Source organism: Brevibacillus borstelensis, assembly GCF_037834415.1.
Classification (GTDB): domain Bacteria; phylum Bacillota; class Bacilli; order Brevibacillales; family Brevibacillaceae; genus Brevibacillus; species Brevibacillus borstelensis_A.
The window spans coordinates 1-52,397 of record NZ_JAUMSJ010000024.1 but is presented as its reverse complement, the minus strand read 5'-3'; the positions used below and the strand labels follow the sequence as shown (position 1 = coordinate 52,397).

At 48.0% G+C, this 52,397-nt stretch carries 72 protein-coding genes and 4 pseudogenes (1 of these 76 running past the window's edge); 12 read left to right on the top strand and 64 right to left on the bottom strand.

Features of this window, described 5'->3' with window-relative positions; genetic code table 11:
* The 24 genes from Q3F21_RS18130 to Q3F21_RS18015 form a co-directional block, all read right to left on the bottom strand.
* A protein-coding gene (locus tag Q3F21_RS18130) for a phage major capsid protein (protein WP_340256124.1) crosses the window boundary here: on the bottom strand, positions 1–710 show its 5' portion. The gene continues 346 nt to the left of window position 1, outside the view; only the first 710 of its 1,056 coding nucleotides appear in the window; its start codon is at positions 708–710; its stop codon lies off the left edge, out of view.
* 27 nt (positions 711–737) lie between these two features.
* Positions 738–1,091: a hypothetical protein gene (locus Q3F21_RS18125; protein ID WP_340256122.1), complete on the bottom strand. Its 354-nt coding sequence runs from the start codon at positions 1,089–1,091 to the stop codon at positions 738–740.
* Positions 1,092–1,113: 22 nt separating this feature from the next.
* Positions 1,114–2,229 carry a hypothetical protein gene (locus Q3F21_RS18120; protein ID WP_340256119.1) on the bottom strand — a complete coding sequence of 372 codons (1,116 nt, stop codon included), beginning with the start codon at positions 2,227–2,229 and terminating at the stop codon, positions 1,114–1,116.
* Positions 2,123–4,393 carry a hypothetical protein gene (locus Q3F21_RS18115; protein ID WP_340256116.1) on the bottom strand — a complete coding sequence of 757 codons (2,271 nt, stop codon included), beginning with the start codon at positions 4,391–4,393 and terminating at the stop codon, positions 2,123–2,125. Before Q3F21_RS18115 ends, Q3F21_RS18120 begins: the two co-directional genes overlap by 107 nt.
* 30 nt (positions 4,394–4,423) lie before the next feature.
* Positions 4,424–4,957, bottom strand: a complete 534-nt coding sequence (locus Q3F21_RS18110; RefSeq protein ID WP_340256113.1) for a hypothetical protein — start codon at positions 4,955–4,957, stop codon at positions 4,424–4,426.
* Positions 4,958–5,138: 181 nt separating this feature from the next.
* Positions 5,139–6,395 carry a PBSX family phage terminase large subunit gene (locus Q3F21_RS18105; protein ID WP_340256110.1) on the bottom strand — a complete coding sequence of 419 codons (1,257 nt, stop codon included), beginning with the start codon at positions 6,393–6,395 and terminating at the stop codon, positions 5,139–5,141.
* Entirely contained in the window at positions 6,392–7,531 is a 1,140-nt protein-coding gene (locus Q3F21_RS18100) for a terminase small subunit (RefSeq protein ID WP_340256107.1), read from the bottom strand. Before Q3F21_RS18100 ends, Q3F21_RS18105 begins: the two co-directional genes overlap by 4 nt.
* A gap of 512 nt (positions 7,532–8,043) precedes the next feature.
* Positions 8,044–8,538 (bottom strand): hypothetical protein, encoded by a 495-nt coding sequence (locus tag Q3F21_RS18095; RefSeq protein ID WP_340256104.1) that lies wholly within the window; start codon positions 8,536–8,538, stop codon positions 8,044–8,046.
* Positions 8,539–8,599: 61 nt separating this feature from the next.
* Entirely contained in the window at positions 8,600–8,923 is a 324-nt protein-coding gene (locus tag Q3F21_RS18090) for a hypothetical protein (RefSeq protein ID WP_340256101.1), read from the bottom strand.
* A 165-nt stretch (positions 8,924–9,088) separates the two neighbouring features.
* Positions 9,089–9,652 (bottom strand): sigma factor-like helix-turn-helix DNA-binding protein, encoded by a 564-nt coding sequence (locus Q3F21_RS18085; RefSeq protein WP_340256098.1) that lies wholly within the window; start codon positions 9,650–9,652, stop codon positions 9,089–9,091.
* Between the two features lie 21 nt (positions 9,653–9,673).
* Positions 9,674–9,886: a hypothetical protein gene (locus tag Q3F21_RS18080; RefSeq protein WP_340256095.1), complete on the bottom strand. Its 213-nt coding sequence runs from the start codon at positions 9,884–9,886 to the stop codon at positions 9,674–9,676.
* Between the two features lie 94 nt (positions 9,887–9,980).
* A complete protein-coding gene (locus Q3F21_RS18075; protein WP_340256092.1) occupies positions 9,981–10,178 on the bottom strand; it encodes a hypothetical protein in 198 nt (65 codons plus the stop codon).
* Positions 10,179–10,265: 87 nt separating this feature from the next.
* Positions 10,266–10,403, bottom strand: a complete 138-nt coding sequence (locus Q3F21_RS18070) for a hypothetical protein (RefSeq protein WP_155807936.1) — start codon at positions 10,401–10,403, stop codon at positions 10,266–10,268.
* Positions 10,404–10,438: 35 nt separating this feature from the next.
* A complete protein-coding gene (locus tag Q3F21_RS18065) occupies positions 10,439–10,759 on the bottom strand; it encodes a hypothetical protein (protein ID WP_340256089.1) in 321 nt (106 codons plus the stop codon).
* Between the two features lie 15 nt (positions 10,760–10,774).
* A complete protein-coding gene (locus Q3F21_RS18060; protein ID WP_340256086.1) occupies positions 10,775–10,984 on the bottom strand; it encodes a hypothetical protein in 210 nt (69 codons plus the stop codon).
* 30 nt (positions 10,985–11,014) lie between these two features.
* Entirely contained in the window at positions 11,015–11,338 is a 324-nt protein-coding gene (locus tag Q3F21_RS18055) for a hypothetical protein (RefSeq protein WP_340256082.1), read from the bottom strand.
* Positions 11,338–11,673, bottom strand: a complete 336-nt coding sequence (locus Q3F21_RS18050; RefSeq protein ID WP_340256079.1) for a hypothetical protein — start codon at positions 11,671–11,673, stop codon at positions 11,338–11,340. The genes Q3F21_RS18055 and Q3F21_RS18050 overlap by 1 nt, the downstream gene beginning before the upstream one ends.
* Positions 11,673–12,098 carry a YopX family protein gene (locus Q3F21_RS18045; RefSeq protein ID WP_340256076.1) on the bottom strand — a complete coding sequence of 142 codons (426 nt, stop codon included), beginning with the start codon at positions 12,096–12,098 and terminating at the stop codon, positions 11,673–11,675. The genes Q3F21_RS18050 and Q3F21_RS18045 overlap by 1 nt, the downstream gene beginning before the upstream one ends.
* The gene (locus Q3F21_RS18040) at positions 12,085–12,327 is read right to left on the bottom strand and encodes a hypothetical protein (RefSeq protein WP_340256073.1); all 243 of its coding nucleotides are present in this window, start codon (positions 12,325–12,327) and stop codon (positions 12,085–12,087) included. Before Q3F21_RS18040 ends, Q3F21_RS18045 begins: the two co-directional genes overlap by 14 nt.
* 13 nt (positions 12,328–12,340) lie before the next feature.
* Positions 12,341–12,817 carry a hypothetical protein gene (locus tag Q3F21_RS18035; RefSeq protein WP_340256070.1) on the bottom strand — a complete coding sequence of 159 codons (477 nt, stop codon included), beginning with the start codon at positions 12,815–12,817 and terminating at the stop codon, positions 12,341–12,343.
* A 40-nt stretch (positions 12,818–12,857) separates the two neighbouring features.
* Complete coding sequence (locus Q3F21_RS18030) at positions 12,858–13,190, bottom strand: hypothetical protein (protein WP_340256067.1); 333 nt, start codon at positions 13,188–13,190, stop codon at positions 12,858–12,860.
* 190 nt (positions 13,191–13,380) lie between these two features.
* Positions 13,381–13,683, bottom strand: a complete 303-nt coding sequence (locus Q3F21_RS18025; protein WP_340256064.1) for a hypothetical protein — start codon at positions 13,681–13,683, stop codon at positions 13,381–13,383.
* Positions 13,684–13,735: 52 nt separating this feature from the next.
* Positions 13,736–13,993 carry a hypothetical protein gene (locus Q3F21_RS18020; protein ID WP_340256061.1) on the bottom strand — a complete coding sequence of 86 codons (258 nt, stop codon included), beginning with the start codon at positions 13,991–13,993 and terminating at the stop codon, positions 13,736–13,738.
* A gap of 457 nt (positions 13,994–14,450) precedes the next feature.
* Complete coding sequence (locus Q3F21_RS18015; RefSeq protein ID WP_340256058.1) at positions 14,451–14,729, bottom strand: hypothetical protein; 279 nt, start codon at positions 14,727–14,729, stop codon at positions 14,451–14,453.
* A 91-nt stretch (positions 14,730–14,820) separates the two neighbouring features.
* Between Q3F21_RS18015 and Q3F21_RS18010 the strand changes: the two genes are divergently transcribed.
* Complete coding sequence (locus Q3F21_RS18010; RefSeq protein ID WP_340256055.1) at positions 14,821–15,060, top strand: hypothetical protein; 240 nt, start codon at positions 14,821–14,823, stop codon at positions 15,058–15,060.
* A gap of 21 nt (positions 15,061–15,081) precedes the next feature.
* Here Q3F21_RS18010 and Q3F21_RS18005 read toward each other — a convergent pair whose 3' ends face one another.
* Positions 15,082–15,291, bottom strand: coding sequence for a hypothetical protein (locus Q3F21_RS18005; protein WP_340256052.1), 210 nt, complete (start codon positions 15,289–15,291; stop codon positions 15,082–15,084).
* Between the two features lie 39 nt (positions 15,292–15,330).
* On the bottom strand, positions 15,331–16,146 hold the full coding sequence (locus Q3F21_RS18000) for a hypothetical protein (RefSeq protein ID WP_340256049.1): 816 nt from the start codon (positions 16,144–16,146) through the stop codon (positions 15,331–15,333).
* A gap of 105 nt (positions 16,147–16,251) precedes the next feature.
* Here Q3F21_RS18000 and Q3F21_RS17995 point away from each other — a divergent pair, with 105 nt between their 5' ends.
* Positions 16,252–17,244: a DUF3427 domain-containing protein gene (locus Q3F21_RS17995; protein ID WP_340256046.1), complete on the top strand. Its 993-nt coding sequence runs from the start codon at positions 16,252–16,254 to the stop codon at positions 17,242–17,244.
* A gap of 58 nt (positions 17,245–17,302) precedes the next feature.
* Here the strand turns inward: Q3F21_RS17995 and Q3F21_RS17990 are convergent.
* Positions 17,303–17,846, bottom strand: a pseudogene (locus Q3F21_RS17990) (site-specific integrase).
* A 61-nt stretch (positions 17,847–17,907) separates the two neighbouring features.
* Here Q3F21_RS17990 and Q3F21_RS17985 point away from each other — a divergent pair.
* Complete coding sequence (locus tag Q3F21_RS17985; protein ID WP_340256043.1) at positions 17,908–18,126, top strand: hypothetical protein; 219 nt, start codon at positions 17,908–17,910, stop codon at positions 18,124–18,126.
* Positions 18,127–18,297: 171 nt separating this feature from the next.
* Here the strand turns inward: Q3F21_RS17985 and Q3F21_RS17980 are convergent.
* The 17 genes and pseudogenes from Q3F21_RS17980 to Q3F21_RS17910 all read right to left on the bottom strand — a co-directional run bounded on the left by Q3F21_RS17980 (position 18,298) and on the right by Q3F21_RS17910 (position 28,116).
* Positions 18,298–18,827, bottom strand: a pseudogene (locus Q3F21_RS17980) (Holliday junction resolvase RecU).
* A gap of 14 nt (positions 18,828–18,841) precedes the next feature.
* The gene (locus tag Q3F21_RS17975) at positions 18,842–19,645 is read right to left on the bottom strand and encodes a phage antirepressor KilAC domain-containing protein (protein ID WP_024983229.1); all 804 of its coding nucleotides are present in this window, start codon (positions 19,643–19,645) and stop codon (positions 18,842–18,844) included.
* Positions 19,646–19,656: 11 nt separating this feature from the next.
* Positions 19,657–20,658: a DnaD domain protein gene (locus Q3F21_RS17970; RefSeq protein ID WP_340256039.1), complete on the bottom strand. Its 1,002-nt coding sequence runs from the start codon at positions 20,656–20,658 to the stop codon at positions 19,657–19,659.
* The gene (locus Q3F21_RS17965) at positions 20,655–21,194 is read right to left on the bottom strand and encodes an HNH endonuclease (protein WP_340256036.1); all 540 of its coding nucleotides are present in this window, start codon (positions 21,192–21,194) and stop codon (positions 20,655–20,657) included. Before Q3F21_RS17965 ends, Q3F21_RS17970 begins: the two co-directional genes overlap by 4 nt.
* Positions 21,178–21,369 (bottom strand): hypothetical protein, encoded by a 192-nt coding sequence (locus Q3F21_RS17960; RefSeq protein ID WP_340256033.1) that lies wholly within the window; start codon positions 21,367–21,369, stop codon positions 21,178–21,180. The genes Q3F21_RS17965 and Q3F21_RS17960 overlap by 17 nt, the downstream gene beginning before the upstream one ends.
* A 2-nt stretch (positions 21,370–21,371) precedes the next feature.
* Positions 21,372–22,079, bottom strand: coding sequence for an MBL fold metallo-hydrolase (locus Q3F21_RS17955; protein WP_340256030.1), 708 nt, complete (start codon positions 22,077–22,079; stop codon positions 21,372–21,374).
* A complete protein-coding gene (locus tag Q3F21_RS17950; protein WP_340256027.1) occupies positions 22,079–23,089 on the bottom strand; it encodes a recombinational DNA repair protein (RecE pathway) in 1,011 nt (336 codons plus the stop codon). The genes Q3F21_RS17955 and Q3F21_RS17950 overlap by 1 nt, the downstream gene beginning before the upstream one ends.
* On the bottom strand, positions 23,090–25,075 hold the full coding sequence (locus tag Q3F21_RS17945; protein WP_340256024.1) for an AAA family ATPase: 1,986 nt from the start codon (positions 25,073–25,075) through the stop codon (positions 23,090–23,092).
* An 81-nt stretch (positions 25,076–25,156) separates the two neighbouring features.
* Positions 25,157–25,363: a hypothetical protein gene (locus tag Q3F21_RS17940; protein ID WP_340256022.1), complete on the bottom strand. Its 207-nt coding sequence runs from the start codon at positions 25,361–25,363 to the stop codon at positions 25,157–25,159.
* Between the two features lie 192 nt (positions 25,364–25,555).
* Entirely contained in the window at positions 25,556–25,792 is a 237-nt protein-coding gene (locus tag Q3F21_RS17935) for a hypothetical protein (RefSeq protein ID WP_340256020.1), read from the bottom strand.
* Positions 25,793–25,857: 65 nt separating this feature from the next.
* The gene (locus Q3F21_RS17930; protein WP_340256018.1) at positions 25,858–26,028 is read right to left on the bottom strand and encodes a hypothetical protein; all 171 of its coding nucleotides are present in this window, start codon (positions 26,026–26,028) and stop codon (positions 25,858–25,860) included.
* Positions 26,025–26,246, bottom strand: a complete 222-nt coding sequence (locus Q3F21_RS17925) for a hypothetical protein (RefSeq protein WP_340256016.1) — start codon at positions 26,244–26,246, stop codon at positions 26,025–26,027. The genes Q3F21_RS17930 and Q3F21_RS17925 overlap by 4 nt, the downstream gene beginning before the upstream one ends.
* Entirely contained in the window at positions 26,243–26,638 is a 396-nt protein-coding gene (locus Q3F21_RS17920; RefSeq protein WP_340256013.1) for a hypothetical protein, read from the bottom strand. Before Q3F21_RS17920 ends, Q3F21_RS17925 begins: the two co-directional genes overlap by 4 nt.
* Before the next feature lie 18 nt (positions 26,639–26,656).
* Positions 26,657–26,872, bottom strand: a pseudogene (locus Q3F21_RS27485) (helix-turn-helix domain-containing protein); the annotation flags it as partial.
* A gap of 404 nt (positions 26,873–27,276) precedes the next feature.
* Entirely contained in the window at positions 27,277–27,414 is a 138-nt protein-coding gene (locus Q3F21_RS17915) for a hypothetical protein (RefSeq protein WP_340256010.1), read from the bottom strand.
* Positions 27,415–27,610: 196 nt separating this feature from the next.
* Entirely contained in the window at positions 27,611–27,787 is a 177-nt protein-coding gene (locus Q3F21_RS27480; protein ID WP_425341276.1) for a helix-turn-helix domain-containing protein, read from the bottom strand.
* Positions 27,788–27,879: 92 nt separating this feature from the next.
* Complete coding sequence (locus Q3F21_RS17910) at positions 27,880–28,116, bottom strand: helix-turn-helix transcriptional regulator (RefSeq protein ID WP_340256007.1); 237 nt, start codon at positions 28,114–28,116, stop codon at positions 27,880–27,882.
* A 166-nt stretch (positions 28,117–28,282) separates the two neighbouring features.
* On the opposite strand from Q3F21_RS17910, the gene Q3F21_RS17905 reads away from it, so the two are divergent.
* From Q3F21_RS17905 to Q3F21_RS17880, 6 genes are all read left to right on the top strand, one after another.
* Entirely contained in the window at positions 28,283–28,651 is a 369-nt protein-coding gene (locus tag Q3F21_RS17905) for a helix-turn-helix domain-containing protein (protein ID WP_340256004.1), read from the top strand.
* 100 nt (positions 28,652–28,751) lie between these two features.
* The gene (locus Q3F21_RS17900) at positions 28,752–29,639 is read left to right on the top strand and encodes a HipA family kinase (RefSeq protein ID WP_340256001.1); all 888 of its coding nucleotides are present in this window, start codon (positions 28,752–28,754) and stop codon (positions 29,637–29,639) included.
* The gene (locus tag Q3F21_RS17895; RefSeq protein ID WP_340255998.1) at positions 29,609–30,445 is read left to right on the top strand and encodes a DUF3037 domain-containing protein; all 837 of its coding nucleotides are present in this window, start codon (positions 29,609–29,611) and stop codon (positions 30,443–30,445) included. The genes Q3F21_RS17900 and Q3F21_RS17895 overlap by 31 nt, the downstream gene beginning before the upstream one ends.
* A gap of 47 nt (positions 30,446–30,492) precedes the next feature.
* The gene (locus Q3F21_RS17890) at positions 30,493–31,116 is read left to right on the top strand and encodes an ImmA/IrrE family metallo-endopeptidase (RefSeq protein ID WP_340255995.1); all 624 of its coding nucleotides are present in this window, start codon (positions 30,493–30,495) and stop codon (positions 31,114–31,116) included.
* Complete coding sequence (locus Q3F21_RS17885; RefSeq protein ID WP_340255992.1) at positions 31,113–31,466, top strand: hypothetical protein; 354 nt, start codon at positions 31,113–31,115, stop codon at positions 31,464–31,466. The genes Q3F21_RS17890 and Q3F21_RS17885 overlap by 4 nt, the downstream gene beginning before the upstream one ends.
* A 20-nt stretch (positions 31,467–31,486) precedes the next feature.
* Positions 31,487–32,674 (top strand): tyrosine-type recombinase/integrase, encoded by a 1,188-nt coding sequence (locus tag Q3F21_RS17880; RefSeq protein ID WP_340255989.1) that lies wholly within the window; start codon positions 31,487–31,489, stop codon positions 32,672–32,674.
* A gap of 194 nt (positions 32,675–32,868) precedes the next feature.
* Here Q3F21_RS17880 and Q3F21_RS17875 read toward each other — a convergent pair whose 3' ends face one another.
* The 19 genes from Q3F21_RS17875 to Q3F21_RS17785 form a co-directional block, all read right to left on the bottom strand.
* Positions 32,869–33,015 (bottom strand): hypothetical protein, encoded by a 147-nt coding sequence (locus Q3F21_RS17875; protein ID WP_340255986.1) that lies wholly within the window; start codon positions 33,013–33,015, stop codon positions 32,869–32,871.
* A gap of 13 nt (positions 33,016–33,028) precedes the next feature.
* Positions 33,029–33,868: a hypothetical protein gene (locus Q3F21_RS17870; RefSeq protein WP_340255983.1), complete on the bottom strand. Its 840-nt coding sequence runs from the start codon at positions 33,866–33,868 to the stop codon at positions 33,029–33,031.
* On the bottom strand, positions 33,868–34,767 hold the full coding sequence (locus Q3F21_RS17865) for a hypothetical protein (RefSeq protein ID WP_340255980.1): 900 nt from the start codon (positions 34,765–34,767) through the stop codon (positions 33,868–33,870). Before Q3F21_RS17865 ends, Q3F21_RS17870 begins: the two co-directional genes overlap by 1 nt.
* Positions 34,764–36,113, bottom strand: coding sequence for an ATPase, T2SS/T4P/T4SS family (locus tag Q3F21_RS17860; protein WP_340255977.1), 1,350 nt, complete (start codon positions 36,111–36,113; stop codon positions 34,764–34,766). Before Q3F21_RS17860 ends, Q3F21_RS17865 begins: the two co-directional genes overlap by 4 nt.
* On the bottom strand, positions 36,113–37,231 hold the full coding sequence (locus Q3F21_RS17855) for a hypothetical protein (protein WP_340255974.1): 1,119 nt from the start codon (positions 37,229–37,231) through the stop codon (positions 36,113–36,115). The genes Q3F21_RS17860 and Q3F21_RS17855 overlap by 1 nt, the downstream gene beginning before the upstream one ends.
* Positions 37,228–38,019: an SAF domain-containing protein gene (locus Q3F21_RS17850; RefSeq protein WP_340255971.1), complete on the bottom strand. Its 792-nt coding sequence runs from the start codon at positions 38,017–38,019 to the stop codon at positions 37,228–37,230. Before Q3F21_RS17850 ends, Q3F21_RS17855 begins: the two co-directional genes overlap by 4 nt.
* Positions 38,016–38,879 (bottom strand): hypothetical protein, encoded by an 864-nt coding sequence (locus tag Q3F21_RS17845; protein ID WP_340255968.1) that lies wholly within the window; start codon positions 38,877–38,879, stop codon positions 38,016–38,018. The genes Q3F21_RS17850 and Q3F21_RS17845 overlap by 4 nt, the downstream gene beginning before the upstream one ends.
* 2 nt (positions 38,880–38,881) lie before the next feature.
* The gene (locus Q3F21_RS17840) at positions 38,882–39,640 is read right to left on the bottom strand and encodes a hypothetical protein (protein WP_340255965.1); all 759 of its coding nucleotides are present in this window, start codon (positions 39,638–39,640) and stop codon (positions 38,882–38,884) included.
* 136 nt (positions 39,641–39,776) lie between these two features.
* Positions 39,777–40,055, bottom strand: a complete 279-nt coding sequence (locus Q3F21_RS17835) for a hypothetical protein (protein WP_340255962.1) — start codon at positions 40,053–40,055, stop codon at positions 39,777–39,779.
* 107 nt (positions 40,056–40,162) lie between these two features.
* Positions 40,163–40,780, bottom strand: coding sequence for a hypothetical protein (locus Q3F21_RS17830; protein WP_340255959.1), 618 nt, complete (start codon positions 40,778–40,780; stop codon positions 40,163–40,165).
* A gap of 96 nt (positions 40,781–40,876) precedes the next feature.
* Positions 40,877–41,401 (bottom strand): hypothetical protein, encoded by a 525-nt coding sequence (locus tag Q3F21_RS17825; RefSeq protein ID WP_340255956.1) that lies wholly within the window; start codon positions 41,399–41,401, stop codon positions 40,877–40,879.
* Positions 41,398–41,820, bottom strand: a complete 423-nt coding sequence (locus Q3F21_RS17820; protein WP_340255953.1) for a TadE/TadG family type IV pilus assembly protein — start codon at positions 41,818–41,820, stop codon at positions 41,398–41,400. Before Q3F21_RS17820 ends, Q3F21_RS17825 begins: the two co-directional genes overlap by 4 nt.
* Before the next feature lie 4 nt (positions 41,821–41,824).
* Complete coding sequence (locus Q3F21_RS17815; RefSeq protein WP_340255950.1) at positions 41,825–42,304, bottom strand: A24 family peptidase; 480 nt, start codon at positions 42,302–42,304, stop codon at positions 41,825–41,827.
* Complete coding sequence (locus Q3F21_RS17810; RefSeq protein WP_340255948.1) at positions 42,301–42,477, bottom strand: pilus assembly protein; 177 nt, start codon at positions 42,475–42,477, stop codon at positions 42,301–42,303. Before Q3F21_RS17810 ends, Q3F21_RS17815 begins: the two co-directional genes overlap by 4 nt.
* A gap of 65 nt (positions 42,478–42,542) precedes the next feature.
* On the bottom strand, positions 42,543–43,451 hold the full coding sequence (locus tag Q3F21_RS17805; protein WP_340255945.1) for a type II secretion system F family protein: 909 nt from the start codon (positions 43,449–43,451) through the stop codon (positions 42,543–42,545).
* Positions 43,452–43,455: 4 nt separating this feature from the next.
* Complete coding sequence (locus Q3F21_RS17800) at positions 43,456–44,355, bottom strand: type II secretion system F family protein (RefSeq protein WP_340255942.1); 900 nt, start codon at positions 44,353–44,355, stop codon at positions 43,456–43,458.
* Positions 44,356–44,369: 14 nt separating this feature from the next.
* Positions 44,370–45,857, bottom strand: coding sequence for a CpaF family protein (locus tag Q3F21_RS17795; RefSeq protein WP_340255940.1), 1,488 nt, complete (start codon positions 45,855–45,857; stop codon positions 44,370–44,372).
* Positions 45,858–45,876: 19 nt separating this feature from the next.
* On the bottom strand, positions 45,877–47,367 hold the full coding sequence (locus Q3F21_RS17790) for an AAA family ATPase (RefSeq protein ID WP_340255938.1): 1,491 nt from the start codon (positions 47,365–47,367) through the stop codon (positions 45,877–45,879).
* Entirely contained in the window at positions 47,368–48,090 is a 723-nt protein-coding gene (locus Q3F21_RS17785) for an RcpC/CpaB family pilus assembly protein (protein WP_340255935.1), read from the bottom strand.
* A gap of 186 nt (positions 48,091–48,276) precedes the next feature.
* On the opposite strand from Q3F21_RS17785, the gene Q3F21_RS17780 reads away from it, so the two are divergent.
* Both Q3F21_RS17780 and Q3F21_RS17775 read left to right on the top strand, forming a co-directional pair.
* Positions 48,277–48,519 (top strand): DoxX family protein, encoded by a 243-nt coding sequence (locus Q3F21_RS17780; protein WP_340255933.1) that lies wholly within the window; start codon positions 48,277–48,279, stop codon positions 48,517–48,519.
* A gap of 935 nt (positions 48,520–49,454) precedes the next feature.
* Positions 49,455–50,093 (top strand): hypothetical protein, encoded by a 639-nt coding sequence (locus Q3F21_RS17775; RefSeq protein ID WP_340255931.1) that lies wholly within the window; start codon positions 49,455–49,457, stop codon positions 50,091–50,093.
* 605 nt (positions 50,094–50,698) lie between these two features.
* Here the strand turns inward: Q3F21_RS17775 and Q3F21_RS27475 are convergent.
* Positions 50,699–50,863: pseudogene (locus Q3F21_RS27475) on the bottom strand (glucosaminidase domain-containing protein); the annotation flags it as partial.
* A 115-nt stretch (positions 50,864–50,978) separates the two neighbouring features.
* Here Q3F21_RS27475 and Q3F21_RS17765 point away from each other — a divergent pair.
* Entirely contained in the window at positions 50,979–52,376 is a 1,398-nt protein-coding gene (locus Q3F21_RS17765) for a TraB/GumN family protein (RefSeq protein WP_340255928.1), read from the top strand.
* The last annotated feature ends 21 nt before the right edge of the window (positions 52,377–52,397 follow it).

Sequence of the window (52,397 nt, the reverse complement as noted above, 5' to 3'; positions counted from 1 at the left end):
AATTTGTTTTTGAATCGGACGAAGGGTTTATAGGCAATTTGGTCAGGCGTGCCACCAAGGTCAGCACCAAGCTTAAATGTTTCGGCTCCGGATACTCCACCATCCCCATTAATCAACACTTCAATGGCAGCCAACACCTCATCCAGGGCCAACTGAGCTCCAAACTGCTGCAGTTGTAGGGAGTAGACATTGAGCTTTTGATTCCGAATCGCCTGGTAAGTCGCGTCAAGAACTCGACCGTATCGGAAAACCGTTACCTCTTTATCCCCAAGGCGAATTCTTGTACGCGGCATAGGGGCACCTTCCGCAACACGTTGAAGACGTGCTCCTTCGGGATCATGCTCCCATACTGCTGTTTTATAGGTATCCGACCCCGCGATATTCGTAGTGGTAGCGACAAGTTTGTTTATGATGCTGTTTTCTTCAATTCCCTTCCGGATGGCTGTTTCAATGAAGGCAGGGAAGAGAATGGAATGCTCTGTGGTTTCAAAAAACTTGCTGACCGGATCAGAGAAATGACCAAACGTCTTAATCCCGCGAACGGCTAATTGTCGCTGCAGAGCGGTCGTATTTTCGAGATCGCTGCCTTTGTACTCCGCGCTGGGGTCTAGGTCCTCCAATACGTCACATACGTGAATACTCTTCGCTGCAGCTTCTTGGAAGATCCCTTTTTCCAAATTTACTTTTTTGATTTTCGCTTTTGTTTTCATCTTCATTCCCCTTCCTGACGGGTGTGATTAAAGTTCTACCTGCACCTTGCCTGATGCCGCGTCTACGACTGAAACGAATCCACGTCCATTACCTTCCGCTCCGGCAGCCTTCACCTTGCCTTTTCCATCCACCACTACTTGTTGTCCGACAGTAATGGCTCCAGAGGATGGAACCTCTACGTTACCAAAGCATTCAACGCGGCATGTTCCATCCTTCTCAACACGGCCCAGTCGTCCCACAAATACATTTCCGTCACTGCCAAGCCCCACTTCATTATTTCCGATCATGGTGACAGCCTTGCCTACGTCAGCTCTCGTCAGCGTGGTTTTGAACGTACGCGAACGGTCAAAAACATCCTGGTTTCCTACAGCTCCAAACATGAATCTTTCCCTCCTCCTACCGTTACACGGTAAAATTCTTCATATCGATTTCCGACTCTTCAGATGATGGGTTATCTCCCAAGGCCCCCTTGGACTGCGGATCAGGCGGAAACCTCTTGTCTACTTTCTCCTGATAGGATTGCTTGATCTCAAGCAACCCATCAATGTCGGTGACATTCCGGAGAATGACTTCCAGCGTCTTGGTGTTCTCGTCCAGCATGCCGGCCATTTTGATAATTTCATTTCGGCTCTCTTCGAAGAACTTTTGACCAGCGGAAACCAGCGTCGCATCCGGCTTTTCCTTTTGAGCAGCCTCTAATTTCGCTTTGGTTGTTGCGTGCAGCTCCTTCTCTGATTGCAGATCATCTTCCAGGCCTTTAACTTTTTCCGACTGCTCCTTCCACCCTTTGACAATAGAAAGAGCGTGGTCGTCGTCTTTGACTTCCACGCCCAGTGATTTCAGAAATTCAATCAGATTCATGTCTGATTCGCCTCCTTTTAATCGCGCTTCCTTTTCATCATCCATTTTTTCACGTAGGGATTTCTCGATGCCAGCTCCCTGTTGAGCAGGTACCGCAACAAAACTGATTTCGTACCAATCAGACACGCCATTGATCCACGTAAAGCAGATTTCCCCATCATACTCGCGTCCTCTCAGGTGAGGACAGTTGCCGCCGAAGTAGTTTTGCTTGCAAACGGAGCACTGCAGTTCCTTGTATCCAAACCCCACGCTTACCTCTTTCAAGATGCCAGCGTCAATGGCATCGATGATTGGTTGTGTGTTTTCATTCTTAGGCATATAAGCCCATCCAACCAACTCATATTCACCATCTTGGGCTTGCCGAACCTCCGCCTTGTATACACGAGCCGTCTGACCGTAGGCACTCCAGCGATGGTCGAAGATAAAGGTAACTCCCTTCGCCAAGGCCACCATGTCATTAAGCGACTCTCTGGTGAAGCGATCCCCTTCTCGGTCCATACGCGTATGGCAGCAAAGAACCGGGAAAACATACAATTCTTCCGTGGTAAACTCACGCCGTGTCATGCTGTTGATAATAGCTAAGTCCCCTGTGGATACGCTTTTTGTCTCCACTGCAAGACGTGCAGCAATGCTCTTTCTCAAATGATTTTGATTCACCCCTGTTCACCTCCCTTCCCTTTCCCTTTTGGTCTGCCGCCGCCCGGTCAAAGTAGTCCAGTTTTCCTGCATCTCGCGCTTCCTCAGCAGTCGAAATGGTAACGGCCATCTTCCGACAACGACAGTGCGGGTGTGTATCAGCTACAGTACGCGGCGAATTACGCAACGGAAAAACGCTGTTGGCGTATGCGCGACATTTATCGCAAGCATCCGGGGAAACAATCCACTTCACATACTCGATTTCCTGAGCTGCATACTCTTCTTCGGAAGCCCGGTCAAACATCATGGCCGCTTCCGACCGCCCGAGTCTTCGCCAGTACCATCGCGGAGCATCTAGCTGCTCGCCAAGCTCCCGTTGCAGTGACGTTGCCCACTGCTCAGGATTATCCCCCACAGCCGCGTGCCGCTCCATAATGTCTATGCAGGCGTCTCTGATTTCCCCGGCTTGCGTGACTACACGGGCCATACCCTCTGACCGTAAAGTCCGTGCATACGTTGCCCCAGGGTCATACCTGCTAATGACAGAGGCGTCGGGGTTAATTTCCCTTCGGATGTCCTCAATCGCCGACTCAAAACCTGCAATAGCTGCCTGCTGGAGAAGAGCGTCATAGATAGAAAGTTGACCGCCGTTACCAGCAATCATTTCTGCCAAGAATTCATTTATCTCCTCTTCAACAACAGATCGCAGCTCGGTCAAGTCAATAGACTTAGATGCTTTGCTGGGAACAAGCCTTTCCTCCATAAACGAAAAAAGACGTTCTCTGATAGACCTCAGCTTACGGATAGCCACGGTTTCAAACGACTTTGCAATACGATCTATTTTCTTCGTATCCCGTTCTTTTTGGGGGAGCCTCTCAGGGTCAATATCGCCGTCAGAATCCTTTGTTGCCCGCTTGAAAGCCTTCCCCCCTCGCTTCTTTTTCCGAGCTTCGATCATGCTTTGAACGACCTCTGGTTCAATGTACCCCTGCTCCTCAAGATCTCGTGCGATCATGATGTTTTGCAGGCGCTGTCCCTCAGCACGAGCATTCGTCAGCTCTGCATTCGCTATGCCTTCGATATCCGCCAGAGAAACTTCATCCCAAACAATTTCATAATCAAGGGGATACCCACGGAATCGGCACCACCAGTCAATGACATGTGTAATTGCCGGGGTAACCATTTCTCTCCAGTCATCAATTAGCGAGGTCAGAATATCCGCTTGGGTCTTGGACATTGATTCCCGGGAAGACCAGGAAAAGCCGAACACGAACGGCGGCAGTCCTGTTTTGGCAACGATTTGTTCCAAGATGTTCCTTACCGGGATCTCCATATCCAACTGTTTCGCATCGGCCCCGACAACCGAAACCTTCACATACGTTCCAAAGAAATCTTGTACCTTGCCTGCTCTCGTTTTGGACATAGCCTCTGTCCATGACTTCTTTGTCTTATCGATAAATTCTTGTGCATCTTTCGGGGCCACTCCGTCAGGGAAATTAAATTCAAGGCTGTATTTTAAGTCCCCGAAGCGTTCCCAGTTCCGGCCTGTTGCATAAAAGACGGTCAGCAGAATATCTGCAAGAAACGGCAACCCTGTCAGCAGTCCCTTGCCGTATGGATTCTCGGGCTCCGCCTCATATGCGGAGTAGACGATCCAGTCCTGAATGGGGTACGGTACGGGTTCAGGTTCCATTTGCTGATGCTCAGCCAAAATAAACTCCGTAGGGTCTTCAGTGTTTTTTACCACCACGATTTCCCCGCTGATTGGCAGCAACGAATAGATATCTGACCTCGATCTGTAGGGCACGATCTCGGCAGCACTAAACCCGTTTTGAAGCAGAGAATCCACAAAGGAAGAGACGAAAACGTTAAATCCTTTGCCGACCTTGCCTACCTTCACGCCTTTGGCCCAGTTATCCCATTCCTTCTGCCTTCGGGAGTTTGGTGCCCCAAATTTTATTTTTGGGCTACCGATCAACCGGCGCAGGTTTTGAATTCCTACACCGATAATGGGGATGCCATCCCGCATTTGCCGGTAAAGCTTCACCTCTACTTGATTCGGTACGTATGACCGCAGCGCATCAAACGGGTGAGCTCCACCGCTTCGCGTTTGAACACTGGAGTGATTCTGCCCCTGCCCTCTATTACTTTTCCGACGCCATGGAAGCCAGTCAAATAATCCCACACCTTCACCTCCTCTCTGCCAAACGAATGATTACAGGCTTTTAATGACAAATGGGCCTCGAACACCGGCACTGAATCGCTCTGCTGCTTCCAATGCTTGATTAACCCTTTTCATCGGTCCAACTCCTTCTGATGCGTACAGAGCGCCTAAGGCAATTAGGTCGCCACAACCCACAGCTGCGAAATTATCGTCAGGAATGCCAACCTGATAGTCGCATTCAACCGTGTACAATTTGCCCCTGTACCCTATCAGAAATGTGCCAGCCCTTTCTTCTCCATTGTCATTGCGGGCATATCCGCCCTGTTTCAAGCAATTCCGCACCTCATCGATGAAGTCTGTCACTAGGTACTCGTAGTCCGATACCTCTGGACGATGATATGGTGGCTTAAACCGGCAGCGAAGCAGTTGCCCCATCCGGAATGAAGAGGTAAACCCCATTAGGAATTCACCGTTGATGAATACTTTTTCGTCGGCTCGGACGGTCAGATTGTATCCAGATACTCCAGCACTATCCCCGCCCATGTACACCTTGCCGTTATGTACCAAACCAACAATACAGGTCATCTTTCTCAACTCCTACAATGATTATGAAAAACGAAGAAAATCGGAGTAATGGGAAGATCGTTCTTTTCAGCGTGTAATGCTGATTTGCCCAGGCCCCAAGGACATTCAATACCCTTTCAAAATGGAAAAACCCCCGAAAACTGCTGATTTTGGCCGAATTTGAGGATTTCCATAATAGCTATCATCGCGTGGCTGTACCAGTAAATAAGAGTGGTTTGTCAGCTCGTTTGTCCTCGATTCCATACCGTAGCGCAGCCATCGCATCGTCCATAAATTCAACAGGCTCATCAAGATAGAAGCCACTTTTCTTATCTTTCTTCCACTTCCATTGTTGAATTTCTTTAATTGTGTTAGAACAATTCGGATGAATATGGATTTTCAATCGCTTCAAGAAATCGATTTGAGCCTTCACGCTTCCAGGTTCTTTTTTGACTGCTCTGGCTGCAAATCCTCGTTTTCTCCACGTTTTGATGCGGTCAGGTTCGGCAGAGTCACACCACATGGTCAAGCTCTTGTCGAATCCTTTGCTTTCAGTTATTGCAATGATCTCGTCAGTATCCTTTTCATGAACATAAACTTCATCGCAGACATACAATTCTCCATCTTTCCACCCTAGCAACAATATCGCATTTGCGTGATTAAAACCGAAGTCTTGGCCAAAATTCATGCTGTCGAAGCGTTCGAATGCGGTGTCAAACTCATGCACCTGGTAGTTGTGCAGGATCAAGCCGCCCAGCTCGCCCCACTCGCCGAGGCCGTACACCCGATAGCCGTCAGGGTCCTGCTCTTTCCTCAGCATCATGCGACGATGGTAAGCCTCATCAATAAATCGGTTATGCAAGTACGTAGAGTGATGTGTAAAGATGTCTGGATGCTCGATATCAAAGTATTTGCGCTTGATCCAGTGGCTGGCCGACACAGGGTTAAAAGTAAAGGTGATCTGATAATACAGATCCGGATTCGGTAACAGCCCGCGCAGACGGTCGTCCAGGATATCGACATCCGACTCCTGCAGTTCGGTTGCCTCTTCCACCCAAATCCATGTCAGCTTGCCGTGTGGGAAGTTGATCGACTTCAACTTTTCACGGTCTCTGGCATCATTTACCCCACGGAAAATGATGCTATTGCCCGTTATCTTTGATTGCAGAGACAGGGGGGATTGTCGGATCTCCCAAAATTCCTCGGCCCGGCTGCCAAAAATACGGTTAATCGCGCCGACCAGCTCAGCAAAGGTACTGTTTCGGTTCGTCTCGTTGACCTTCCGAACACAAAGCAGATTAGCGCCCTTATACATGGGATCGGAAAGTTTGACAATATAATCCTGAGCGATGTTTACTGACTTGCCGGACCCTGCACTCCCTTTTAACGCCCGGTATCGTTTACGGGTTTGGTTGGCCGGGCGGAAATGAGCATTGAATTCAACCGTTACCGCTGTCATGACTGATCATCCCCATAGTTGATCTGGATAACAATCCCCTTATCATCAGTATTTGGCCCCTGTAACTTGCCAACCTCCAGCTTCAGCTTCTCAACCCTCAAGCGGTCCTCTTCCGTCATAAACCCGAGGTACTTTTCCAGCGCGGCCAATGCTTTAATCTTGTCATGGAGCTTAACACTAACGCCATCCTTGCCTTGTTTGACTTCACTTATTAGTGTGCCGTCTACCTCTTCGCTGCTTCGGAAAGCGACAAAGTTTCGTTTGTACGTCATATGCTCGCCCGTCTTCGGATCAAGTATCGGGGCCCCTTCTTCTGTGAACATGGGGACGTCCTGCTGACCGAACTCCACATACTCAGAAATGTCTGCAAAGGCGATCTTCATGTATTCCGCGATGATACGCTGTACACTCACTCCAAGGTCGTCCGCCATCGCTTCCTTCTGTCGCTTGATCTCGGCTTGAATCTGAGGTTTTCTCAAGTTCTCCCAGCCAATAGCATAGGCTGTTTTCTTGCTGTAGCCGACTGCCATTGCAGCGCGGGTGGCATTGAAATCTCGGAGGTACTCCAAAACAAAAAGCCTCTGCTTTTCAGTCAGAGACCCCTCTTCATTTTCAAATTCAAGAGGATGTTCGCTGCGTTCCTCTACTTGTTTGGAACGTTCCGTTTCTTTAGGAGCGTTCCGTTCCAATTGATTGGAGCGTTCCGTTTCTTTTAGAACAGCATTTGGTTTCATGGGTGCCGGTACGGGACATTCTTTTAAGAACACCTGCCGTGGCACGCTGTCTTCGTATGGGCCGACGATACCATTACGCTCCATCTGCTCAATGAGCCTTGCTGCTCGTGTGTACCCTATTCGTAAGCGACGCTGCAGGAGGCTAGCAGATGCTGCTTGTGCTTCTACAACGATGTAAACAGCCTGATTATATAGTTCGTCGTCTTCAACCATCGTTTCCGCAACTGAGAGCTCCGAGAGAATACTATTTGGTAATTCCCATTGGTCTTTGTTCTTCCAACCCCGGACAGTACCCTCAGCGATCCCCAACTGGTCAGCGATGTCCTTCAGTTTGATATCACCGTTAGCCTGCTTCCATATCTCGAATGCCTTTTCTCGGTTCGGATCTCTTGCTCGCGCCATTACCTCATGTCACCCCACCTCCAAGTTTCTGGGTAACAAAAAAGAGCCTAATTTGGCCCTCTTTCTTAAATTAAGTATTTAAAGAATGCATACGCTCCGCCAAAAATGGATGCCATAATCAAAATCCTATTGAGCGGATATGGGAGCCTTTTGAATAAGAAGAAACCTACTGTACCAGCAAGAACCATGCAAAGAACCATTGTCCACAACATACTAGCGAGCGGCCCTGTATCCACGCTAAGGTCTAGTGCCAAGTCATGTCACCCCCCGATACTATCATGGGGGATTTTCCCTGCCCTGTCTACAACCCCGGCAATAGATATAAGAATAAAGAATATTGCCAGCCCAAAAATCGCTGTATGCCTTGGTACAAGTGGGCTGGAGGCACTTTTTTGAGCGCTACGAAAAGACTACTATTCCGGCGGAAAAGTATACGTTTTGTATCACCGCAAAAAACAACGGTCGTCCTTAGAGTGACAAGCATTCAAGCCCTATCGGCTTCTGGCGACCCCTTATTCGGAATTCGGGTCCTCCCCGGCCTCCGTGATCTCCTGTCTGAATAGCTGCAGGAGAGATGTTTCCGCTGCCTTTCCATTTAGCGAATACAGTGGATTGATCGCAAACGCGGTCCTGCCATAAGCTTCTACTCGCCGAAGGATCCGCTGCTCGATGAACACCTTGACGATCCGCCTGGCCTGCGAATAAGAGCAATCGGCTATCCGGGCTAGGTCCTTCATCGTAAGCGGTACGCCTTTCCGGCCGCGCTCGTTGTCCCCCTCAAGAAGATTAGTCCCCTCACTAGCATACGGTGCGATCTTCAACAAAAAACCAGCCTCAGCGAGTGACAGCTTCCTGAGCCGTCGTTTCGCCTTCTGGCTTGCTTTGATCTTCACGAATTTTGAGCTGCGGCCCGCGGGCCTGAAAATCTTTACGATCTCATCTGGCCGTCGAAGGAGCTGCTCCTCATAAAAAATTTCACCCGTGTCCGGGTCAATGTATTGCCGCATTACATCATCACCACCACCAATTGAGTTTGTTTTGCAAAAGAAAAAGCACCGCATGGGGTGCCTAGATTTGCGCAATTCTAGCCTCTATTGTGGTTAACAAACGATCAATTTCATTTACTCTTGACCGAATTTCTCTGAATTGAGTTTTGAATGCTGTCTCTTTTTGCTCAATAGCCCCTCTTAATTCATTCGCTTGATTGCTAAATGATTCGGCAGCTTTTTCGTCCTTGATCCTCCAAGACCAGACTGCACCTTCTAAGGTATCGCACCGGATTTTTAATCGTTCAATTTCTTCCTTGCTCATTTTCGCTATATTCTCTAATTCCTCTTTTTCTGCTTCCAATTGATTTTTCCATCTTTGTAATTCATCAAGTTCAATCGACATAACAACACCTCCTTCCCTTCTACAAAACATTCGTCAACAGGGAATTATTCTCTGCTACTTTTTTACTAAGAAGCCCGCCCAGTTTCCCAGGCGGTAGGAGGGGTTCGCGAAAGAAAAACTCCTTTCACATATAGCGGGCTTTCGTATGACAAAAAAATGACCTCTTCATGCAAGGAAGAGGCTGGATGCTACACGCTCTGAAATTTTTACTTGCGCACGGGTGACAAACGTCTGCACGCTGCTCTTGGTAATCTTCAGCAGACGAGCTGTGTCTTCGAAAGAGAACCCTTCTCCATGTGTCATGATGTAACACTCACGCTCGCGCTCTGTGAGGCTGGACAAGGCGTCTTCCAACTGAAACCTCTGCCACTCAGTAAGATTGCATGGACTACCAGCGGTGCCTCGGGAGACGAATGCTTGCATACGTACCGGGTCCATTAGCTTCTCCCGTTCATATGCCGCTCGCCGCTCGATCCCCCGTTTGTTCCCTGGACGTCTACCAGTCTCGAGCCATTCAATCACGAATTCCGTATCACCGATCATCTCGCCAATAATCTGGCGCTCACTCTTGTGTTCGTCACCGTTTGAGGTGGTCTTGGCCCTGCCTGTCTTCCTCTTCACCTCTTCCAGACGCACTACTCTAATCGAATCGTCAGACTCCTTCAGGCTACGCTGTATACGTTTTAACGCCTTCCTTGTCTCTTTATACCCGTTGATCAAATCTTGCATGAGAACCCCTCCTCATTGCGTTTATTTGCGTGTTTTGCTCTTGTCTTTTAAGAACCGCCTTGGACCAACATCGCCCATCAACCGACGCAACTCCCTAATCGTCAACACTTCGGCAGGCTTCGCTGGCGGTGGCTTCCTATATCGATCCTTCGCACGTTCCAAGTGCTCCTGGAAGCTGACTGGCTCTTTGTCTTTTTGTCGCTTAAACTCCATGATGTCCCGCACCTTTACCATGGCACGCTCCTCCTTTCGGCAAAATAAAAAGAGCGCCAGAACACACCCATATTGGGTGAAGATTCTGACGCCCTCCGCTTTTCGGTCAGGCCATTTATTTTGCTTTTCTGTACCGCTTTCGTTTGGTCTCTTCGGTATCGAGCAGCTTGTCATCTTGGGTTATAATCGTGAACCTATGATGTGCTTCCAGTTTGCAACTCTCCACGACGTTACCATCCTCGATGATGACGACTCTGACACCTTTTTCTAAGGGATATTTTACCACAGTTTCTGCTTTTTCAATAGCGCTCATCTTCCGTTCCCCTTTGTCTATAGCCGTGATATAATGTGATTAACGAACACACATTTGCTTCATTTGCTCCCGGCAGGGGGCTATTTTTTATTCTTCGAAAAGGCTAATAACTTCATCGATCCTGGCGTTTGGGAATGGACCATAGATTTTTTCTCCAATGACAACTACAAATTGCTCCTCTGTTTTTACAATTCCCCCGACGCTTTGGATCATTGCCACGTCCATTTCGTTCACTCCTGAAATATTATGTTAAATCACGCTCATCCTGCCTGTTCCTCATTCTCTGGATCAGCGGTTACTTCCAGCCCGAGGTTATACTTCTCATTGATGTGCCGAAGATACCCTTCAAACTCACCATAGCTCGTGTCATACGCTTCCTGAGTTGCAATCACTTCGAATTTCACCCTGGTGCCTTTCTTGGTAGGCTTGTACCATCTTATAGGCTTCGTTTTTCCTTTCAGCATGTCAAACCAAGCGTAGGCTTTTACTGCTGCATATGCTGCTTCATCCTTCGCTAGATCGCTTGTCATGCCACTGTAGTTCTTCTCTCCACCTAGAACACGGAAATTAGAAATGCTCATTTCATACCCTCCTCATCACAATTTCTCTTTGGCCCATCTTGCAAAGGATTTCCTGGAGCAGCTACCTGAATCGAAGAAACGCCATTTCCCGTCGTTCTGAACATAACCCTTTTCATAACGAACGCGGCGATCCCCACCTAGTCCATTGAAAAAGCCAATGATTTTGCGAAACCGTCCATGTTTGTCTGTATAAACAACGTCTTTTTGAAGGTCGTTACTGCTCATATGAACCTCCTTCTCAAAATTTCTCTTTTGTTAAATGGCGACGTCCTTGACCTTTAGGTAAACGAGTGACAAAGCATGCGGAGCTGACTTAATACCTCGGTGGTCATCGTCGGAATAAATTGGACTTACTGGTCCGGTCGTTTCTCGCATGTCGTATGCAAGCCCCAGGTATCCGCCGCAAACATGTTCATAGCTCAGAAATATTCCTTCTTCTGCCGCTTCTTCCACCAGCTCGCCCATGCCTTCCCAGGTGGTGGAGAATGAAGGGACTGGATGGCCGTTGCTTTCCATCTCTTCAACGCCCCACCCCAACGCCTCAGCAACCTTTACATCCAGTTCACGCCCTGGCTTCATCATTTGACCACCTCAATCTCGTTCAGTGTGTTGTGAGCTCGTTTTCCCCGATCAGCCATGACTTTAGGTGAGCAACCTAGATGGGGTATGCTGTAATTGTTCTGATCCGCATACCAACGCAATGCCGCCTCCGCAGCCTGTGCCCTTTGTATCCAGTACGGCAGCGCTTCGCGGGACTCCGCGATAAACAAATGGTCGTCGGGCTCTTCGTAACCACCCAATTCAAACACTCTTTTGCCTTCTAAGTTCCAAATCACTCCATTCACATCATCAACTACCCACGGCCCCGGCGTAGCTGCCTCGCACATTGCCAAATCCTTTTCAGCATCACGCATCAGTCCCCCACCTCCAGCAGCTCAGGGTTTTCGTAGATGTTGCCGATGACTTCAAATGCATCTGGTTCCACTAAATACGGCATCAGCAAGTATCCCCGGTCGTCTCCAGCAAGCGCCCACATAGTTTCATTCCAATACACGATAACCTCCTGTATCTCCTCGCTCTCGATTTCTTCACGGCTGCAGCTCGTGTACTGGCGTTTAGTCCACCTAAGGATATCCCCCTCATAAATCTCCTTGCCGTTCTTGTCGCGGAGGCCGGTGTATTTAATCAAATCTATCTCATCAAACCTGTAATACGCGGTGTCGCCTGTTCTAGTCATGTCCAGTTCCACTTCTCTGAGCGAAAAATCAATTGCGACAACCTCTACAACCCATCCCAGTTGGTGGACATGCGCCCGGTATTTTACCTCACGTCCTTGCATCCCGTTCCCTCCCACTATCAATTCGATGCCAGCGATTTACGCCGCGCTCAATGTTCTCGATCATCATGCTGATGGCCACATAAATCCTGATCGCCATGTATTCATCGTGATTCAACTCGAAGCGCTTTACATAGATCGGCCCAAGTCGCTTTTGTTTATCCTGCAATTGTTCGAGTGACAAATCCGCCAAGTCGTCGTAAACGGGGATCTCTTGACCATCAATTTGCATCCCGTTCCCCTCCCTATGGCACCAGATCGTTCATTGTCTGAGTGCAGTTTTCGCATTCCCACTCTCCGTTTTCAAGTAGTAGCAGTTTCTTTTCCTCGAAAAACCTTTTGCACACCGCGCAACGCTTGCTGTCGTCGTGTTCGTCGAATGGGCCAATGTCTTCCCCGTAGCTGCCCAAATAAACGTCCCTGTCATGATTCCAGCAGTTCTTGCACATCTTTTTACCAGGTGCAAAGTCGAAGAGATGAGGACCTCTCAGCTTCTTGGCGATCTCCCCGCACCAATCGCACTCTCCGCCGTTAACGTATTCGGCCCTAATTTTCCCCAATTGCTCTGGCTTCAACTCCACTGTCCCGACTATATCTGCCTCTCCGATCTCAATTCGATTCGGCAGACCGTCATACGCAAGCTGGTACACTGGGTCCTGCTCGTCCACTCCCAAGTGAATGTATATCCTATCCTCGACGCGCAGTAGATTGTAAGTTGCCATCCCGTTCCCTCCCATAGGCACCGATCCGTGCCGATCATTGTTAAGCAAACCCGTTCCCTTTTTTGTACAAAACCCAAAGCCCTTCACCTTGTCGCTGATAGTGCCTTTCGCTCAATGGTGCTTCCAAATGAATGCGCCAATCGTTATCAGGATCTTTCTTGGCGATATCCTCGGCATCCTGAGCCGTCCAAATGCGTTCTTCGTCTTCGATGTAATCCAACTCGTCATAAACTACTTGTCCGTTCTTCGTTACCTGTGCAACGCCGAATCCCACTGCAATCAAACTACTCATGGGCAAGTGTTGATGTTGGCACCCGCAGCAAACGCAGCCGCCGCGCCCGCCTTCGATTCCTGGAAGCTTTTCATAGGCCATCCCGTTCCCCTCCTTTGTCATTCAAAGAACCACCAGACGCAACCTAATGCCATCACGACGCATACTGATCTTGACCACCAACGCTTGCACGCAACTCCATTCAAGACCCAGCCGAAGGCACCCATGGCCAAAATCAGTTTTGTCCAATCCATAGCATTTACCCTCCCCTGGACACACAAGTAATGAAATGTTAAGAAGACCCTTCGTTGGCTTTATGTTCGGCTCTGATCGCCTTCCAATCGGATGACGTGATGATCTTCCCCGTATACGTGTGAGCGGTCTCTTCACTGACCAGAACAGGTACTACATAGTCGAGTTCTACGTCCTCATCTGCCAAGTCCAGCATCTTTGCTGCTTTATCTGCGAACCATCCCGCCATAAAGCCCTCGTCAGCTGCTTGCTCGGGCGTGACCAATCCCAGCAAGTCGTTGCAGGATACAGTGAAAGTTACAGTGCCTTGTACAAGAACTCGTTCAACTTTGATTTTTGACATTTTTTATTCTCCTCTCATTTAACAAATCGATTGTTGTGTAAAACCGATTCCTTTAATAATCGGGCCTTTCAAGTACAAACTTGTCTCCATCCCACCACTGTGCGTATTTCCAAGCAACTCCGGTCAGATCAAACTCCCTACCATCTAAAGAGTGCTTTTGAATCCAATCTTCTGAATATCCGAGAGACTTCAATACCTTGATGGTTTTGCTGTTCAGTTCAACATTCACGTAATAGCACGCTTCTCCATCGGCTTCATAGTCCAACACTTCGAGCGTATTTATTAGGTCGATCGCTTCCTGCTTCTCCATTTCAAATCCCACCTTTACAAATCGTGTGATTAGTTATGTCTCTTAATTTAGTCTGTGACCAATAACATCCAAGATCGTAATACAATATAGAAAGGAGTGTATCAAATGAGTCGAGTTGGTGATCTTTTCAAATGGTTAGGTTACATACTCATCGCTACGGCATCTTTCTATATTACTTATAAAATCCTACAGTACTTCACTTAAGAACAGTCATTGGGCAGGGTCTGATATAATTACCGATTTGTTAAATCAGCCTTTCAATCCACGCTTAACAATTAGACGATGATCGTATTTCGCCCAGTGAAATGACTCCCCATCTTCCCCATACCATCGAACGTACACCGACTTTCCCGATAACGAGATATCATCGACAATTCCATGATTCAAGTGCTTCCACTGGCTCCGATGGCAATTTGCGTGCTCGACTATATCGCCTTTTTTCAGACCATTTAGTGCTTCAGTTCGCATGCTGCTGTCCCTCCTCATTCGGTTTCAAGTCCGCCAAGCGTGGAGCGTAGTAGTCGCTCAAGGTACTTTTCCCGCCACGCGGAACCTCGACCAGCGTACGCCGGTTAAGGCTGGTTCGTTGTCCCTTGAACCGGCTTTTCGGCAGTCCCGTCGGTAGGAAATTGGTGGCGTCATCATCCGGTCCCAAGAATGCAATCAAAATGCCACGCTTTTCTTTCCAGCTCCCCTGTGCCTGGCTGGTCCATTTTACTTTGTCTCCGATCTTCATGGCCTTTCCTCCCTTACCGTTTTGATAAATCACTTTGAGAACACCCCGTTGAGTTGGTAAACTGTAAGAAACTAACAATGGGGTGCAAAATATGGACTATTCATTCGAGAATCTTAAACAAGACTTATCCATTGGACGTGAAATTGAATTTAATTATTCAGGTAGAAAATTTTCTATAACCAATACTCCTGTAGGATGGTCATTAGCTGAATATTACAAGGATGACATTCAGGTTTTTTCTTCTCACCAAGATTTACTGCAATACGGAAACATCGATGGAAAGGTACTTCAGGACATTTGGTCCCTTGTAACTGTGGAAACCATTTACTAGTTGTCACAGTAACTATTATGTTTACTGCACAATCTCTACATCTTCTCTCCCGCCTAAGAAGGCGTCAATGAAAGCCTGCGCTTCCTCTTTACTAGAAAAGTTTTCTTTTGGTTTTTCTTCGGAATAAACGATTCCTCCAGAACCAAATAGCCCAACTACACCCTTGATGTACTTGCCACCTATCATCAGAAAATAACCATTTGCATGATAAGGAACTTTCCAAGTTTCCATTTCATTCACCCTCTCTTGTTTATCTCCCTACACATCGTGTTAAACGCCGCACATGCCCTCGCATTCGTTAATGAAATCATTGATCAGATCCATTTGTTTGCCTTCTAGCCTGGCTTTGAAATCAATCTGGTCCAATGGAATTAATGAACGATGCAAGTAAGGCAAACTGTTCAACTTTCGCAATCCGTTCTTTTGTATCTCTCGCTCAAACTGGACTGCATCTTGGAAAGATTTCGGATCGTTCTCTTTCATGTCCAGCCACATCTTGTCGTTGTGGAACGGGCATCCGACACAGCTTGATTTGGGTGGCCTTGGATATCCGTTCCTTTGCAACCAAAGTAAGCAATCTCCACGGCTCATGTCCTTCTCGATCAACGGATAGTACATGGTCTCCCATTTGTGTCGGCCCGGCTTGACTCGTTGAAACTCGTCTGTGCTAATCCCCATCCACTTGGTTATCTGGTGTTTCATGCGTTCGCCCTTTTTGTATCCGAGAAGTTCGCGTATCGTCTGGTTAACTGCCTTAATCTTGTACTCTTCTGTGCATCCCCTCGGTACGATTCCTGGCTTCCCGTCACTGGTCCTTACGAAGAATGGCATATTAACCGAACGAGTTTGATTTTTCGAAGCCTCCAGAAGGTCTTTTCGAATATTTCCCCTGGTTGCGATATGAACGGGTATACCCATTTTCTCTACTTGGTTTTTAAGCCACATAAAGTGGTACATCACCCCTGCCGGCTCCCATCCTGTATCCGCAAAAACCGCGAAATCAGGTTTAGTATCAAATTCCCCATGAGCGGCCATCAGTAGCATTGTCGTGCTCTGTACCCCTGCCCCCAAGCTTAGAACTTGCATGGTTTCCCCTCCTGTTTTTACGTACTGAGCATTTTGTTAGGTTTGTTAAACGACCATTGGTGAGTTATTATTTTAAAAAAGTAAAATTCTGTGAGGATTACACTGATGGCAGAAAAATTAGTTAAGTATGAACAATATACCCGTCTTGATGTTCATGATATTTTTGACCCTATGTCACCTTTTACTCCTAGAAGTGGGACATGGGGATTGCAAGGTATTCTCCCCATTCCTAAGGAACCAAAAAGCTTTGTCTTCTTTGTCACTTTAGGACAAAAACAAGCTGGCCACTCTTTCGATGAGGGTATTACTGAAGACGGTGTGTTAATCTGGCAATCCCAACCTAGCCAAAAACTTAATGATCCGGTCATTTTGGATTTAATTAACCATGATCATGAGCAAAACAATATTCATTTATTTTTCCGTGGAAGGAAGATAAATCCCCGAACAAAAAAGGCCGAACTATATACCTACTTAGGAAAATTAGCCTACGTTACTCACGATAATGAAAAGGAACTACCAGTCCATTTCAAATGGCAAATCCTAGACTGGGACCTTACCAGTGAGCAAGCTAAAAATCTCCTAGGTATTCAGCTTATAGAACATCAAATAAATCAAACAACTTTTATACCATTACCTGGTCAGCGAAGGACTGGAGCTTCAACCGGCAGATTTCACGGAGTTCATAAAGACTTTGAAGAACTCCATGCTGTCAACAATGAGCTGGGCCTTAAAGGTGAAGTTTTTATCCTCCAATTAGAAATTTCTAATCTTCAAAATGCTGGTCGGCTTGATTTAGCTGCTCAAGTACAACATACCTCACAAGTTTTCGGTGATGGAAAAGGCTATGATATTCTTTCATATACACCTAATGGTGATGTAAAATATATCGAAGTCAAAACAACGACATATGGCCAATCGACCCCTTTCTACATGAGCAAAAACGAACTCACTTTCTCAGGTTTATATTCAGAGAATTATTACTTGTACCGGGTGTATAATTTTGATCCAATTACTTGCACTGGCAACTACTACATTATTAAAGGCAATGTTGAGGATAGCTTCCATCTCGAACCCTATCAGTACAAGGTTTACAGATAAAATACCAGGGAATGAGGGTTATCTTGTTCCCTTCTTTAACATAATTGAGATTGTGAAACTATAAGCTGAATCCATCCACGGCCTCATCGATCAGATCCTGTGTGATTCCGATGTAGCGCAGCGTGATCGCCGGGTGGCTGTGATTGAATATCATCTGCAGTGTCGCAATGTCCCGTGTCCTCTGGTAGAAATGGTACCCAAACGTCTTCCGCAGAGTGTGTGTGCCAACTTCGCTTCAGCCCGATCTTACGGGCAGTTCCGCTCAGAATTTGGTAGGCCCGAACCCTCGTTATCGGCTGAGGCCTCTTCGACGACGCGAACAGGAACTCGTCATCGTCCATTCCCTGTGTGTAGCTCCTGATTGCTTCCTGTAACTGCTGGTTTAATTTGAATCGTTTTCGCTTTCCAGTCTTCTTTTCTGTAATCAACAGGTGTGACTTGTTACGCACATCCTCGACCTTCAAAGGCAGAATATCCGAAATCCGTAGCCCTGTGTTGATGCCGAACATCAGCAAAAATCCGTTCCTTGCTGATTGCTTTTTCAATAGTGCTTTCAGCTCTTCAAGTTTTGCTTTATCTCTGATTGGCTCAACAAAGTTCATACTGATCCCTCTTTTCTTGTCTCATCAGCCTGTGCTAAGCTTCCTGCAGGAGTGTGATCACATGGAAAAGTCTTTTTTCTTTCCGGTACCTTGGGGAGACGTAACTTTTTTGAAAGAAACATTAATTGCAATGGAGCTGCCTTTCTCTATAGAGCAGCCTTCCGATCGCTTGCAGTTGGCCCCTGGTGAAGTAGCTCTTGTCTTCCCTGATCTTCACGTTCGCGATTACAACGCTGTCCGTGAGTTGTTTGGTGGCCACGGAAAACGGTATCCAAAGTGAACGAACTACCTCCGTCCATTCCAAGACGGCCGGCCGCCGCCCACTTTGTAATTGTTTAGGCGACCGATCCCGCTTTCGTTCCTTGCCCATTCGGCTATTTTCCTTGGGACAATTACAGGTGCTGAACGCTTTGGTTTTTGTGGATTGCTCATCTTCCACACGCTCCCTCTCTTACGCCGCCTCGCCTATTAGCTTGTCTACCCATAGTAGGTAATCCAGCGCGGCCCTTTTTGTTTTTTGTACGGCATATGCGTAGTACTCGAAATCGTCTTTTGGAATACTTTTGCGTCCTCCAGTTTGGGCATGAAGCATGTAGTGCCGGATCGTTGACAAGGGGACAAAGAATACTTCTTGTGATTTCGCGAACTCAATTAGGAAGAAGCAAATAGCCCCCTGTTGTTCGGCCTTTTCCAAGTGCGTGATTTGATGATGCTGATATTATCCAGGGGGAAACGAGTCTCTTCTCGGGTAGATTTAGCCTCGAAGTAAATCGCTTTGCCTCGGTACACCCCGTCATAATCCACTGTCGATTTTTTCTCAAAGGCTGCAATGAAGTGGAATCCCTGTTTGCGAAGGGGCTTCATTGGTGTAGGGCGCTTGTGAATGAGTGCGATTCCGGCCCGTTCGTACTGAAGATTCGTGAAGTTCAGGAGTTGTTCAAAGGCTTGTCCTCGGTTCGCTTGGCTTGTCCGAATTCTCATGCTTACCCCTCCTACTAGGCCCCAATATCTTTTCTATCGATCATTGCGAAAATGCCGCGCTTGGTAAGCAGATCATGAATAAACAGCCGGCCTTTCTGGGTCCAACGCGTGTTCATCTTAACTGTCTGCTCCCCGTTGGAGTGAACCACGTCAACTGTGTATGACTTGGTGTAGCCCTTATCGTGATGCTTCCGGTAGAGCAGCCACTGACCATTTTGTTTGTACTGCACACCTTCCTCGTTCAGGATCTGGTTCAGCTTTTGTCCGCTCATCCCGTAGTCCTTGGCGATCTGCGTGATGGTGACCGTATCTTTCGACTGCAGGATCTGGTCCAGGTAGGTGACTTTCGGCTCGTATTCTGCCACGCGCTGTTCCAGGACAAGCGCTTTGGTTTCTGCTGTTATACGAGCCTGTTGCTCTTCTTTAAGCCTTGTAGCCAGCCCGATAATAAAGTCCGGATCTGTCAACGCTTTTTCAATCGTTTCTGGCGTCATATAGGCACCGTGCTTACGAATGGACGGGATGACCACTTTCCTGACCCATCGCTGAAAGTCTTTTGCTTCGGGTTTACGGCTGTTCATCACAAGACCATACAGACCAGATTCGCTGATTACCGTCATGGTTTGTTGTCGACCGATGGTGTCGGTTAAACCGACGGCATCTTTTTCATCGTCGTCAAGTCGGCTGACTGCATCCCTGCTGTTGGCGATCTCCAAAATATCGCAAACATCCTTTGCAACGAACCAGGGCTCGCCGCCCTTAACCACCACACGAACCGGCCTTTCTTGAAAACTGAAAACGTTTTGAAGTGCTTGCATGATCGCTCCTCCTATCGGGCTTGTTTTTGTTTTTGGCGAAGTTGCTCAAGCATGGCCTTTAACTCGGGATAATCTTCGATCGTTTTAGGTTCTTCGGGGCCCATAGGCTGCTGTACGCTTTGTTGCTCAAGCTGCCATTGAACGGACGCTGGAAGCTTGTCCTCTCTGAGAGGCACGACCTTTCGCGATTGTTTTTGCTCTTGCTGTTGATGGAATGCTTGGTTTTCCTGCTCTGCTTGCTCCGCCGTTCTTACCCCTTTTGCAAAAAGTTTCTCGATAGCTCCCTTTGCATAATCCCAAGCTTTTCCCTTTTCTGCGGCTCGACGCATAGCCCAAGCCAGCATGTCCATTTGGACTCCATCGTCTAGGTAGCTATGTAGCAGTTCCGTGATAGTTCGATTTGGCTCATAGACGAAGTAGTGCTTGTACTGGTCGATGGCACTTTTATAAACGTGAAGGTCTCTACCACCGACCACGACGACCACAGGTTCATGTCTTTCCCCTTTGGAGGGTAAGGGTGGTAGTAATTCTATATCTGCTTCTGTATCTGTATCTGAATCTGTATCTGTATATAGGGTGTTGCCCTCCGTTACTTTGTCGTTACAGGACGTTACATCGACGTTACAAGTTGTTTCACTTTTTGTGTTAGGTTGATCACAATCGTTACGTTTCGTTTTTGCTCGATGCTTTTTTACGCGCTCATTTACCGCCTTCGGACGATCTGACGGATTGTCATATTGACGCTTTTCCCAGTTGATAAAAGAAATCCTATCCTCATCTCTTCGGATCATCCTCAGTTTCTGTAACTTGTTGAGCGTTTCTGTAAGCAGCTCCACATCTCCATTCGAGACCTCTACGGCAAGTAGCTCATCGTCGTAACCAGTGATAGTTCCTCGATCACTCTGCTCGCCAGCAATACAGAGGAGGTTAAACCACACTCTGTGCTGACTGTCATTTAGTGCGCGTAATTTTGCATCGTTTCGAGCCTCTGAATACATGCGATACCATTTCATTGCAACCACTCCTCTGGTGTTTTATCCCTTTTCGACCGGTTGCATCGGAAACATGCAGTTGTCAGATTCGACAGTTCATGTGATCCCCCACGAGAGGCAGGAATGATATGATCACATTCAAGCTTACGACCTCTCTCACCGCAGTAGGTGCAGGTATAATCGTCTCTAGCAAACACCTGCTCCCTAATTGCCCTCCATTCACTCAAAGGCAATCTGTACTCTGGATGGCTCCGTTGTCGTTCTATCCAATTCAGGAGTGTCACGCCACCGTCCGCGTGACGTTCCATCATTTTGAGCGTGACACACATGTCGATAAATCCCTTTGCTTGCTCCCACTCACCAGAAGGCAATCCGGCGGCTTGTGCCAGGTCTTCGTCGGTATACTCGATGCCATCGGCGATAAATAATTTGCCGCGCTCGGACGACTGTGAAGCCTCACACATCGCCGTAATCCAGAGCCACTTCTGGACAGTTGTGAATCTGCGAATCTTGGGGTCTTTTAATATCTCTGGATACAACCTAAACCACGGCATCATCTTTCTTTTCCCTCCCCCGCCTTTCAGCTAGAACTCGGTAGTTGTTAATCTTGATCGGCTCCCACTCCGGGTAGTAACGCCTCACGTAAGCTGCAGCAAATCTTTTTAGGGTTTCTGGATCAGCCAGAGTGCGGTACAAATCCGGGAGTGGAAGCCATTGTTTTTGTGTATCCATGGCTATCTCTCCGCTACAAAAACAGGTTTCCCCGTAAGCTCCTGTATCTCTCGCTTGAAGAATGCTTCATCGCTGTTGTTATCGCTCAGATGCAGTAGCCATATCTCCTGCACCTGGGAAAGATCATTCGCGAGCAGAAAGTCTTTCACGTTCTCCAAACTGAAGTGAGAGCGTAGCAGTCGTTTTTTCATCACTGAAGGAACACGGCCGGCTGCTATGTTCTCGTTGAGTAGCTGCAGACTGTAGTTGCACTCGACCATGATGTGTGTCAGCCCCTGGAATCGGTAGCGGATATAATAGGTGTCTGTGGCAAACATCAATTTCTCTCCCGTCTGGTTAGCCAGCAAGAAGCCCAGTGGTTCTGCCACGTCGTGCTGCACATCAAATGGTAGAATCGACCATGTACCTATCCGGAACTGCTGCTTTGCTCTGATGGGCTTGGTACGGTGGCCGGATAGCCCCAAGGCCTCGAGTGTGCCCTGGGAGGTGTATACGTTTATGCCGGCTTTCATGACGTCTGTAGTAGCCTTCCCATGATCTCCGTGTTCATGGCTAATGAGGCAGCCAGCGATCGATGACACCTGAAAGTCTAGCGCCCGCTGAATGTCCTTATACCGGATGCCCGCCTCCAGCAGCAAGGCGGTACATCCATCGGTTATGTGATAGGCGTTGCCGGCACTGCTGGAGCCAAGTGGTTTGATCTCGATCATCAGAACCCAGGTCCTTGCTCGACATGTTGATCAGCAAAGAGATCAGACTGTTGGTCTTCTTGCATCCTGCTCGAAGCTTTCCCCTGATCGACAATAGTTACTTCCGATTCGATGTCGATCACCTCTCTGTTCGCGTTCTCTCGGACTTCTAAAGCAACTTCCGCTTCTGCATACTCAGCTTCCAACTGCTTCAAGCGCAAATAGTCATCATCAATCTTTTGACTGTCGATCGTGATATCGCTATATGCTGCACGATATACGGTCTTCCAGCACATCTTTTCATACCAGCCCTCAACTTGCTCTTTTCCTACCTTCTGACCGTTTTCCCACTTGTCTTTTTGTCCTCCCCAAAACTCAGGACTGGCATGATCTGGCTTGCGCTTCAAGATATCCTTAATGCTCATCGTAACCAGCTTGTTCTTCTCTGGCTTTTGAGTGTACTGGTGATAGTAAAAGCCTCCGATTATCTCTCCACGATCAAATGGATTAGTAACCTCAAACTCATACCCTTCGCACTCGTTTTTCCAATCTTTTTTGATTGACCGAAACTTGTCCGTAGAGTAGACCAACTCGACAATTACGTTATCAGGCACATCAAGGCCATATTTTGTCGCCTTGAGTTCGATGCCGCGATACCCTTCGATGAAGGCGATGTCGTACTTGTTTGTATTGTTGTTCTTGAAGGGAATCAAATTTATATGATTCGGCTGAGCCGGATCAAACCCGACTCTTGCCATGGCCACAACGTCGCGAGCTAATTTCTCCATGTTCACATTGGCCCAGGTTACTGGAAGTGGATCGCGATATTTTTCCGCTTTCTTCAAGCGTTTTTCTTCTGTCGTTTTCAAAACAGCGTCCAAAGCGATGAAGTAGTTTTGAGCGAGACGTTTTTGGAAATCGGTTAAGGCAATAGTTCCGACGCTTGCACTAAACTCGGAAACAACCTTTTTCATGAAGCGTTCGGACTGAGTCAATTCCCTTTGTGTCATTGCGTTTGTTTGGTCAGTCATCTATACTGCCTCCTTAATGTCAGATTGAGGCGTTTCGACACGCAACTGCTTGTCCTTTTCGCTTACGATCAGGCGAATTTGCTGGCCGATCGTTTCCATCATTCGTGTGACAGCCTCAGCATTGTCGATGAAGATTGGCACTGTGATGCCGTAGTGTTCGGAGAGTGTGTTGATGATGTCCAGGCCGACGTTGATCCGTGCTGCATTGTTCAGACCGCTGCTATATGGCACCCCATTGAACGTGGTCTCGCACACTTCTGCAAGCCCGCCGTTGATTTGCTGTTCAAACAATTTGAATCGCGCGTACCGGAATTTGCTGTTGATCTTTTCTTCCAGCAAGTTGACCTTTGTGCGAATAAACTCCTCGGTCAGGAAGAGTTCCTGCTCCAATCGCTCAAACTCGGCAGCCAGTTCCTTTTCCCGCTCTGACAGTTCCGCGATCCGCTCCCTGGCGGCCCGAACCTGGGCAAACTTGGCTTTCTCTTGCTCCAGTGCTTCGACCTGGGCTTTCAAATCGACGATTTCGTCCTGGACCTTTGCCGCTGCTTCCTGCACAGATGAACGGAGCTGCTCAATCTCCTGATGTATAACTGTTGCTTCTTGTTTCTTCTGGAGATAACCCGGGTCGGAGTCAACACTATTGATGCCAGTTTGCAGTTCGTTCAGCTCGAATTCGGCTTTTTGGATTACCTTTTCTTTCACAGTCACTTGTTGTTCCAAAACCTCAATCTCACTAGCCAAGGCGGCGTTCTCCTGCTCCAACCGTTTGGCTTCATCCGCTGCAGTTTTGCCTCTTGCTGTGATCTGCTCCAAACGCTCAGCCTTTCGTCGGTTGAAATCAGCTTGGGCCTTCTGATGAGCAGCTTGAATTTGTTCCTCCGGCAGGGCTTGGCCGCATGTTGGGCAGTCCGTATCATGATGATGTTCAAACGTTTCACCATTTACTTCGTACCACTGTTGGCGAAGGCGATCGGCTTCCGCTTGTCGCTCTACGATCCACTGCTTGTTTCGCTCGATGGTGCGAGATTTGTCCCTCACCTGTCTCACCAACTCGTCATAGTCGCCTTTGAGAGCAGATACTTCCTGCCGCTTGGTTCCCACTTTCTCTAGTGTTCCAGCCTGCAGTTGGTTTTTTATCTCCAGCAGTTCGCCCTCGATTTCACGTAGCCGCTTTTCCTTTACCACAATCTCGCCACCAGACCGGATGCGGAATAACTCGGCCTTCCTGCTGTCGATCTGTTCTGTGAGAGTAGTAATGTCCTGTTGCAATGATTTTTCATTCAAAGCACTTGTATCGGGCATCGAACGCTGTACCTCATCGATACGGACCGGGATCTTATCCAACTCTTTGTTGATCTCAGCCCGGCGGGCGGCTATCACTTTACGATGGTCTTCTATGTTGCGGCCGTTCAAGATGCTCGGGAGTTTCGCCAATTCCCGGCTGCTGGCAATCACGTCATCGTCAGATATGTCACCACATACCTGCAACAGTATCTTGCGGCGCTCTTGCCACTTCAATTGCTCATTGAAGTATGTCGGGCTTGTCAGGAGCTTAAAAACATCTTCACTGACGATCTGGTCGACACGCTCTTTGTACTCATTCATCTTCACCGGCACACCATCCACAAAATAATCCGTTGTGTGTCCAGTGAACTCGGCGGTCGCTGAACCGCGTTTTTTCGTCCACTTTTCAGCGTAAACCTTGCGTAACGTGATCCGTTTCCCATCGACCAGCAGGACACCCTCAACCTCATGTTCCACACCGTGGAGGACGTTTCCGTGTGCATCCAGCGTCTTGATTTGGAAGTCCTTTTTGTTCTGGCTGTCTTTGTCGAACAGCAACCACGTAAAGGCATCGAACAGTGTAGTCTTACCAACTGCGTTGTCGCCGAACACATCTACGTTTCCTTGAATGTCCAAGGTAAAATCTCGAACCCCTTTAAAATTCCGCAGGGTAAGAGTTACCAACCTGATTTGTTTTCCCATGTTAATCCCTCCTATTGATTTATGAGGGTCGATAAGCTACGATGGAGGTACATATATGATCGCAGCTTTATCGACCGAGACTCAGCGTGCCAGCGCTGGGTCTTTTACTTTTATTGCCGCCTGGATATCATCCAAGCACCAACCGGTACGGCTCTTTTCAAATGCCTGCCCTTCCTTACAAGTGGTAATGATTGTTGATGTGCCGTAAGCTTCCAAGGCTTCTTTTGGCGTTTCCATCGGTAGATAGACAAAGCAGCGCTGCCCACAAAACTTGCAATATGGCCCCATAGTTTCCCTCCTTCCGTTTAGTCACGAGGCCGCCGCCGTCCCAACCTACTACGGCAGCCGTTGCGTCTCCCTGGACGCGCCACGCATTGACCTCGCTATGTATGACCTGTCATCGGAAACCCGATCCGCAATCGCGGTCCTCAGTGCCGGACGGTCATTCCCGGCAGACCAGGGGAGTGCCCTGGTTTCGACTCATGCAATAGCTGGCTGTTGAATTTCCGCTTGGAGTGTTTTCAGTCGTTTCATACGGCAGTCAATCTCATGCTTCAAGTCCCGTTTGTGAGCATACAATTCATCAGCAAGTCGCTTGGCTTTGAGATATTCCACATCAGCTGCCCGCCAATCATTGTCAGCTTCTTGGTATGCCTGGTTCAGGTTTGTTAATTCACGTTCTATCTCAGCAATCTCCATCGTCAGGGTTTTTTTCATAGGGCTTGTCCTCCTTGGAACACTGTGATAAGCTACATGTATACCGAATATTCGTTCTGGTTTGATCAGGCGGTCTGTTGAGAGCAGGCCGTCGTTTCTTTTTGTTTAATTTCTTCAGAAATTTGGCGGGTAATTTTCTTGTATACCTCATGTGCAACCAGATCGCCAGCCGTTTTTGCCACCATCATCATCCGCTGGTAAAAGTGAAGCTTCATCCGTAAGGTCTGTTCATTCATGCCGTTACTTCCCTCCCTCTACCTAAAATCCGCTGCATCCAGACTTCCTCTCGTTGACGCTTGATCTCCAGAACCTTTTCAGCGATTATCTTTTTCTTTTGAGCGTCTACCAACATCCCGCACTGTTCACTCCGCTTTGCAGTATCCATAAGGGCGTCGATGATATGGATTAGCTGCTCTTCGTCCAGTCCATCCAACATTTCCTTAACCTCTGTCATAAGAGTGTCCCCGCAAATAAAGCTTCTTGTCGCTCCCGTCGCATCAGTTCGCGTGGATCACTCACGACGATCTCTTGTGCTCTGGCTTCAATCAACCAGTTCTTTTGGTGAATAACCGGGTCGATTCCGTACCTCTCGTCCATCAGGATATGTACATCGTCACCAGATTGGAAAAGGTCTTCGATCTGCTTCCCAAGATGGGTCAAGATGCGTTCGTCGTCCTCAGTGAGAGGCTGCCATGGGCGCCTACTACGTTCCCACTCAATCGTTTCCTTCGCAGCCTCGATCACGTCCTCGCACTGCTTGATCAAGTTGTATAGGCCAACCGTCAAACTTACCATCAACCGTGGGTCAGTCGGAGGCGGAGCGTCACCATACAAGTGTTTTAGCATACGAGTTGCACGGTGATTCCCACACACTTGGACAAATGCCTCTGCGTCCTCACGCATCGGTGTAGCCCGGCCGTTAATTACATCTGAAACCCAACGGGCAGACCGGCCGATTTTCTTGCCAAGTGACTCGTGCGTCATTTGTTCCCCTGTTCTTTGGTGGCGGAATGCGTATTCGCAGATATCACCGATCCGCGACCGCGAGTAAATACTTACTGACACGTTACTGTTCCCCATGTGTTCGCCTCTCCTTTATGTGATTTTCAAAGTACTATAAGGGTGTGCTCATCTTTCAGACTCCCCCTCGTTTTCACGATGGGGCGTTCTTTTTATCTAGGTACTCTGTGTAAATCCTGATAGATCTAGCACCGATTCTATTTATCTCAACGGGTGTGTAATGTAATCTGCTCGCCAGACATATTTGGTGGAAATGAACCAGTTCTACTTCATCAGTAAGCAATACACTTTTTATGAACAGATCGTCCGAGAGAGCAGTCACTTCATTGGCTAGCGTGACAGCTTCGATGCTTTTTGCAGTAATGCTGTTTATATACTCTTCGACCGCTCGGTCTAGCTCAGGAAACGGCACAATACGGTTTTCAGACATCATTTTCACCTCACTTTCTACGGGGAGAAAAACACTACTTGCGAACTAGATAAAAACTGAGTTGACCAAAGTTATTCGAAATATGGAGCATCTCCCAGCCTTGTGCCAGCTTGTCATTTGCTTCTTTAGGGCATTTTGTGAGGCAAATGCCTTTGATCTCAGATACGTCCAAGCTTCACACCTCCTTTGCTTCACACAACTGCATGCAGCGTCGAGTCTTGGCGGTGACCCAACCGTTTCCTTGCCTGACCTTTGACCTTGTTCAGACAGCTCGGTTTGATGTATTCCGGCGCGGCTCCCTTATCAGATCGTCGCTCGCTCCCGCTCTTCGGCGCTCTATGCAGTTGTGTGAGTAATAACCTTGATTGCTAGGCTGTGACCTTTACGCCATATTCCTGTTCAATCCAGTTAACCAAGCTAACCTTCGGAACCCGTAGCATCGGACGCTTGTCCGATCCAATGTTAATCACTGGGAACCCTGTTCGCCGAGCTAATTCATATGCGTACTTGCGTTCAACCCGCAATATTCGGGCGACCTCGTCCATTTTGAGTAGAGGCGGGAACGAGTTGAGGTCAGTTGCTGCTGGTTGAGGCTTTGACAAGGTGTTCACTCCTTTCAGTTATGCTGATCACCCTTTCAGGCTGTTTTTTGTTCACATTTGTGAACGTTTTCGATAAAAAAAATATCTTCAAACTCTACATCTAAAGCTTCGCATATGTCCTTTGCAACTTGAGGACTAGGATTTCGATTTCCGCTTTCCAATTGGCAAATGTAAGACACTGCTCTGTTGATTGCTCGCGCAAGACCACGTTGCGAATATCCTTTTTTTATTCTTGCTTGAGCGAATTCACGAACCTTAACCTTTATCTTCATTGTCACCACCCTTTCGTTCGTTTCCTTCTGTGAACAGAATAACACGCTTCGTTTCTTTTTGCAATCACTTTTTGTTTCTTTTTGAAAACAATTGTTTTCAAGTGTTCACATGTTACAATAGAAGTGTTCACAAACGCTAACTATCAAATCTGAGAGGAGCCACTTTATGGATTTTGGCAAGTATATAAAGCAACTTCGTGAAAGTCGCGCCCTCTCTGTACGGGAGTTGGCGCGAAGGTCTGGAGTATCTTTTGCTCATATTTCACAAATTGAATCTGGTCAACGTGGTATTCCTAAGCCTGAGACTATTAAGAAGCTAGCAGATGGTTTAAATTGGGAATTTGATGACCTAATGCACAATGCTGGTTATCATAAAGAGCCCACATCCCATTCCGATAATAAGGACAAGCCAGTAAACCGTGCTTTCCTGGAGTTGCCGGGAGATACAACTGAGGAAGAGAGGGAGTTCCTTCAGGCGCAGCTCGACGCGCAGTTGGAGATTTTTAGGAAGCTGAAGAAACGCAGCGAGAAATGACACCATGACACAACATCAGGAATGCTGTGCCATGGTGTTTTTTTATTGGAATCTTATATTCTCAAAAGTACAATAGAAGATTTGGGAGTGGGGGTGTAGAATGGTGGTAACAGCAGTTGCTTATTTCGGTGACATGGAAAACGGCATTTCCAAGCCGAAGATAATGCTTTGTGACGATGGTATTACTAGGGTTGTAAAATTTAACCACCCCCCTGAACTGAATAGGTCTCTCTTCCATGAGTTTGTGGGACATAGAATTGCTGAACTTCTTGACCTCCCAGTTCTTGATCAGGAACTGGTTTATGTCCCTCCGGAACTGACAGATGCTTATTCAAATATTGAGGGAATGTCTTCTGGTATAAAGGTCGGTACCCCATTAGCGGATGTAGATAAAAATTTAACTGATAACGGATTGTTCAGAGAGCCATTTAAAAGATTGTACGGTTCTTGTCTGAATAGACATGTTATCCCGGGTATTTTCGCTTTTGACATATGGGTACATAATAACGATCGCGGATCCAACAAAGGCAACATACTTGTTGTTCCGGACAAAAACGGAAATAAGCAACTGTACATACATGATCATGGTTTTGCTTTTTTTGAACCAGCTGCAACGATGGAGAGGTATAAGAAATTAACAGAATTTCGTGGTGCGCATTTAGATTGGCAAAGGCATAGGTATCCTTTTGGGCCGATTTACGAAGCATTAAAAGCCCATGTAGACCTAACAGACTGCTCAAAAAACCCCTTTGGACCATACATTACACGTATCGAATCAATATCTCGCGAAAAACTTGAACAGATCATGAAAGATGTACCACAGGAGTGGAAAATTCCTGAATATGAAAAAAATGCCGTCATAAGCTTTTTGTATGACAGGAGATATGCTGTTAGAATGTGTATAGACTATCTAGTGAAGATTTTCTGGTTTCCCGAATGGAATGGAGGTGAATTAATGTGGCCGGTCTTACATGTAAGTTCGTCGTAGTAAAATACATGCCAAGCAGTATTAAGCAAGAGGTCGTTAATATAGGCGTTATAATTCATTCACCAGCGTTAAACGAGCTAAAAATAAAATTTTTGGACTACGATCCTCGTGTAAAGCATTTTCTTTCGGAAGTTCAGTATGCTGAGTTCCGAGCATTTCGAAGAATGTTTAACAAGCACATCCGAGATCTAAAAACACAACTATTCGATCCACTATTAGAAATGAGATTGGATGATGAAAACTATTTAGAAAAACTTCACGAGCAGCTGGTAAGACCGTTTTTTGTTACAAAGCCACAGATCATCTTCTGTACCGAAATCGATTTGCAGTTGGAAAATCTATATTCAAACCTTGTTTTAAATCCGGACGAACAAAAGACAAAGCAAAAATCACTAATTAAACAAGTCGAAGAACGATTCGTTTCGGCTGGAATAGACAAATATCTTGAACGCGACATACTAATAAAAAATATGCCATTTGAATTACATGTCGAATTTGGTTTAAGACAAGGAAACGGTTTAGATCTGTTACAACCGATTTCCTTACAAGAATCTCCACGTGAGAACTATAAAGAAGGTGTCTTCTGGAGAGACGCTATTCAACGAGCATTTCAAGATGGTGAAATCAACGCATCACAGTTCATCGCAATCCTGAAACCACCTAAACATCCTCAAAGAGTAGGTTTTTCCGAACTAGTAAAACAACTCGAAGGAATAAATAATACCGTTGTTGTTAATTACAATACAAACGAATTTGAAATGCTTCTTTTTAGATTGAAGAATGAAAATATCACTCGGGCCTTGTAGGTCCTTTTTTCTCAAGTTAAAACAGAACGTACGTTCGGAGGTTTGCCATGTTAAACTTTTACCAACCCACTCCACTTGAAGACTGGATAGAAACCCGTTATCAATCCTTTGGCATTTTTTCTCCTGATGACCTCGACATTGACATCGTTGCACATTCGTTTGGTATTCAAGTGCTTTATCTTCCAGATGCAAAAGAAGAGGCAATCTGGGACGATGACATAGCTGCAATATTTCTCAACTCAAATAAAACTATTTCGGAGATTCGGGTAGCATTCTTTCACGAATTATGTCACCCATTACGCCACGTTGGTAATCAATTGATGCTTCCGAGCATTTTTCGCGAACTTCAAGAAACCCAAGCCAACCAATTCCAACTGTACGCTTCTATGCCTTTCTTCATGATCAAGGAGATCAAACTACCTCAATATAAGAGCGAGGCGGTTGGATTGTTATCTCAACTGTTTGGGGTTACTACCCGTCTTGCTAGTCGCCGACTGGAGCAAATCGAACGACGCATTTACGAGGCTCGAACTCACCAGGAATTTGTTCAACTTCTTCAAAGCCAGCGAAGAAAAGCTGATCCAGCTAACTGGTGTCCCGAAGCAAAAGCTATGTTTCGATTGGCTATTCAAAGAAAAATGCAAAAAGGTCAAGGAGTTGTTATTCGATGAAAATAGCCGTTTACTATGAATATTTTGAAGGTCAACTAGCACCATTTAAGTATGTCATAACTTTCCGCCAATCAGAAATCGACTGGGACAAAAACACAATTTATGTACCGATTAACGCACCGTTTCAACGATTAGAAAGCGAAGATTTTAACCCCAGTTCTTTGGGGATCTCAGTCACCCTCGATGACATGACACTTCATTCTGATAAGGCCGGGAAATTTGGAATTCGCTTAGCTCCGCTTAAAATTCGTGCTATTGAGGGTGGTGTAGATTACCGGGATATTGAACAACTAATCATCCAAGTTGCAGACCTGGAAGAACTTCTGCAGATGAACGTGTTCATTGCATAATATTTGGGGGAGGGCTAAGTATGGAAAAAAAATCGTCTTTGCAGAAAACCTCAACACCTGGCATATACAAGCGTGGCAATAGGTACTGTTTCGTGGTGGAGCTTGGACGAGATGAGCTAACGGGTAAAAGAAAACAAAAATGGTTCTCTGGCTTTAAAACGAAAAAAGAAGCTCAACAGGCCCAAGTCGAAAAATTGAGGGAGATTCAAACTGGTCTACTTGTGGAAACGTCTGATATGACGGTCGCAGAATACATGGACTACTGGCTCGAAAACTACGCGAAGGTGTCGTGCAGGCATACGACCTACAACGTCTATCGTCAACGAACGCAACGCTATGTGATCCAGTTGATCGGTCGGATAAAGCTGAAAGACCTTAAAACCATGCACCTGCAAAAGATGTATGCCGATCTTCTGAAGAACGGCGCCAAGTACCGGGCTGGAGGTATATCCCCGATGACTGTCCGGCACATTCACGGCATGATGCATAAAGCCCTAGAGAACGCTGTCCGTTGGCAGATCGTACCACGTAATGTAGCGCAGTTGGTGGAACTGCCACGTGTGGAGAAAAAAGAGACGCTCGTTTTGACAAAGGAACAGGTTCAGCAGCTTGTTGAGGCAGCCAAAGAACATGAGTTGTATATCCCGATCCTGTTCGCTGTCACAACCGGCATGCGCTACGCAGAAATTTTTGGGCTTGCCTGGAATGATGTTGACCTTGAAAAACGAACGATTCACGTCCGCCAGCAAATCGTAAGGACAAGAGGAGAGTATCGGTTAACGCAGCCAAAAACGAAAAGCAGTGATCGGATTATCTCCCTTTCGGAAAGTCTGGTGGCCCCACTCCGCCGCCACAAAGCCGAGCAGGCACAGAAGAAGCTGTTGATCGGGCCAATGTATAACCCTGATGGTCTGGTCTGCTGCCGTCCAGAAGATGGGCTTCCATACTCAGCGACACCGGTTCGGCGAAAGTTTGACGCACTCCTGGATAAAGCAGGCCTTCCTCGGGTTCGCATCCATGACCTTCGACATACGGTGGCCACTCTGTTGCTGGAGCAGGGTGTCCATCCAAAAGTTGTTTCCGAGTTACTCGGTCACGCGAATATCGGGATCACTCTGGACAGATACAGTCACGTATCCTTGACCATGCAAAAAGAAGCCGTCGACTCCCTGGAAGCGGCTATTTTCACTTCGAAAAACGCGCTTTAGTTAATGAAAGGTTTGCAATTTGTTTGCAATCCACTCCTTTAACCACTTAAAAACACTGACATTTCAACGTTTTTGGATAACCAAAATTAAATAAAAAACATTTTGGACATAGTAGACACTCTCCTTTTTATTGTTTCAAGAATTTTAAAATTTACATTCGTACTGAACAAAGATGTTTTACCTTTTGCATCTGACTACGGTATAGCCTGATCGATCCACGTAACTGCCCGATCGCGCAAACCGCCATTGCTGACGATTGAGTCGTTTATCGACGACATGCTCACAACGATGATTCCCAGTGTGAAAACAATGCACATCAAGATGGAAAACAACTTGCTCATACCTATCCCTTCCTCAAGTCAGGTATTTGTCCAAAATTTCGGTAAGCAGCTTGTACCAGGGAAACATGGCCACCAACAACCCCATATAAAACGCTGGATAGACAATGACACTGTAGCCAATCCCCAGTGATTTGATTTTCTTTCGATGCCTGAACATGCGGCGGTGATCTACAGCCCACTCCAGTCGCTGCATAGTCAGGGCTACCTGACTTTCGCTCAGGTTTTCAACGGTTCTCATGCTGGAGACCAGAATCACCGCGTCTTCGACCCCCAGCTTTCTTTTGAACGTTTCTAAAGCTTCATCAGGGTCCTTATTCCATTCGGATAAACTGGGAACGTATTCTTTCAACAGTCGGGTCGGCCGGGCTGCCTTGAGCATGGCACTGTAAACAGGGACTTGATTCTCCAACAAATTGACGTATCTGTTGATAAAACGGGCGATATCGGTACTCAACACCTCCTCCCGGTACCCGGCCCACACTTTCAATCCGATATAGGGGAGCATAAAGCTGAGTGTGGAGGCGATCAGCAGCGTCACTAATGGAAATGACTGCGAGCGGCTAAACATCGCACCGAACAGGACCAGCAGACAGACCGCTGTCCCGCTGACCAACTGGGAGAACACCCACTCGGGTTTCCCCCATCCAAAGGGCCTGCCGGCACGTTCCAGAAGCCTCTCCCATGCCGGATCCTCGGTTGCGTTTACCGTCTTGGTCCACATATCTTTCCAGGGAACGGAAACAAACAGTTTGCGTCGTTGAAGGCCGATCAGGTACCTGGCTGCAAACAGGCAGCCGATAAATACAAAAATCGCTCCCAAGGTTAATGCAGCATACATGTAAACTTGCGGCATCAGCGATACCTCCTTCCCCAGATGAATGCCAGCAGGATAGAAATGGACCAGACGGTAACGGCCAGCGATAAGATCGCTTGTCCATCATTCGTAAAGAAATACAGCCTGTATGAATCCTTCAGCAGGCTTTGATTGTAAGGTATCAAGCAAATACAAATGATGATCACCACAATCAAACTAATCCAGATTGCGTGAATTTCACTATTGCGCTCTTCCTTTTCGTCCTGTTGCACAAACATTTCATTCGTAAGCCGATTCAACGCCGTTTGAATATCTTCTGTTTCTCCCTCAAGGCCGCTTGCCACATAAGTTGCGAAATCGGAAGCCCACGGGTGGTCCAACCGCTCGGCAAACTGATTCAACGCGAGCATAGGATCTCCCCCATCGGACAGCTTATTGGTCAGCAGCAGCAGGTCCGGCAACAAATCTTTCGGGCATTCCTCCACCATATCCCGAAAAGAGAGGATGATATTTTTTCGGCTGCTGTAATAACGGGAGAACAGATCGACAAAGCGGCAGAATGACAGTATTTTGCGGTTGATCAGTACGGTATAACGGGCATACAGCAAAAGAGTTGGCAGCAATAGCAGCAGAACGAACAACGATAGCGATACGACGATATTTCCAAGGAGGATGCCAGAGATAAAACCCGCAGCAGAACCGATCACGGAAAGGATCAGGAATACTTCGGGTACTCCTCCTGCCACCAGGCACCACCTTTCGTAGTGGCTGTAAACAAATCGATTGGCCTTCCGCTCCAGCATTTTATCCCGCCAGGCCACAACCGTTTTGGAAAAAAACACGTGAGGCACAGACCATTTCTGATCCAGGTACAAGCCCAGCACATAAAAGCCGACTAGAAGACAAACAAACATCGGGATAAACAATAATAGCTTCATATCAACCTGCCCATATCGGTTAGGCGTAGCTCTTTGAGAATGTCCAGGTCGGCTTTTCCTGCATAGCACATGTATTCGACCAGATGCCCATCAAGCTGCTTTCCTGTCCATTCATATGCTCCGCTGCTCCTGTTGCGATAGACAAGCGGTACGGATTCGACTCGGTTCATCACATCATTCCATTCCGTCACATGAATCGCATCGATAAAGCGGTGTCCGTTGTTTCGGTAAGTGAGCGAATTGACAAAATTGACGGCACGGCTGATCCTCTCCTGCGTAAGTTCGACACTTCGACCGCCGTACTGATACACCAGATCAGTCAAATCGTTTAGCGCTTTATGCGGAAACCGTTCATGCATCGCCGCTATTGTAGCGTCTGTTCCACGCACTCCCGCATTGATAAAGTGATACGCCTCTATTGGCTCCCGGATTTCTCCGATCAGGATGGTATTGGCGGTAGAGCGGTACATATCCTTGAAGGAGTTTTCCAGTTCGATACCGATTTCTTCTACGTTTTGCAGTTCAATGACTTCCCCGCTCCATACATCTCCAAATCTCATTTCATGCTCGCTCTCAAAGATCGTAATGTACTCGGTTCGCGGGTCCTTTAATTTGAGCATGCATATCAGTAAGGTCGTCTTTCCGGCTGCCATCGGGCCGATAACCAACACATTTGCCCGGCCGTATACCTGCTGCTCGATTAACCGTTGTACCTTTTCATCAAACGCCGGCATTTCCTGCTTGCGGAGGTCGTCCAGCGAGAAGGCAGGGGTCGCGAACCGTCGCACAATAATGACGGGAACCCTGGAATACGGGAAGGTAAACATAGTCAGACGTGCCTTTAAGGAGTCCAGATAACCGCTGAGGCGCGGCTTCTTTTCGTGGAAGGAAAGGCCGGCCGTATTTGTCAGCTTTTGCTGGAGCGTCTCTACTTCCTGCCATGTCGGCGTATAGTTTAAAGACTTCTTCACCCCCTGCTCTATATAAGCCACTTTGCGGCCTGCGGAAACCCTCACTTCTTCCACCCACGGAGAAAGATGCAGTGTCGCGTCGATCACACCCCACCCATATGTCGAAAATGCAAGCCCTTCATACGCGTTGACATGGGGGAGAATCTCTTCTCTGACCGGACGTTGCAGCACTTCCTCAAAGTAATGCTGCAGGCGCAGAATGATATGACTGTGGCTGTCTCGATCGCCTTTTTCCGCTAACGTTAAAATTTGCTGCATTTTTACTTTTTCTTCACGTGTGGAACCAAAGTGATTCAAGTAATCGCGAGCCGCCTGTTTAATGTCTTCGATGGTCCTTATCTGCGTTGGATTCCACTGTCTGACTGCCTTGTTCATCAGTACACGACCGCTCCTCTACCCGTTTTTTCTGTTTCCATAATGGCTTGCAGGCTCATGACATATGGTTTGGGCGGGAGAAATTCTTCCACCAACACGCTATGGGTACGGTGCGACTGACGTAAACGATCATCGGAGATACGGGGAACCACTCCATAAACGGATATTCCTTCACCGATACGGTGAGTCTGACCTTTATCGTTATGGCTTAACATGACTTGACACTCAACCCCGCGCTTCTCCCAGCTTTTTATCCACTCTTTTGCTCCCTCGATGCTAAACGGGTCCGATCTGACAAACAGCAACTTTCGATCGGCCGTGTACATGAGTCTCTGCATTGCTTCCGTTTCCGGAAAGCTGTAGCCCCAGTCAATGTAGATAAAATCAAATTGCTCCCGCAGCGAAGCCATCAAATTGGAAATCTCCACACTTCTCCAATTGCTCGTGGCGTTTGCACAAAACAGGTTGGGCAAATGGTTGCTTTGCTTGCAAATTGTTCGCCATTTTCTGGAGCGTGCCGTACCCACATCCGACAAATCCGGTCTAAACAAGCTTAGTTGGTATTTCTGGAGCTTGAAAAATCGGGTCAAGTCTTGTTTGTGGACATTCATATCGAGGACGAGAATTTCTTTATCCGGGTTTTGCTTCGCTAGCAAAATCGGGTAGTTGATGCAAAAAGTCGTAACGCCGGCACCTCCGTGACTCATTAATGCGTATATCATGCCTTTATCTTCAGATGAACCAGGCGTTTTGGCTTCATCATCCAGGCCGAAGATCTTTCCGATCCCTGTTCGTATTTCTTCTTGGGACAGATTGGCCGAAAGTATGTAAATACCGCTCAGATCAGCCTTCTGTACTACTTCTTTCATCAACCATTCATTGTGATAAAGCGGTACGACAACGATGGGTGTTTCGGGCTGCAGCGTATCTCTGGCTTTGGGAAGCCAATCCCAGACCGGTGTCTCAAACATTTCGGCAAACAGCACCGCTGCATCTGGCTGGTAGAGCTTTGCCAAGCGATAAAAGTCTGCAGACGACTCCGACACCAGCACCTGGCACCCAGCGGGCATATACGTGTGAACAAGAGATTTTACCGGATAGCAGACGATTGTCTTCATGGCGTTTTCCCCACCTCCTGATTTGATAACTGACCGATCTGGACGATTCCGTATAAAAATGCCTCGCTAATCGCGGTGAATTGTTGATCCGTAAGATTCAAACCGATAGAAGATGCCAGCGCAGTGGGCTGCGAGCGGTAATCGGTGTAACGTTTTTCTCCATTTAGCAGCGGCTTCTCCCGGGAAGCGTTAAAGACCGCATCCATATGGTCAGGGGACGGGAGGGGATTTGGCCTGATCGTATAAATTTCCGAACCATTGCTGTCTCTCACTGTTGCCAGCTGGGTCGTAAACAATAAATCTGCCGTGCCATTGCTTTTCCTAAAATGGCTTGGTTCGGGCAAATGTTCCAGCTCGGAAGGCGGTTTGTACGTCACCCAAACCTTCACATAGTCCCCTTTTCTCAATTCTGTTACGGGGTTAAAAAAAGTGAGCGGAAATTCATAGCGAGCCATTCCTTTTTCCGGAAGCAGCTGAGTATCCGTCAGCTTGCTTTGTAAAAGCTGTTCACCTGAAAAGATGGTTTGCGTGCTCCGTTTTCCAATCACACTCTCCAGGTCTCTGATCGCATCGGGGAGTATATTGTCAATTCCTTCCTGGACCAGCACGAGATCGGCTCTGGCAATCGGTTCGTACGGGGCAATGACCTTGTCTGGGGCCACCTTGACCACCGGAGCAAACAGTCGCTTCAAAGCAAGCGCATCGATATATCGGGTAGCCGCATAAAAGCAGGAACCCGCCAGTATAAACGAAATGATGCTAATGATGAACAACGTCTGTTTTTTCATAGCCCTCTTCCTTTTTCATGTAAAAGTGAGGAAAAACAGGTCTCCTCGTCTGGATACTGCTCTAACAGCAACATAGCCTTCGAGTGGGCTGCAAAGGTTTTATCACCGTCAAAAAGCGGGATTACCGCACTGACAAAAGCAGCATGTCCCTCGTTCCAAAGCGACAGGGTTCCCGACACCTTTTTCATAATGGCGGAGCGATTCCATTTTTCATTCCATTTATTTGCAATCATCCTGATCTTGCTGTAATTGCCAAACCACCAGCTCGGCGGTTTTTCCGTCAAAATCATCCTGGTGAGACGTGCTATATCAGAGTCAAACACGACCCATATCTCATCGATCATCTCCAGCAAGCGATCCATCTGTCGATCTTTCCAAGACGAGGATATATCGATGAGGACGGTAGAACTTTCCTTGCTCAGACGAAACAACAAATCGGCAGCTTCATGACTGGAATTTTTGTTTTTCAGCGGGGTATCGACATGGATGCGAAGACAATCATTTTGCATGTAGAGTGTGGAGGACAACTGAGTTTGAGCGGGTTGATCCGCCCTCCGTTCAAAGTCGAGAGCAAAATACAAATAGGAGTTTGTGCCGGGCAGTTCGCAAAGAGTGACATTCGTTCCGCTTCCGGCCATAGCGTAGGCGACATTGCCCGCCAAAAAACTGGCGCCTGCTTGAGGGTACAGACTCAAAACAGCAATGCATCTGCGATTCTGTCTGCGGGGCTCTTCGGCTTGCAAGCTTGTCAGTTTCTCCTTCAGCTCTTCGAGGCGTCGCTCTTCTTCGTTGGTCCGGACCAGATCCTTTTTCTCCAGTTCGCGAAACTGGCTGACAAAACGGCTTACGTGCTGAAACATCATTATCCTACCTGCGTGTCATTTCCATTTTGTTTTGCCCGCAGGTATTCTTTGAATTTTTCCACCATTTCTTTCATTGTGAGATTTTTGCGATGGTAGTAGTAAATTTTGCGCAATCTTTCACGTTCCTGAAAGGTTAGAATTGGCTTGAATTGGCTGACCATCTCTTGCAATTGGGCCAGCTCGGCGTTGTTTGGTCTGCCCCTCCGCGGCGGCTTGGCAAACAATTGTTGCTGTTTTTTGCAAAACGCATGGGGCTGTTCCACCAGCCACATATCTACCAATGACTCAATATCTGATAATGAACGAATCCCCAGTCGGAACAAGTATTTAAAGTAAGCGGAGAGATTTCGCTCACCGAGCTGTCCGGTTCTCCAGCGGCGATAATAACCGGCTGGCGAGGTTAACATTTTTGTTACATCACGGACAAGCATATTGCGGTTGCCGGACTGATAGTGGACAATCGTTTCTTTTACCAAAGTGAAAAGGAGATCGTGGTAATCGGTCTGCTGCTCATTTTTGCCGTATTCATGCGTGAACCATTCGTCAACGGCCCGATCAAAGTCTTTCCGGCAATTGGTCAAATTGATGTTGTCCAAATGTTTGTAAAAGTACTCCAGTCCGTACTGGGAAACAACCTCCTCTTGATAGGGACCGAACACAAACAGGATAAACCTTTCTTTTAATTCCTCTACTGACATAAGGCAATTCGTTTGTTCGTAGCAGCGATTAACCAATTCTATTGCGCTTTTCACCGACACTTCAAATTACCCCCAATTATTACATATTTATACATTAGTAGACATTTTGCTACATCTTTCTGCCTGCGTCAAACCATTTTTGCCGCAAAGGTAGGGGCTCGCCTTGCACGCAATCCGTACAAGGCGAGCTCATGGGTTACTCTACAGTAAAGTAGAGCTCTTCCCCGGTTGCGAGCAGAAGAGCGATTCTTCCCCCGCGCTCAATGACAGTCGGAGCAGCCTCCATTACCACGATCCCGTCATTGAGGATGATCCTTTCTCCAAATCGGTTCACAGACTCGATCCGGAAAGTTCCTTTAGGCATGCGGTCCACTGACAGATGCCTGCCGGGCTTGTGCTTTTGGTAACGAACGAGTCGTCCCAAAAGAACTTCCACTCCTGTGGAGCGGTCTTGGTGAGCTTCAACTGTTGCCAATTGCAACTCCTCCTTTTCTCACCAATTTTTACGGCCGTTTCATACGCTTATAAGCTCATGAAACTATTCTTACCGTAAAAAAAGACAGCGTATGGATGCAAATAAATTTAATCGTCTTCCCACAGGGCTGGATCGGCTAATTCCGGGTACATGTCCGTGATCATGTCAAACGGAGAAAAGTACAGCGTGTCCACAAGAATCTTGAGCTTATACTTTCGCAAATAGTGGTAAGCCCGCTCCGTCTTGCCGAATATTCGAGGCAATTCGCGCAAGTTTTGAACGTTCATCAGTTTTTTGCACATGTGGTCAAAGCAAATTTTGGCTCGCTCTTCCCCCTTTACGCTTTGAAAGTACAGGGGGGGAAAATGACGCCGAACGCCGGCGAGGACCTCCTCATAGACCCAGAGTATTTTTTGTTCCTCCGACGGCTTCGGCAGGTACGGATAAGCGTACTCAACGAGGTAATACACATCTTGAGCCTTCGCTTCGATCGGCGGCTCTACGTAATCCCTGATCAAATGAAGCTTTAACTCCTTTACATCCTTCATTCTCATCTCAAGACGTGCCTGTTCCGGCGTCCACATTTTCACTTGCTCTATCGCATATCGAATGACTAACTGAACCTTTTGTTTGCGATACTGCAAATCCTCAAATTCGTACGGCGAAAAGCGCTTTTGTGCTCCGCTCAGGATGCGCTTGTACCGCTCGACGATTTTTGACGGCACGGCTCACTCACTCCCACACTTTGTAATTTGGAATTTGAATCCAAATTACCATGCGTAGATAGGACAAAAATAACAATATTTACAATATTGACTAATCTAAAAGTCATACATTCCGGATTGCGATACCCTCCGAAAGGTCACATCCGCTTTTCCCCACAGATGATGCAGTTTCTGTCTGGCCTCTATTTTTACATGGTAAATTCCTTGTCCATAGAGGCTTTTCTTCTCTCCCTTTTGATGAATAATGGCCGCCGACTCCGCCTGCCGTTCCACTGCTGGACGATTCAACCCCCATAGCAGCTCGGCCTCTTCACGAGCGCCCCGGACAATATCCGCCTCGTACCGCTCGGCCTCTCGGCTTGTCGCAATCAACAATCTTCGCGTTTCCCCGTCCGAATCCCGATACTCCCATGCTCCCGCCGCTCGAGCCCCTTTCGACACGATGTCAGCCGTCTGCTGGACGCGCATGCTCGATAAATTTGCCTGCCCTTGTACGAGCATGATCGACAACAAGCCTCCCATACAGATGAGAAAAAAGAGCGCGGTCACTGTCGTCGTCCCGCGCTCCTCTGCCAGCCTTTCTATCGCCCAGCTCCTCTTTCCCGCGTCCCCTCTCCTCATTGCCCGGCTCCCTTCTCCGCGTTTTCGATCATCAGAAGATAGCTTTCTTTCAATTCGTAAGGCCTGCCGGTAGCGAGCAGGTTAAACTTCATGGTCGCCTCGGCTTCAAAATGGTTGCCTTTTCTCCATCCCCCTTGCACATGAAGGCGAACCTGGCTATCCGTCATACCGATCCCTTGCTTCAGCTCAGCATGCCCCATCTCTTTGGCATGATAGTTGGCTAACCCGAAATTCGGCTGGACGGCAGCGATTCTTCCCGCCTCATAAGCTGCAGCCAAAACCTTTTGCCGGTTGTACAGGATGGAAAATTGATCAAATGAAAAGATAAACAAAAACCAGAGCAGGGGCAGGATAAGGATGAGCTCGAGTATTTGCGTCCCTCGCTCATTGCGGATCAAGTCGAGCCAATTTCTTTTCATTTGCCTACCTCCACAAGTGCTGCACCAGATACGCACCCAAAAGGGGCACGGCGTAGGGGAAGGACAGAGCTGCTTCCTTATTTCGGGGAAGCCAGATTTTCCGATGTCCGATCCAGCCCGCGAGGATTGCCTGCATATTTCTGCCTAAACGTCTCCAGGTTGCCGGGAGAAAAACAACCACCGCCAGACAAACCCAAAGCGAGTGAATGAAGAGTGGATACACCTCTGTCCAGCCAGCCCACGCCCCGACCGCCATGAGCAGCTTTTGATCGCCCATCCCCATGCCGCGCAAAACAACCGGGACCACCGTCAGCAAAAACGCTCCGGCTACGCCTGCAACGGCAGTCGATCCCATTCCCGCCTGCCACTGATAAACAAGGCCGGCAGCCATTGCCGGAAGCGTTACCGCATTTGGAATCCTCCGGCATTTCCAATCAAAGCATGCGGCGATACCCAGAAGTAAAAAGATTACAGCTTGCGTCATTTGCTGATTTGGGTCTCCAGTTCCTGAATCCTCGCGTCCTCTGCGCTGCCCAAATTTTGCAGAGTGGGAATCAGGACGATTAAAATAATGGCGATGATAATCACCATCTCGACAATCGTCACGCCGTCTTCCTCCTGTGCAAACCGGCGGATGTAATCAGTGATCAGCGTCATTTCAATCACTCCTTTTCGATTTGTACTTTTACTTTGTCAAAAGACAGCGCCTCGAGCAAAAAAACTTACAGGCGTTCCCCAATTCCGATAAAAATAGGGCCCATGACGAGAAACAGCAAAGGAACCCCCATCAGAACGACAACGAACGGAAGCAGACGCACATGAAGCCGATTCATGTGATCGGATGCCTCGTCCTCCTGCTGACGGACCTGCTCCTCTACCTGCGTGGCGATCATCTTGGCGATACTGACCCCTTTGCTCATCGCCTCGTTCATTTCCATCGAGATCGCCGACAGGGAGTCTACCTCCCACCGAAAGGACAATTCTTCCAGAGCTTTTCGCCATGTCCCATAGCGTCTTTCTTCCACTTCCAGGCGCGCAAGCTCCCTGCCCAGCCTCCCTTCAAAACGGCGAGCGGTCTGCTTTACGGCAGACTGGATCGGCATGCCCGCCTCGACCAGTGACTGCACAATGCCAAAAAAAATCGGAACCTGCTCGCGAATCTCCGCTTTCGCCCGTTTGTCAGCCAAGTCCAGCAGCAGCGTGGGCAGCAGAAACAGGAAAACCGCGACAATCAGCGGCAAATATGCCGTCGTATTCAATGACTGCCCCCCTGCGTGCCTGATCGCCAATTGGATCACGACCGCCAGCATAACGATTCCGCCAATGGCCTTGGCCATCGCGACCTCTGCCAAGGAATAGCGAGAGCTCAGCCGATAGAGGACATCGGCTGTATGGGTACGGTTGATTCCGGTCCATCTGCAGATGATCTCCAATAAATGATCATGCTGCTCCAGATAGCCTGCCAGCTTCCAAGGGGAAATCGTCTTGCCGAATGACCTCTCCAGACGCGAGTGCCGTTCCCGCTCAATCCGTCCCAAAAGCGTCGGGGCATCCGCCCCCTTTTGTTCCAAACAAGCCGGCAATCCCCAGAACAATACCGCGATTCCGGCCAGTGCTGCTAGCCACAACACGGCTTCACCCTCCTTTATGAATGCCTTTATGGGCAAGGTGGCGTATGACCTCTCCGCCAATCAAAATCGATCCGAGCGAGGCCAATATCAAAAATCTCCCGGAAAGGGTGACTGTCAGCGGGTCAAAATGACCTGGGTTGTTCACGTACAAGGCGATGATAAACAAAAACGGCATCACGCTGAGCAGATTCACCTGGGCCGTAATTTGCGCCATGGCAGCTCGCTGCCGTCGCAGCGACTGCTTCCTCCGGAGTATGGCCGACGAAGCAAGATCAAGCGTTTTGGCCATGTCGCCGCCCATTTCCCGCTGGATGTGCACAATCGTCGCCAGGTAGCGGACGTCAGCCGAACCGGTTCGCTCGTAAAACTCGTTCATGACCCGCTCCAGCGGCACCTGAGCGCGCAACAGCTCTACGATCCTGCTGTATTCCGCAGTCACGCATTTATCCAGGTAGGCGCTTGCTGCCACCTGCTCAAATGCGTGCAGATAAGAGGGCGAAGTCCGCAGGGAACTGGCCATCAGGCGAATGGCCTTCACGTTGTCTGCCTCGAACCGCTCTTTTCTCCTTGCCCCCAGAATACTTACGATGCGCTCCGCGAAAAGCACGCCGGCAAGCAAAGCGGGCAACGCCAGAATCCATGACTGCAGGAGTTTCTGTGTCACACCGAACGAAGCAAGACCGAGCAAAAAAGCAAGTCCAACATAATGATTGACGCCAATTCCCGAGCCGGATTGCCGCAGCCTGACGTCCAGCCTGTCCCAGATCGTCTGCCGGTCCCGCTGCAGCTGGTGGACAATCTCGTGTTTTTCCTTATGCCCCAGGTAAAAAAAAGAACGCGGCACACCGACCAGGACAATCCCTGCTCCCAGCCCTGCCGCGATCAATACGCTTCCCATAGCCATGCCCCAACTACCCCCTACATCGGAATCGGAGTCGAAAAGAACACTCGCTCCCACTCTTCCCGCTGAAGCCCTTTTTCCGCCCAACACCTCACGAGTTTTTCCGGTTTATATCCAGTCCATCTGTACTCGCCTACCACCCGGCCGTTCTTGACTCCCGCAGGCTCGTATACGTAAATATCCTGCAAGTAAACGCGGTCAGGCTGGATTTGTCTCACGTTGCAGGCTTGGCGGATGCGTTCCTCATGTGACTGGCCGGTGCCAATCACCTCGGTAATCGCCACCACTTTGCGGCTCCCGTCTTCTTCAAATCGCTTCACCTGAACGATCAGGTCCAGCGCCGACCCGATCATCAGATTTCTTTCCGCCGTATTGTACGACTCCTCCGCCTTGGCGAACAAAATCGGCAAAGTCGAGTCGATCAAGGCCCGCGGAGAGTTGGCGTGAGCGGTACTCCAGCTGCCCGGATGGTCCGTGTTCATCGCCCACAGCATATCCACGATTTCTCCTCCCCGCGTCTCCCCGACGATGATGACATCGGGCCGTTTTCTAAGGGAAAGCCGAACGCAATCTTTTATAGAAAATCCCCCCTTGCCCTCATAGTTGGCGGGTTTGGCCAAAAAACGCCGGACAAACGGATGCTGCAGCTTCATTTCCAGCACATCTTCGATCGTGATAATGCTGAGGTGATGCGGGACATACTGCGAAATCAGGTTGAGCAAGTGCGTTTTCCCCGAACCGGTGCCCCCGCTGACGATCCCGGAAGCGCGAGAGAGACCGATCGCCCACTTTAAAAACGCAAGCATCGGCTCGCAGATCGATCCGTAGGCGAGATAGTCCGCCTCTGTCAGCAAATCGCGGTGTTTTCGAATCGTCAGCATGTGGCCATCCGGAGAAATGGAGCGATGAGTCGCCGCTACCCTGGAGCCATCCGGCAGTTGGGTATTCAGCTCCGCCTTCGTCTCGTTAAACTCGCGGCCCATGGTGGCGGCAATCTGCTCCAGCAGGCGCAGCATCTCCTCTTCATCGCGGAATACCGGTATGTCCGGCACTTCCAGACGCCCCGTACTCTTTCGCTCGACGACGAGGTGATCGTAGCGATGAAACATGATCTCCGTAATATCGGGGTCCTCCAGCAGCGGATCAAGCGGCCCCCAGCCAGTCAAGGAGCGGATCAGCCGCTCTACCTCGGCCTCAATTTGAACCGAAGCGAGCGGAGTTCCCGTTTCCAAAAGGAGGCGAATATCACGTGACAGCTCTTGCAGATAGGCTGCTTGTCCTTTTTCCTCCCACAAACGTTTACCGTGCTTCTCCACAATCTGCGTTCGAATGGCTGCCTCTGCCTCGAAAGTCAGCCTTCTATCTACAGGAGCATGCTGCTTCATCTGCATTCTCTCCTGCAGCGTTTGCGATTCACGAGCCGATTCCTTTGCCTGTGTTCGCAGATCAAGGCGTTCACGGGTGACAGCCTGAATTCCGAGCAGAGTCTTTTTGTCAAAGTTCATCCCGCTCTCTTCCTCCTTCCTATCTCCTCAACCACTTCCACAGGGAGGCGCGTTCCTTCTCCTTCTTTTTTCCCGAACCGTCGGCCTCTTCTTCCAGAGGCAAAAGGGCTTTGCCCAGCGCTTCAATGGCATCCTTGGCCGCCAGCTTTCCCGGATGCAGCATGACAGGATTGCCCGTGTTGATCGATTTTTTCACTTCCTGGTCATCGGGGATTGGAAATATCTTTTTGCTGGGATGGAGTTGAAAATAGGCGCGTATCTCATCGAGGGTAAACATCTCTTTTCGCTGCAAACGGTTCATGCACAGAGAAATGCGTTCTTCCGGATAATCCGCCTCCCGCAAGAGTTTTAATATACGTTGAATATTTTCAATAGAATCAACTACGGGATTCCCGACCATCACGACCTGCTCGGCAAAAAACAGCGCCTGGATCGTTGCATCCGTCGTATCTGGAGCCGTATCGATCAGGATGACATCATAGTGGCTGTTCTTGAGCGCATCCAGGATCAAATACAGATGGTAGTCTTTGATCTCAAAGCTGTGCCGGATATCGCGCGGAGAGGTCAAAACATGCAAGCCGCTTGCCTCGTGGACAACGATATGCCTGTCCACTTCCTGCGGCGAAAGCTGTACACTACCGATCTGGACCTGCCACTCCTCCTGGCTCAAATCACCCGGTTCCCGGCCTTGGGAGCGAATCCAGTCATGCAGCCGTTCGTCGATATCCTGGACCCACGAATACAGATTGGGAGTACGCGGCAAATTCAATGCAGTCGCAAAGGTTCCCAGGTCCAAATTGAAGTCGACAGCCAGAACCTTCAGAGGATTTCCGCCAAGCTTCCGTTGTGCAAAATAGATAGCGAGCTCGCGGGAAAGAAAGGTTTTTCCGACGCCCCCTTTTGGACCGTATACGGTAATGAGCCGTTTTTTTGCCTGTTGGCCGCTTCCTGCAACATAGGGGTGGTGGGGCTTGGCCTCCGCGACTCCAGAAAATCCAGCCGCCTGCATACCTGCTTCCACGCCCGGAAAAGCCGCTCCGCCCATACCGTTGCTTGTCGTTCTGATGCCGGTCAGACCTGTTCCCGTCCCGCTCATTCCTCCCATCGCCGCACTCCCTGTCGGCATGGCCTGCATCGCGGGCATGGCTGGTATGGAGGAAAGCTGCATCGCCAGCACCTCCAATTGACCAGGGTGGATCGGCTTGGCGATCACCCACATGCCCAGGTTGCGCAAAAACGGCTCCCACATCAGCTCCTGTTCCCTGCAAGCGGCAATGAACAACAGGTGCGGAAAAGCAAGTCTGAACTGTTGGCACAAAACGCCTCTTTCCGCTTCCTGCACTCCCCCGAGCAGCACGATATCCGGTTTCCTTTCATGAAGGGCCCGCCACGTCTCTTCTACCCCTGTCGTTTGTCCGCACACCTCCAGCCACCGGCTTCCGGCCGTCTGTGTTTGCAAGGCTGTGCCGACAGCGGGATCATCATCCACGATCAGCAATCGCTTTTTCACTTACTGCTCCTCCTCTCCCCACCGTTTTTTCGTTTTCATCAGAGCCGCCGCAAAGCTCGCATCACCGACTCCCGCACTGTTTTCTTCCTCCAGCAGAGACGCTTTCCCCAAGCGGATCTTTCCGTAATGAAGGGCATGGGTAAGCAAAACGGCTTCCCTCAGTTGCAGCGAAAGCGTGACCGCCTCCAGTCTGGGAATGTCGCCGTCCATCTCTCTCTGTACCCCGATCACCGGCATGTTGCGCAGGAGCAGTCCGGTATGCGCGCCGCTGTCGTCTTCAAACGATGCGTACACGTGCACCCGCTCGCCAATCGCTACATGCGGATTAATGCCCGTGACATTGTTGACCGGAATGCTGATGCCCGTCATCGACCGCTCCAGCTCACGCCCTTTCGCAGCTTCCCCCGCCTGCTCTACGTCTCCCGGCAAAAGCGGTCTTCCTCCTTCTACCCTGCGAGACAAAGGACGGTTCAGATAACGCGGAGCCTCCTCCCACGGGATCAAGCCGAAAGCCTCCGCAGACTGCTCCCGGGCAAGGCCGCCCACCTGAATCTCGCCGCGCTCAAGATCGGATGCAGTCAGCTTTTCTCCGCTCTCCTTCGCCACATTTCCCCTCAGCTTGACAAAGACAAAGGTTTGCGGCTGCAAAAAGTGATATGCTCCCGCCGCCACGCAAGCAGCCAAGAGCAGGATGGCAACCAGCCGCAGAGGATGGATGGACATGCCTTTGCCTCCTTTCTCTGTTTTTGCCAGCGTACAAAGGATGGACGGGACAAAAAAAGCAAGCTTTCCAGCAATAGGAAAAGACGAGTCCATCTCCTCGGACTTTTGCTTCGCATATATGACATTAGATGTCATACCTTGGGAGTTATACTTAGGTCCATCTAGGGAATGAATGGGGGATTCAGTATGAAAAAATGGCTTCGTATTGCAAAATGGACTCTGTTATCTGTAACCTGTTTTTATTTTCTTTTCATTGGTTTCTTTAAATTAAATGGAAATCCAGAAATTACACTCGCTTTTCAACAATATGGATTTCCTTATTGGTTTCAGATCATAATCGGTCTTGGCGAAGTACTAGGGGGCCTCGGATTGTTATTTTATAAGTTTTTCCGCTACGCAACCTTCGCATTGGCTTTTATTACCGTTTAGTACCCGATACGGCTAAAGAGTTTAACAAACGGCTGCGACTGTGGGCAAAAGGGGATCTGGGCGGCTTTACGAAATCGTTTACTGCCTCCCAGCAAATAATGGAGAGTGACGTTGTTCGGAGAACGGGACACGAACATGGCCAAAAACTGGCTGCATTTCTTGAACAGGGAGGGAAATCCACCGCCTTTGATCGTCATTGGCGCCGGCATTTTGTTTTTGAGAACATGGTAATTGATCAATTGAAACAAGAAGGCTATTACGTGGAGTTTATTCGGTAGCTTTTTTGAAAAAAAAAGGATGCATGATTTCCATGAGTCTTCTACATTGCTCGCTCCACCTATTCTTTTCCAAAACGCTATAAATGTAGACATGAATAAACTCTCTAAAACTTATTTTTTCGATTCTTTTCCGTTGTCTCCGATCAATACGATGGGTTACGTTTAACCCTTTTCCAGAAAAGGAGTAGCATAAACTTGCGTATTTGGATAGATGTCGCTATAAACTGTAGCAATCACTCTATCCTCGTCCTTGGAGTTGTAAAAATGAGGGGCTTTTTCAACTGAAACTGCTTTTCTTCTCCTGGTGATAACCCCACAATTACCACATTTCCCTTGCTTTCATTCTCTGAAACTGTAGTCCAATCTATGGTTATTCTGTCCACATCGTTTCAAATTTGATTCTTCGCATTTTTCGTCTGTCCGCTTCTTTACTACCTAAATGCAGGTTCCCAAGTTGTTCCAACTAACTTCACCGAGTTACCGTGGCCGTGAAAATACAGATTAATTTTATCTCTGCTAGAGCATTTTTTGGCTTTGTACACTTTACACATTCTATTAGCATTCTATGTCCCATTTTATACATTTCATGTAAAAAATGTATTTTTTATAAAGTTAATATATTACATTAATCCCATAATATTAGAAAGGAGCTTTACTATGAAAAAAACAATTGGAAAACTTGCAGTTCTCTCTTTATGCTCTGCTTTTCTGCTCACCTCAGTACCAACCCATGGCTTTGCCGCATCATCCTTAAGTCAAGTTACCGTTAACGATCAACAGGATAACGCATTCGTGAAAAAAGTTGACCCTTTTGTCAAATTAGACGCCAACACTATGCGTTTCTTCTTAACAAGTGACGCAAAAAAACATTTGTCTTCACATGAGTATTCTCAAGCAGTAGCAGCCATTAATCAAACAAATGCTTTGATTAAAAAGAACAAAAGCAACTTGATAGCAAATGGTAAAAAAGTATCAATTAACCAAAAGGTGGTTGCCAATTCAATTGATACTAATGCATACTGGGATTACGAACTTTTCTGGTGGGGACACCGCTTTTATCTCTCTCATGAGTTATGTCAAGACATTCGAGCTGAAGCAATGGGAATTGGTGGAGCTGGCACCATAACGGCAGGGATCCTTGTAGGTTTAGGGGTTCCGGGTTGGGTAGCTTCAATCATCGTTGGTTCTGGAGTACTAAGTCTTTACGTCGTCACCAAGATTGACAAAGGAAATGGAGTTTATATTGATACCTTTCATGTAGGGGTTCCGGGTGTTCCTAACGTGTACTCTGCTTAATAATTTCGGTTAAATGGGTAGAACACTCCGTTCTACCCTTCATACATAGAAAGGGGGTGACGGTACTTGATAGCAACCCGCTTTATCATTCATAACGTATTTGGCTTTCTTGCCATTCTGCTAATTTCCCATTTACCACTTTCCCCCTTTCTCGGAGTCCTCTTGGTAAGTATAATATGGATGGTCTCTGCTACCTTTTTTACAATGGACTATAAAGAAACTAAACAAATTAAAGGAATAGTTCTTGCCGCACTAACACTTTATGTCATTATGGATCTATTGGTCCTTATAACGCTTTTGGAAAACTGAAGCCCATAATAGGAATGCCCTCTTGCAATATTCGCTGGAGGGCATTGGCTATTGTTTTTCTGTTATCCGGTTTAACATCGTAAACATAAGCCAAGGTGATTTGCTTCAGTATGCCTGCCGGATCGTCGGCTAATTGCTTTTTCCAACTGTCAGGATTATTCAATAATCATTTTGTAGTAAGGCTATCGATTGCCTTCAATTTTACTTGCTCCCAGTCATCAAGCTTCAAAGTTTCTTTTAAATCCACAATTTTATCCCCCGACTTGTTGACAACATCGTATTGTATAACTCGAATTTTCTATCAGGCTGATCAGCTTTTCGGGATAATTCGGATCGGTTGCGTAGCCGCCCTTCCAGATTGCTGGCAGGCCGCCATGTAATCTGCACCAAGTACGTCATAGTAACGTATGGCTTTCCCTCGTACCGTTCAGGATTAACTCGGAGTGATCAGCGATAGACTCAGCGCAAGGTTTTGTTTTCGTAAAAGTGTTTATTACATCTATGAATAGTGTAAATAATACACCATCTTCATCATAATATATTGGGGTATAATTTCTTTGTAAGGGAGAACATTACATGAGACTCAGTAAATGGAGTAAACTACAACGCCTTCTAGCCAGTGGCTTGCTCGGCATAACCGCGATACTCGGAAGCGTATTGACCGTACAGGCGAATGAAGCGCCTGCCGCAGCTCCTGCAATCAGCCCCTGGGCCGTCCAGACACTTCACGAAGGCGAAAAATACGGAATTTATCCGCTTGCCTGGTATCAAGACGTAGCCTTTCAGCAGCCGATTACCACTGACAAATTTCAAGCTTTGCTGATCAACACGGCAGCGAAGCTGGATAAGCTGGGCTTCAGCAAGAAGACTAATTTCAGCGCCCCGAAAGCAAAAGATACAATAACAAGAGAAATAGTCCTGAACTCGCTGTACGGCGTCCTCACACAGTACGAGCTGCCAGAAGCTTTCGAAATCGGCAAGCTTGCTCCGATTGATTATTTGCAAAAGAAAGGCATCGTGAGTGGAACCATTGGCAGCCTGGGACTGAACAAGCCTTGCACTGTCGAGCAAGCCGCCGTCTTTGCAAGCAGGCTTGTAACCTATACATACGATACCGCCCAGGGAGGGGCAAAAGGGCTGCTCTGGAAGGCCACCAAGGGGGGCAGCACCCTTTACCTGCTCGGCTCGATTCACTATGGCACACCGGATATGTACCCGATGCAAAAAAACATCAGGGACGCGTTCGCAGCATCCGATACCCTTTGGGTGGAGCTGAATCTCCTCTCTGACGATAAAGAGGCGTTGGATTACTTTAAGCAATCCATGATGTACACCGACGGCACAACACTGAAGGATCACGTATCCACAGCGACGTATGAGAAGCTGCAGAAGGTTACCGACAAGTTGAAACTTCCCCGGGATGCCTTCGACACCTACAAGCTTTGGGCCGTATCCACCGGCTTGTCCCTGAATTCCACCACAGTCTCGCCAAGCGAGCAGCCTCAGTCTTCGGCTTTGGGGGTCGACATGTACTTCCTGCAAAGCGCGCTCCTTGCCGGGAAACCGATACACGAGTTGGAAGGCATAAAGCTGCAAGCCGATCTTTTCAACAACGCACCGTTGGACCTGCAGGAAAAAGAATTGAATGAACTGCTGGACTCGGTTTTGAATTCGGCTGGCGCCACACAGAACACGGCGAAACAGCTTATCGAGTGGCAGCAGCTATGGGCAAAAGGCGATCTGAACGGCTTTACGAAATCATTTACTTCCTCCCCGCAAATGATGGAGAGTGCCCTTGCGAAGGGGTTGTTCGGGGAACGGGACAAGAACATGGCCGCAAAGCTGGCTGCCTTGCTTGAAAAGGAAGGGAAATCGACTGTCTTTGTCGTCATTGGCGCCGGGCATTTTGTGGTCGAGAATATGGTGATTGATCAATTGAAGCAAAAAGGCTATCACGTGGAGTTTATTCGATAGCTTTTTCCGGGAAAAAGAGAG

Coding starts and splice junctions, on each gene's coding strand:
- Q3F21_RS18045 (WP_340256076.1), bottom strand. CDS start 12,098: ATGCAAGGACGTGAGGTAAAATACCGGGCGCATGTCCACCAACTGGGA.
- Q3F21_RS18125 (WP_340256122.1), bottom strand. CDS start 1,091: ATGTTTGGAGCTGTAGGAAACCAGGATGTTTTTGACCGTTCGCGTACG.
- Q3F21_RS17940 (WP_340256022.1), bottom strand. CDS start 25,363: ATGGGGCCATATTGCAAGTTTTGTGGGCAGCGCTGCTTTGTCTATCTA.
- Q3F21_RS18110 (WP_340256113.1), bottom strand. CDS start 4,957: ATGACCTGTATTGTTGGTTTGGTACATAACGGCAAGGTGTACATGGGC.
- Q3F21_RS17870 (WP_340255983.1), bottom strand. CDS start 33,868: ATGCCGCAAGTTTACATGTATGCTGCATTAACCTTGGGAGCGATTTTT.
- Q3F21_RS17945 (WP_340256024.1), bottom strand. CDS start 25,075: ATGGGAAAACAAATCAGGTTGGTAACTCTTACCCTGCGGAATTTTAAA.
- Q3F21_RS18065 (WP_340256089.1), bottom strand. CDS start 10,759: ATGAGCATTTCTAATTTCCGTGTTCTAGGTGGAGAGAAGAACTACAGT.
- Q3F21_RS17800 (WP_340255942.1), bottom strand. CDS start 44,355: ATGGCTATGGGAAGCGTATTGATCGCGGCAGGGCTGGGAGCAGGGATT.
- Q3F21_RS17785 (WP_340255935.1), bottom strand. CDS start 48,090: ATGTCCATCCATCCTCTGCGGCTGGTTGCCATCCTGCTCTTGGCTGCT.
- Q3F21_RS18105 (WP_340256110.1), bottom strand. CDS start 6,395: ATGACAGCGGTAACGGTTGAATTCAATGCTCATTTCCGCCCGGCCAAC.
- Q3F21_RS17850 (WP_340255971.1), bottom strand. CDS start 38,019: ATGAAAAAACAGACGTTGTTCATCATTAGCATCATTTCGTTTATACTG.
- Q3F21_RS18015 (WP_340256058.1), bottom strand. CDS start 14,729: ATGAAGATCGGAGACAAAGTAAAATGGACCAGCCAGGCACAGGGGAGC.
- Q3F21_RS17985 (WP_340256043.1), top strand. CDS start 17,908: ATGGAAAAGTCTTTTTTCTTTCCGGTACCTTGGGGAGACGTAACTTTT.
- Q3F21_RS18090 (WP_340256101.1), bottom strand. CDS start 8,923: ATGTCGATTGAACTTGATGAATTACAAAGATGGAAAAATCAATTGGAA.
- Q3F21_RS18080 (WP_340256095.1), bottom strand. CDS start 9,886: ATGGTAAAGGTGCGGGACATCATGGAGTTTAAGCGACAAAAAGACAAA.
- Q3F21_RS17975 (WP_024983229.1), bottom strand. CDS start 19,645: ATGCAAGCACTTCAAAACGTTTTCAGTTTTCAAGAAAGGCCGGTTCGT.
- Q3F21_RS17795 (WP_340255940.1), bottom strand. CDS start 45,857: ATGAACTTTGACAAAAAGACTCTGCTCGGAATTCAGGCTGTCACCCGT.
- Q3F21_RS17905 (WP_340256004.1), top strand. CDS start 28,283: ATGGATTTTGGCAAGTATATAAAGCAACTTCGTGAAAGTCGCGCCCTC.
- Q3F21_RS18025 (WP_340256064.1), bottom strand. CDS start 13,683: ATGTCAAAAATCAAAGTTGAACGAGTTCTTGTACAAGGCACTGTAACT.
- Q3F21_RS17825 (WP_340255956.1), bottom strand. CDS start 41,401: ATGAGGAGAGGGGACGCGGGAAAGAGGAGCTGGGCGATAGAAAGGCTG.
- Q3F21_RS18020 (WP_340256061.1), bottom strand. CDS start 13,993: ATGGAGAAGCAGGAAGCGATCGACCTAATAAATACGCTCGAAGTGTTG.
- Q3F21_RS18095 (WP_340256104.1), bottom strand. CDS start 8,538: ATGCGGCAATACATTGACCCGGACACGGGTGAAATTTTTTATGAGGAG.
- Q3F21_RS17955 (WP_340256030.1), bottom strand. CDS start 22,079: ATGATCGAGATCAAACCACTTGGCTCCAGCAGTGCCGGCAACGCCTAT.
- Q3F21_RS17810 (WP_340255948.1), bottom strand. CDS start 42,477: ATGACGCTGATCACTGATTACATCCGCCGGTTTGCACAGGAGGAAGAC.
- Q3F21_RS17965 (WP_340256036.1), bottom strand. CDS start 21,194: ATGATGCCGTGGTTTAGGTTGTATCCAGAGATATTAAAAGACCCCAAG.
- Q3F21_RS17995 (WP_340256046.1), top strand. CDS start 16,252: ATGGCAGAAAAATTAGTTAAGTATGAACAATATACCCGTCTTGATGTT.
- Q3F21_RS17900 (WP_340256001.1), top strand. CDS start 28,752: ATGGTGGTAACAGCAGTTGCTTATTTCGGTGACATGGAAAACGGCATT.
- Q3F21_RS17960 (WP_340256033.1), bottom strand. CDS start 21,369: ATGGATACACAAAAACAATGGCTTCCACTCCCGGATTTGTACCGCACT.
- Q3F21_RS18060 (WP_340256086.1), bottom strand. CDS start 10,984: ATGAGCAGTAACGACCTTCAAAAAGACGTTGTTTATACAGACAAACAT.
- Q3F21_RS17880 (WP_340255989.1), top strand. CDS start 31,487: ATGGAAAAAAAATCGTCTTTGCAGAAAACCTCAACACCTGGCATATAC.
- Q3F21_RS18100 (WP_340256107.1), bottom strand. CDS start 7,531: ATGGCGCGAGCAAGAGATCCGAACCGAGAAAAGGCATTCGAGATATGG.
- Q3F21_RS17855 (WP_340255974.1), bottom strand. CDS start 37,231: ATGAAGACAATCGTCTGCTATCCGGTAAAATCTCTTGTTCACACGTAT.
- Q3F21_RS17780 (WP_340255933.1), top strand. CDS start 48,277: ATGAAAAAATGGCTTCGTATTGCAAAATGGACTCTGTTATCTGTAACC.
- Q3F21_RS17885 (WP_340255992.1), top strand. CDS start 31,113: ATGAAAATAGCCGTTTACTATGAATATTTTGAAGGTCAACTAGCACCA.
- Q3F21_RS17910 (WP_340256007.1), bottom strand. CDS start 28,116: ATGAAGATAAAGGTTAAGGTTCGTGAATTCGCTCAAGCAAGAATAAAA.
- Q3F21_RS18010 (WP_340256055.1), top strand. CDS start 14,821: ATGGACTATTCATTCGAGAATCTTAAACAAGACTTATCCATTGGACGT.
- Q3F21_RS17875 (WP_340255986.1), bottom strand. CDS start 33,015: ATGAGCAAGTTGTTTTCCATCTTGATGTGCATTGTTTTCACACTGGGA.
- Q3F21_RS17815 (WP_340255950.1), bottom strand. CDS start 42,304: ATGACGCAAGCTGTAATCTTTTTACTTCTGGGTATCGCCGCATGCTTT.
- Q3F21_RS17860 (WP_340255977.1), bottom strand. CDS start 36,113: ATGAACAAGGCAGTCAGACAGTGGAATCCAACGCAGATAAGGACCATC.
- Q3F21_RS17820 (WP_340255953.1), bottom strand. CDS start 41,820: ATGAAAAGAAATTGGCTCGACTTGATCCGCAATGAGCGAGGGACGCAA.
- Q3F21_RS17890 (WP_340255995.1), top strand. CDS start 30,493: ATGTTAAACTTTTACCAACCCACTCCACTTGAAGACTGGATAGAAACC.
- Q3F21_RS18050 (WP_340256079.1), bottom strand. CDS start 11,673: ATGCGTGATGCTGAAAAGGATTTGGCAATGTGCGAGGCAGCTACGCCG.
- Q3F21_RS17765 (WP_340255928.1), top strand. CDS start 50,979: ATGAGACTCAGTAAATGGAGTAAACTACAACGCCTTCTAGCCAGTGGC.
- Q3F21_RS18030 (WP_340256067.1), bottom strand. CDS start 13,190: ATGGCCTATGAAAAGCTTCCAGGAATCGAAGGCGGGCGCGGCGGCTGC.
- Q3F21_RS17950 (WP_340256027.1), bottom strand. CDS start 23,089: ATGACTGACCAAACAAACGCAATGACACAAAGGGAATTGACTCAGTCC.
- Q3F21_RS17935 (WP_340256020.1), bottom strand. CDS start 25,792: ATGAAAAAAACCCTGACGATGGAGATTGCTGAGATAGAACGTGAATTA.
- Q3F21_RS18035 (WP_340256070.1), bottom strand. CDS start 12,817: ATGGCAACTTACAATCTACTGCGCGTCGAGGATAGGATATACATTCAC.
- Q3F21_RS18055 (WP_340256082.1), bottom strand. CDS start 11,338: ATGAAGCCAGGGCGTGAACTGGATGTAAAGGTTGCTGAGGCGTTGGGG.
- Q3F21_RS18040 (WP_340256073.1), bottom strand. CDS start 12,327: ATGCAAATTGATGGTCAAGAGATCCCCGTTTACGACGACTTGGCGGAT.
- Q3F21_RS17775 (WP_340255931.1), top strand. CDS start 49,455: ATGAAAAAAACAATTGGAAAACTTGCAGTTCTCTCTTTATGCTCTGCT.
- Q3F21_RS17925 (WP_340256016.1), bottom strand. CDS start 26,246: ATGACAGAGGTTAAGGAAATGTTGGATGGACTGGACGAAGAGCAGCTA.
- Q3F21_RS18085 (WP_340256098.1), bottom strand. CDS start 9,652: ATGCAAGATTTGATCAACGGGTATAAAGAGACAAGGAAGGCGTTAAAA.
- Q3F21_RS17845 (WP_340255968.1), bottom strand. CDS start 38,879: ATGTTTCAGCACGTAAGCCGTTTTGTCAGCCAGTTTCGCGAACTGGAG.
- Q3F21_RS18000 (WP_340256049.1), bottom strand. CDS start 16,146: ATGCAAGTTCTAAGCTTGGGGGCAGGGGTACAGAGCACGACAATGCTA.
- Q3F21_RS17930 (WP_340256018.1), bottom strand. CDS start 26,028: ATGAATGAACAGACCTTACGGATGAAGCTTCACTTTTACCAGCGGATG.
- Q3F21_RS17865 (WP_340255980.1), bottom strand. CDS start 34,767: ATGAAGCTATTATTGTTTATCCCGATGTTTGTTTGTCTTCTAGTCGGC.
- Q3F21_RS18075 (WP_340256092.1), bottom strand. CDS start 10,178: ATGAGCGCTATTGAAAAAGCAGAAACTGTGGTAAAATATCCCTTAGAA.
- Q3F21_RS27480 (WP_425341276.1), bottom strand. CDS start 27,787: ATGGACGAGGTCGCCCGAATATTGCGGGTTGAACGCAAGTACGCATAT.
- Q3F21_RS18005 (WP_340256052.1), bottom strand. CDS start 15,291: ATGGAAACTTGGAAAGTTCCTTATCATGCAAATGGTTATTTTCTGATG.
- Q3F21_RS18070 (WP_155807936.1), bottom strand. CDS start 10,403: ATGGACGTGGCAATGATCCAAAGCGTCGGGGGAATTGTAAAAACAGAG.
- Q3F21_RS17970 (WP_340256039.1), bottom strand. CDS start 20,658: ATGAAATGGTATCGCATGTATTCAGAGGCTCGAAACGATGCAAAATTA.
- Q3F21_RS17920 (WP_340256013.1), bottom strand. CDS start 26,638: ATGCTAAAACACTTGTATGGTGACGCTCCGCCTCCGACTGACCCACGG.